Source organism: Lentzea sp. NPDC005914, assembly GCF_040629405.1.
Classification (GTDB): domain Bacteria; phylum Actinomycetota; class Actinomycetes; order Mycobacteriales; family Pseudonocardiaceae; genus Lentzea.
In genome coordinates, this window is sequence record NZ_JBEXVQ010000010.1 from 167,834 (window position 1) to 222,489 (window position 54,656).

61 protein-coding genes and 1 tRNA gene (2 of these 62 running past the window's edge) are annotated in these 54,656 nt (G+C 68.5%); 35 read left to right on the plus strand and 27 right to left on the minus strand.

The window, feature by feature from the left end; genetic code table 11:
- Both ABZ345_RS17040 and ABZ345_RS17045 read left to right on the plus strand, forming a co-directional pair.
- Nucleotides 1-764, plus strand: partial view of an HEXXH motif-containing putative peptide modification protein gene (locus tag ABZ345_RS17040; RefSeq protein WP_359848823.1) — the 3' portion only. 496 nt of this gene lie to the left of the window's left edge; 764 of the gene's 1,260 nt are visible here — the last part of the coding sequence; its start codon lies off the left edge, out of view; its stop codon occupies nt 762-764.
- A gap of 375 nt (nt 765-1,139) precedes the next feature.
- The gene (locus ABZ345_RS17045) at nt 1,140-1,772 is read left to right on the plus strand and encodes an LPXTG cell wall anchor domain-containing protein (protein ID WP_359848826.1); all 633 of its coding nucleotides are present in this window, start codon (nt 1,140-1,142) and stop codon (nt 1,770-1,772) included.
- Here ABZ345_RS17045 and ABZ345_RS17050 read toward each other — a convergent pair.
- Together ABZ345_RS17050 and ABZ345_RS17055 are read right to left on the minus strand one after the other, a co-directional pair.
- Nucleotides 1,769-2,485, minus strand: a complete 717-nt coding sequence (locus ABZ345_RS17050) for an aminoglycoside phosphotransferase family protein (RefSeq protein WP_359848829.1) — start codon at nt 2,483-2,485, stop codon at nt 1,769-1,771. The two genes, ABZ345_RS17045 and ABZ345_RS17050, sit on opposite strands and share 4 nt — an antisense overlap.
- Before the next feature lie 94 nt (nt 2,486-2,579).
- Nucleotides 2,580-3,086 (minus strand): DUF305 domain-containing protein, encoded by a 507-nt coding sequence (locus ABZ345_RS17055; RefSeq protein ID WP_359849085.1) that lies wholly within the window; start codon nt 3,084-3,086, stop codon nt 2,580-2,582.
- 144 nt (nt 3,087-3,230) lie between these two features.
- On the opposite strand from ABZ345_RS17055, the gene ctaD reads away from it, so the two are divergent.
- The 8 genes from ctaD to ABZ345_RS17095 all read left to right on the plus strand — a co-directional run bounded on the left by ctaD (nt 3,231) and on the right by ABZ345_RS17095 (nt 10,324).
- A complete protein-coding gene (gene ctaD, locus ABZ345_RS17060) occupies nt 3,231-5,021 on the plus strand; it encodes a cytochrome c oxidase subunit I (protein ID WP_359848832.1) in 1,791 nt (596 codons plus the stop codon).
- Between the two features lie 164 nt (nt 5,022-5,185).
- Nucleotides 5,186-6,400 (plus strand): phosphoserine phosphatase SerB, encoded by a 1,215-nt coding sequence (gene serB, locus ABZ345_RS17065; RefSeq protein WP_359848835.1) that lies wholly within the window; start codon nt 5,186-5,188, stop codon nt 6,398-6,400.
- Entirely contained in the window at nt 6,400-7,077 is a 678-nt protein-coding gene (locus ABZ345_RS17070; protein WP_359848838.1) for a peptidyl-tRNA hydrolase, read from the plus strand. The genes serB and ABZ345_RS17070 overlap by 1 nt, the downstream gene beginning before the upstream one ends.
- Nucleotides 7,078-7,107: 30 nt before the next feature.
- A complete protein-coding gene (locus ABZ345_RS17075; protein WP_359848841.1) occupies nt 7,108-8,487 on the plus strand; it encodes a phospholipase D family protein in 1,380 nt (459 codons plus the stop codon).
- A 22-nt stretch (nt 8,488-8,509) separates the two neighbouring features.
- Nucleotides 8,510-9,082, plus strand: a complete 573-nt coding sequence (locus tag ABZ345_RS17080; protein WP_359848844.1) for a hypothetical protein — start codon at nt 8,510-8,512, stop codon at nt 9,080-9,082.
- Nucleotides 9,083-9,092: 10 nt separating this feature from the next.
- Entirely contained in the window at nt 9,093-9,398 is a 306-nt protein-coding gene (locus ABZ345_RS17085; protein ID WP_359848847.1) for a helix-turn-helix transcriptional regulator, read from the plus strand.
- A complete protein-coding gene (locus tag ABZ345_RS17090; protein WP_359848850.1) occupies nt 9,395-9,694 on the plus strand; it encodes a hypothetical protein in 300 nt (99 codons plus the stop codon). Before ABZ345_RS17085 ends, ABZ345_RS17090 begins: the two co-directional genes overlap by 4 nt.
- Nucleotides 9,695-9,742: 48 nt before the next feature.
- Nucleotides 9,743-10,324: a hypothetical protein gene (locus ABZ345_RS17095; RefSeq protein WP_359848853.1), complete on the plus strand. Its 582-nt coding sequence runs from the start codon at nt 9,743-9,745 to the stop codon at nt 10,322-10,324.
- On the opposite strand, the gene ABZ345_RS17100 is transcribed toward ABZ345_RS17095, so the two are convergent.
- From ABZ345_RS17100 to xrtP, 6 genes are all read right to left on the minus strand, one after another.
- Nucleotides 10,308-12,329 carry an ATP-dependent DNA helicase gene (locus ABZ345_RS17100; protein WP_359848856.1) on the minus strand — a complete coding sequence of 674 codons (2,022 nt, stop codon included), beginning with the start codon at nt 12,327-12,329 and terminating at the stop codon, nt 10,308-10,310. The genes ABZ345_RS17095 and ABZ345_RS17100 overlap by 17 nt on opposite strands.
- Nucleotides 12,330-12,418: 89 nt before the next feature.
- Nucleotides 12,419-13,210 carry a TIGR04222 domain-containing membrane protein gene (locus tag ABZ345_RS17105; protein WP_359848858.1) on the minus strand — a complete coding sequence of 264 codons (792 nt, stop codon included), beginning with the start codon at nt 13,208-13,210 and terminating at the stop codon, nt 12,419-12,421.
- Nucleotides 13,211-13,232: 22 nt separating this feature from the next.
- The gene (locus ABZ345_RS17110; RefSeq protein ID WP_359848861.1) at nt 13,233-13,874 is read right to left on the minus strand and encodes a hypothetical protein; all 642 of its coding nucleotides are present in this window, start codon (nt 13,872-13,874) and stop codon (nt 13,233-13,235) included.
- Between the two features lie 10 nt (nt 13,875-13,884).
- Nucleotides 13,885-14,457, minus strand: coding sequence for a biotin transporter BioY (locus ABZ345_RS17115; protein ID WP_359848864.1), 573 nt, complete (start codon nt 14,455-14,457; stop codon nt 13,885-13,887).
- Between the two features lie 85 nt (nt 14,458-14,542).
- A complete protein-coding gene (locus ABZ345_RS17120; protein ID WP_359849088.1) occupies nt 14,543-15,865 on the minus strand; it encodes a glycosyltransferase family 2 protein in 1,323 nt (440 codons plus the stop codon).
- 44 nt (nt 15,866-15,909) lie between these two features.
- Entirely contained in the window at nt 15,910-16,428 is a 519-nt protein-coding gene (xrtP, locus tag ABZ345_RS17125; RefSeq protein WP_359848867.1) for an exosortase P, read from the minus strand.
- Between the two features lie 296 nt (nt 16,429-16,724).
- Here xrtP and ABZ345_RS17130 point away from each other — a divergent pair, with 296 nt between their 5' ends.
- The 4 genes from ABZ345_RS17130 (at nt 16,725) to ABZ345_RS17145 (ending at nt 19,735) form a co-directional block, all read left to right on the plus strand.
- The gene (locus ABZ345_RS17130) at nt 16,725-17,489 is read left to right on the plus strand and encodes a choice-of-anchor P family protein (RefSeq protein ID WP_359848870.1); all 765 of its coding nucleotides are present in this window, start codon (nt 16,725-16,727) and stop codon (nt 17,487-17,489) included.
- A gap of 13 nt (nt 17,490-17,502) precedes the next feature.
- Nucleotides 17,503-17,691 (plus strand): LPXTG cell wall anchor domain-containing protein, encoded by a 189-nt coding sequence (locus tag ABZ345_RS17135; protein ID WP_359848873.1) that lies wholly within the window; start codon nt 17,503-17,505, stop codon nt 17,689-17,691.
- Nucleotides 17,692-17,757: 66 nt separating this feature from the next.
- The gene (wecB, locus tag ABZ345_RS17140; protein WP_359848876.1) at nt 17,758-18,930 is read left to right on the plus strand and encodes a UDP-N-acetylglucosamine 2-epimerase (non-hydrolyzing); all 1,173 of its coding nucleotides are present in this window, start codon (nt 17,758-17,760) and stop codon (nt 18,928-18,930) included.
- Between the two features lie 148 nt (nt 18,931-19,078).
- Nucleotides 19,079-19,735, plus strand: a complete 657-nt coding sequence (locus ABZ345_RS17145) for a hypothetical protein (RefSeq protein WP_359848879.1) — start codon at nt 19,079-19,081, stop codon at nt 19,733-19,735.
- A gap of 4 nt (nt 19,736-19,739) precedes the next feature.
- Here the strand turns inward: ABZ345_RS17145 and ABZ345_RS17150 are convergent, their stop codons facing one another.
- Together ABZ345_RS17150 and ABZ345_RS17155 are read right to left on the minus strand one after the other, a co-directional pair.
- Nucleotides 19,740-20,279: an isochorismatase family protein gene (locus ABZ345_RS17150; RefSeq protein WP_359848882.1), complete on the minus strand. Its 540-nt coding sequence runs from the start codon at nt 20,277-20,279 to the stop codon at nt 19,740-19,742.
- Nucleotides 20,276-21,565, minus strand: a complete 1,290-nt coding sequence (locus ABZ345_RS17155) for a nicotinate phosphoribosyltransferase (protein WP_359848885.1) — start codon at nt 21,563-21,565, stop codon at nt 20,276-20,278. The genes ABZ345_RS17150 and ABZ345_RS17155 overlap by 4 nt, the downstream gene beginning before the upstream one ends.
- 79 nt (nt 21,566-21,644) lie before the next feature.
- Here ABZ345_RS17155 and clpS point away from each other — a divergent pair, with 79 nt between their 5' ends.
- From clpS to ABZ345_RS17185, 6 genes are read left to right on the plus strand one after another with little or no spacing between them, the layout of a single operon-like run.
- Nucleotides 21,645-21,944, plus strand: a complete 300-nt coding sequence (gene clpS / locus ABZ345_RS17160) for an ATP-dependent Clp protease adapter ClpS (protein WP_359848888.1) — start codon at nt 21,645-21,647, stop codon at nt 21,942-21,944.
- Nucleotides 21,941-22,498, plus strand: coding sequence for a DUF2017 domain-containing protein (locus ABZ345_RS17165; protein WP_359848891.1), 558 nt, complete (start codon nt 21,941-21,943; stop codon nt 22,496-22,498). Before clpS ends, ABZ345_RS17165 begins: the two co-directional genes overlap by 4 nt.
- Entirely contained in the window at nt 22,495-23,406 is a 912-nt protein-coding gene (locus ABZ345_RS17170; protein ID WP_359848894.1) for a P1 family peptidase, read from the plus strand. Before ABZ345_RS17165 ends, ABZ345_RS17170 begins: the two co-directional genes overlap by 4 nt.
- Nucleotides 23,407-23,462: 56 nt before the next feature.
- Nucleotides 23,463-23,771 carry a hypothetical protein gene (locus ABZ345_RS17175; RefSeq protein WP_359848897.1) on the plus strand — a complete coding sequence of 103 codons (309 nt, stop codon included), beginning with the start codon at nt 23,463-23,465 and terminating at the stop codon, nt 23,769-23,771.
- The gene (locus ABZ345_RS17180; RefSeq protein ID WP_359848900.1) at nt 23,768-24,523 is read left to right on the plus strand and encodes a hypothetical protein; all 756 of its coding nucleotides are present in this window, start codon (nt 23,768-23,770) and stop codon (nt 24,521-24,523) included. The genes ABZ345_RS17175 and ABZ345_RS17180 overlap by 4 nt, the downstream gene beginning before the upstream one ends.
- On the plus strand, nt 24,520-24,993 hold the full coding sequence (locus ABZ345_RS17185) for a YbaB/EbfC family nucleoid-associated protein (RefSeq protein ID WP_359848902.1): 474 nt from the start codon (nt 24,520-24,522) through the stop codon (nt 24,991-24,993). Before ABZ345_RS17180 ends, ABZ345_RS17185 begins: the two co-directional genes overlap by 4 nt.
- A gap of 1 nt (nt 24,994) precedes the next feature.
- Here the strand turns inward: ABZ345_RS17185 and ABZ345_RS17190 are convergent, their stop codons facing one another.
- From ABZ345_RS17190 to ABZ345_RS17200, 3 genes are read right to left on the minus strand one after another with little or no spacing between them, the layout of a single operon-like run.
- Nucleotides 24,995-25,414: an SRPBCC family protein gene (locus ABZ345_RS17190; protein WP_359848905.1), complete on the minus strand. Its 420-nt coding sequence runs from the start codon at nt 25,412-25,414 to the stop codon at nt 24,995-24,997.
- Nucleotides 25,411-25,932 (minus strand): SRPBCC family protein, encoded by a 522-nt coding sequence (locus ABZ345_RS17195; protein ID WP_359848908.1) that lies wholly within the window; start codon nt 25,930-25,932, stop codon nt 25,411-25,413. Before ABZ345_RS17195 ends, ABZ345_RS17190 begins: the two co-directional genes overlap by 4 nt.
- Nucleotides 25,913-26,275 carry a metalloregulator ArsR/SmtB family transcription factor gene (locus tag ABZ345_RS17200; RefSeq protein ID WP_359848911.1) on the minus strand — a complete coding sequence of 121 codons (363 nt, stop codon included), beginning with the start codon at nt 26,273-26,275 and terminating at the stop codon, nt 25,913-25,915. The genes ABZ345_RS17195 and ABZ345_RS17200 overlap by 20 nt, the downstream gene beginning before the upstream one ends.
- Before the next feature lie 110 nt (nt 26,276-26,385).
- Here ABZ345_RS17200 and ABZ345_RS17205 point away from each other — a divergent pair, with 110 nt between their 5' ends.
- The 3 genes from ABZ345_RS17205 to ABZ345_RS17215 are packed head-to-tail and all read left to right on the plus strand — an operon-like array spanning nt 26,386 to nt 28,055.
- Nucleotides 26,386-26,796: a M67 family metallopeptidase gene (locus tag ABZ345_RS17205; RefSeq protein WP_359848914.1), complete on the plus strand. Its 411-nt coding sequence runs from the start codon at nt 26,386-26,388 to the stop codon at nt 26,794-26,796.
- Nucleotides 26,797-26,824: 28 nt separating this feature from the next.
- Nucleotides 26,825-27,097, plus strand: a complete 273-nt coding sequence (locus ABZ345_RS17210) for a MoaD/ThiS family protein (RefSeq protein ID WP_355567418.1) — start codon at nt 26,825-26,827, stop codon at nt 27,095-27,097.
- A gap of 7 nt (nt 27,098-27,104) precedes the next feature.
- Entirely contained in the window at nt 27,105-28,055 is a 951-nt protein-coding gene (locus ABZ345_RS17215; protein ID WP_359848918.1) for a cysteine synthase, read from the plus strand.
- 405 nt (nt 28,056-28,460) lie between these two features.
- Here ABZ345_RS17215 and ABZ345_RS17220 read toward each other — a convergent pair whose 3' ends face one another.
- Nucleotides 28,461-29,321 carry an SMP-30/gluconolactonase/LRE family protein gene (locus tag ABZ345_RS17220; protein WP_359848921.1) on the minus strand — a complete coding sequence of 287 codons (861 nt, stop codon included), beginning with the start codon at nt 29,319-29,321 and terminating at the stop codon, nt 28,461-28,463.
- A gap of 32 nt (nt 29,322-29,353) precedes the next feature.
- Between ABZ345_RS17220 and ABZ345_RS17225 the strand changes: the two genes are divergently transcribed.
- The 4 genes from ABZ345_RS17225 to ABZ345_RS17240 are packed head-to-tail and all read left to right on the plus strand — an operon-like array spanning nt 29,354 to nt 31,911.
- Nucleotides 29,354-29,968 (plus strand): rhomboid family intramembrane serine protease, encoded by a 615-nt coding sequence (locus ABZ345_RS17225; protein WP_359848924.1) that lies wholly within the window; start codon nt 29,354-29,356, stop codon nt 29,966-29,968.
- 11 nt (nt 29,969-29,979) lie between these two features.
- On the plus strand, nt 29,980-30,729 hold the full coding sequence (gene murI, locus ABZ345_RS17230; protein WP_359849090.1) for a glutamate racemase: 750 nt from the start codon (nt 29,980-29,982) through the stop codon (nt 30,727-30,729).
- Between the two features lies 1 nt (nt 30,730).
- Entirely contained in the window at nt 30,731-31,495 is a 765-nt protein-coding gene (locus ABZ345_RS17235) for an MBL fold metallo-hydrolase (protein ID WP_359848927.1), read from the plus strand.
- Nucleotides 31,495-31,911, plus strand: coding sequence for an OsmC family protein (locus tag ABZ345_RS17240; protein ID WP_359848930.1), 417 nt, complete (start codon nt 31,495-31,497; stop codon nt 31,909-31,911). Before ABZ345_RS17235 ends, ABZ345_RS17240 begins: the two co-directional genes overlap by 1 nt.
- Here the strand turns inward: ABZ345_RS17240 and ABZ345_RS17245 are convergent.
- Nucleotides 31,869-32,363 (minus strand): DUF2231 domain-containing protein, encoded by a 495-nt coding sequence (locus ABZ345_RS17245; RefSeq protein WP_359848933.1) that lies wholly within the window; start codon nt 32,361-32,363, stop codon nt 31,869-31,871. The genes ABZ345_RS17240 and ABZ345_RS17245 overlap by 43 nt on opposite strands.
- Nucleotides 32,364-32,412: 49 nt before the next feature.
- Between ABZ345_RS17245 and rph the strand changes: the two genes are divergently transcribed.
- Together rph and rdgB are read left to right on the plus strand one after the other, a co-directional pair.
- Complete coding sequence (gene rph / locus ABZ345_RS17250; RefSeq protein WP_359848936.1) at nt 32,413-33,177, plus strand: ribonuclease PH; 765 nt, start codon at nt 32,413-32,415, stop codon at nt 33,175-33,177.
- Complete coding sequence (gene rdgB / locus ABZ345_RS17255; RefSeq protein ID WP_359848939.1) at nt 33,174-33,773, plus strand: RdgB/HAM1 family non-canonical purine NTP pyrophosphatase; 600 nt, start codon at nt 33,174-33,176, stop codon at nt 33,771-33,773. Before rph ends, rdgB begins: the two co-directional genes overlap by 4 nt.
- Here rdgB and ABZ345_RS17260 read toward each other — a convergent pair.
- The 6 genes from ABZ345_RS17260 to ABZ345_RS17285 form a co-directional block, all read right to left on the minus strand.
- A complete protein-coding gene (locus tag ABZ345_RS17260; RefSeq protein WP_359848942.1) occupies nt 33,770-36,634 on the minus strand; it encodes an NACHT domain-containing protein in 2,865 nt (954 codons plus the stop codon). The genes rdgB and ABZ345_RS17260 overlap by 4 nt on opposite strands.
- Before the next feature lie 10 nt (nt 36,635-36,644).
- Nucleotides 36,645-36,983, minus strand: coding sequence for a multidrug efflux SMR transporter (locus tag ABZ345_RS17265; protein ID WP_359848945.1), 339 nt, complete (start codon nt 36,981-36,983; stop codon nt 36,645-36,647).
- A 284-nt stretch (nt 36,984-37,267) separates the two neighbouring features.
- Nucleotides 37,268-37,735 carry a thioredoxin-dependent thiol peroxidase gene (gene bcp / locus ABZ345_RS17270; RefSeq protein ID WP_359848948.1) on the minus strand — a complete coding sequence of 156 codons (468 nt, stop codon included), beginning with the start codon at nt 37,733-37,735 and terminating at the stop codon, nt 37,268-37,270.
- Between the two features lie 173 nt (nt 37,736-37,908).
- Nucleotides 37,909-38,436, minus strand: a complete 528-nt coding sequence (locus ABZ345_RS17275; RefSeq protein WP_359848951.1) for a hypothetical protein — start codon at nt 38,434-38,436, stop codon at nt 37,909-37,911.
- 337 nt (nt 38,437-38,773) lie between these two features.
- A complete protein-coding gene (locus ABZ345_RS17280; protein WP_359848954.1) occupies nt 38,774-39,802 on the minus strand; it encodes an LLM class flavin-dependent oxidoreductase in 1,029 nt (342 codons plus the stop codon).
- Nucleotides 39,803-39,809: 7 nt separating this feature from the next.
- Complete coding sequence (locus ABZ345_RS17285; protein WP_359848957.1) at nt 39,810-39,965, minus strand: hypothetical protein; 156 nt, start codon at nt 39,963-39,965, stop codon at nt 39,810-39,812.
- 74 nt (nt 39,966-40,039) lie between these two features.
- Between ABZ345_RS17285 and ABZ345_RS17290 the strand changes: the two genes are divergently transcribed.
- Nucleotides 40,040-41,101: an NAD(P)-binding domain-containing protein gene (locus tag ABZ345_RS17290; protein ID WP_359848960.1), complete on the plus strand. Its 1,062-nt coding sequence runs from the start codon at nt 40,040-40,042 to the stop codon at nt 41,099-41,101.
- On the opposite strand, the gene ABZ345_RS17295 is transcribed toward ABZ345_RS17290, so the two are convergent.
- Together ABZ345_RS17295 and ABZ345_RS17300 are read right to left on the minus strand one after the other, a co-directional pair.
- On the minus strand, nt 41,034-41,675 hold the full coding sequence (locus ABZ345_RS17295) for a DedA family protein (protein WP_359848963.1): 642 nt from the start codon (nt 41,673-41,675) through the stop codon (nt 41,034-41,036). The two genes, ABZ345_RS17290 and ABZ345_RS17295, sit on opposite strands and share 68 nt — an antisense overlap.
- Before the next feature lie 95 nt (nt 41,676-41,770).
- A complete protein-coding gene (locus tag ABZ345_RS17300) occupies nt 41,771-44,392 on the minus strand; it encodes a glycoside hydrolase family 97 catalytic domain-containing protein (RefSeq protein ID WP_359848966.1) in 2,622 nt (873 codons plus the stop codon).
- A 128-nt stretch (nt 44,393-44,520) separates the two neighbouring features.
- On the opposite strand from ABZ345_RS17300, the gene ABZ345_RS17305 reads away from it, so the two are divergent.
- Nucleotides 44,521-46,836, plus strand: a complete 2,316-nt coding sequence (locus ABZ345_RS17305) for a LuxR C-terminal-related transcriptional regulator (RefSeq protein WP_359848969.1) — start codon at nt 44,521-44,523, stop codon at nt 46,834-46,836.
- A gap of 43 nt (nt 46,837-46,879) precedes the next feature.
- On the opposite strand, the gene ABZ345_RS17310 is transcribed toward ABZ345_RS17305, so the two are convergent.
- A tRNA-Leu gene (locus tag ABZ345_RS17310) sits at nt 46,880-46,953 on the minus strand.
- Between the two features lie 109 nt (nt 46,954-47,062).
- Here ABZ345_RS17310 and ABZ345_RS17315 point away from each other — a divergent pair.
- Nucleotides 47,063-47,284: a DUF3618 domain-containing protein gene (locus tag ABZ345_RS17315; protein WP_030469566.1), complete on the plus strand. Its 222-nt coding sequence runs from the start codon at nt 47,063-47,065 to the stop codon at nt 47,282-47,284.
- On the opposite strand, the gene ABZ345_RS17320 is transcribed toward ABZ345_RS17315, so the two are convergent.
- Nucleotides 47,281-47,895, minus strand: a complete 615-nt coding sequence (locus tag ABZ345_RS17320; protein WP_359848973.1) for a TetR/AcrR family transcriptional regulator — start codon at nt 47,893-47,895, stop codon at nt 47,281-47,283. The two genes, ABZ345_RS17315 and ABZ345_RS17320, sit on opposite strands and share 4 nt — an antisense overlap.
- 366 nt (nt 47,896-48,261) lie before the next feature.
- On the opposite strand from ABZ345_RS17320, the gene ABZ345_RS17325 reads away from it, so the two are divergent.
- From ABZ345_RS17325 to ABZ345_RS17335, 3 genes are all read left to right on the plus strand, one after another.
- Nucleotides 48,262-50,433, plus strand: a complete 2,172-nt coding sequence (locus ABZ345_RS17325; protein ID WP_359848976.1) for a Tat pathway signal sequence domain protein — start codon at nt 48,262-48,264, stop codon at nt 50,431-50,433.
- Between the two features lie 29 nt (nt 50,434-50,462).
- Nucleotides 50,463-52,103, plus strand: a complete 1,641-nt coding sequence (locus ABZ345_RS17330) for an NPCBM/NEW2 domain-containing protein (protein WP_359848979.1) — start codon at nt 50,463-50,465, stop codon at nt 52,101-52,103.
- A 62-nt stretch (nt 52,104-52,165) separates the two neighbouring features.
- Nucleotides 52,166-52,816 carry a hypothetical protein gene (locus ABZ345_RS17335; protein ID WP_359848982.1) on the plus strand — a complete coding sequence of 217 codons (651 nt, stop codon included), beginning with the start codon at nt 52,166-52,168 and terminating at the stop codon, nt 52,814-52,816.
- On the opposite strand, the gene ABZ345_RS17340 is transcribed toward ABZ345_RS17335, so the two are convergent.
- The gene (locus ABZ345_RS17340) at nt 52,788-53,549 is read right to left on the minus strand and encodes a class I SAM-dependent methyltransferase (RefSeq protein ID WP_359848985.1); all 762 of its coding nucleotides are present in this window, start codon (nt 53,547-53,549) and stop codon (nt 52,788-52,790) included. The two genes, ABZ345_RS17335 and ABZ345_RS17340, sit on opposite strands and share 29 nt — an antisense overlap.
- Nucleotides 53,546-54,656, minus strand: the 3' portion of a protein-coding gene (locus tag ABZ345_RS17345) for a carboxylesterase family protein (protein ID WP_359848988.1). 11 nt of this gene lie beyond the right edge of the window; only the last 1,111 of its 1,122 coding nucleotides appear in the window; its start codon lies beyond the right edge, outside the window; it ends in the stop codon at nt 53,546-53,548. The genes ABZ345_RS17340 and ABZ345_RS17345 overlap by 4 nt, the downstream gene beginning before the upstream one ends.

A 54,656-nucleotide genomic window follows, 5' to 3' on the forward strand; every position in this document is an offset into this window, starting at 1 on the left:
CGTCCTCGCGCTACGTCCCCGGCATCGTGCTGATCGACGAGCCTTCGCTGCCCATGGAGGTCGCCGAGGCGCTCGTGCACGAGGGCGCGCATGAAAAGTTCTTCGACCTGGCCATCACCAAAGAATTTCTTGACGCAAGGGCCGAGGACGCGGATTATTTCGAGAATTCGTGGTCTGGAGCGAGATGGCCACTGGAACAGACGTTCGCGGCGTGGCACGCCTACAGCTGCCTTGCGCAGTTCTTCCTGTCGATTGGCACCGAACAGCTCGGCCCGGATTCATTGCTGCCGAATGCGAAGCAGCGCGCCGCCGAGATCGGTGAATGGCTGCTGGCGCACGAGCGCGACCTGCAAGGGCACGCGCGTTGGTTGCTGCACGCCCTAATGGGCGATACCGGTGGTCACGTCGGTGGACAGGTAGTTCCGTCCGGTGTGGACGGTGTGGCACCATCTCCCAAGATTTCCCAACACTGGGAATTCCACGTGCTACCGGACGTCCGGTACAAGTGTTCGGCTACGGGGCGCGTGGTAGCTGGTCGATCAACTAACCCGCCTGAGATTTATTGGCTCGATGAGGACGCGAGTTGGGCTCTGACCAACTCGTGTCAAGTTGGGAAGTTCGCAACGTTCGAGCGCGCAGTCCTCCGGGCAACCGAGGAATGGCAGGTCGGTTCCGCAGTGGCGCGGCACCGGCTGGAAAACGCGCTCGACTGGCTTCTCAGCGCGCAACTCATCGGGCGTACCGATCCCGAGAAGGAACTATGACCACCCCGAACCAGCCCTTTCGCGGGCCGCAGTCTTCCCAGACCCCCGGCCTGCCTGTTCCCCACCTCCCTGGCGGTGCGGGTCCGGTGATCGGTACTCCGGTCACCCCTGTCGACTGGTTCAGGCGTATGCCCAACGGTGGTGGCACCGTGTTCCTGCGTCCTGCTCAGGTTGAGCAGAACGACTGAGTCGCGACGGCAGCAAACGCTGAAGGGGCCGGTTCGCCGGCCCCTTCGGCGTTCGGTCGTTTGGCACAGGACCTCACGGCGGCATAACGACTGGGCCACAGGGCGTACCTGAGACCGTTCCTTCACCCGTTAGGGGGACGTCGATGGTCTTAGATCTCGGCAACCCGCCGATCCCCCTGGAGAACAGATGGCCCTGTCCAGACCGCTCGCTGCCTTCGCCGCGGCGTCGTTCGCACTGGTCGCGCTCAGCACCACCGCCTACGCCGGTGGCGAGCTGAAGTCCGGTGACCCGCGCGCCACCGTCCACGACAAGAACGTGACCACGTGTGAGGCCGCTGGGCTGCCCGGCAAGACCATCGCGTCCGGCCAGATCAAGGCCGAGGCTGACGACGTCTACATCGACGTGCTCGACCACACGGGCATCACGGCTGTCGTGGTCAAGGGTGGCGACGCGTACAACGTCTACCTCGCGAGCGCGCTGAGCGAGGGCTGGACCGACCTGCACTCGCCGCTCAACCCCAACGGCAAGCCCGCGGGCATCAGCCACTGGTTCGCGTGTGGCGAGCTCACCGGCGAGCAGCCGCCGACCGAGGAAGTGCCTCCGACGAAGGAGCAGCCGCCGACGGAGACCGTGACGTCGACGCCCTCGTCCTCCGCGACCACCCCCGCCACCTCGGTCACCACCTCGCCGGCTGCCCCGGCCGGTGCTGAGGAGCTGGCGTCGACCGGGTTCGGGTCTGCCTGGTTGCTCGGTGTCGGTGCCGCGCTCGTCGCTGCTGGGGCCGCCGTGCTGTTGGTGCTGCGCAGGCGTCGCGCCTAGGAGTTCTCGATCAGCACGCCCCAGAGCGTGCCGAAGAGGATGCGTGTTTCGACGTGGAACTCCACGTCCGATGGAGCCGCCCCGCCGCCGTAGATGTCCACGGCGCGCTGGGCGGCTTCTGTGCCTGCGGCGCCTGCCAGGCAGGCCAGGTCCCAGGCGACGGGGCCGCGCCAGGTGTCCTCGAAGTCGTTCCACACAGGACCGGACGGCGTCATCAGCACGTTGCCGTAGTGCGGGTCGCCGTGCAGCGGTTGGACGTCGTTGTAGTGCGCGTCCCACAGAGCAAGGAGTTCGGCACGGCGTTCGTAGAACGGCGACAGGCCCGGAACGCCCTGCGCGGTGAGGTACGCGAGCGTGTTGTCGGTGTCGTCGAGAGGGCCACGCGCGGGCAGGGAGCCCTCGTACAACCTGAGTTCGGCGTGCAGATCGGGCAGCATCTTCAGCACGTCGGGGCGACTCAGCTCGACAGACGGATCGTGCGGGACGTACGTGGTGAACGAGAGTACGAAGCCGTCGTGTGTGTGAGGTCCGGCAGGGAGTTCGGTGGAAGGCGTCACGACAGGGACGCCGCGCGAGGCCAGGAATGCGGACACCGCCAGGTCGCGACCGAAGTGATCAATGACCGACGGGCGGACCAGGGCTGTGCGTGAGGCGACTCGGGCCACGACCGGGGCCGGGCGCAGGTGCACGATGACGTTGCTGCCGGCCTTCATGACGACGGGGTCCGTGCAAACAACTCCGTGAGAGGCTGCGAACGACACGGCGGCGCTTACGGCTGCTGAAGTGCTCACGGCAAAGAGGCTGGCATCAGCCCTGCGGGAGAAGCGACTCCATTTCCGCGATCTCCTTCTCCTGGTGGCTGATCACGTCCTGGGCCAGCGTGCGGGCGGCGGGGTCGGTGCCCGCAGCCAAGTGCTTCTGAGCCATCTCCACGGCGCCGCGGTGGTGCTGGATCATCAGCGAGAGCCACTGGCGGTCGAAGTCGCTGCCGGAGAGGTCGGCGAGGTCGCCCAGCTCGACCATGCCGTGCGACTCGGAGTGGCCGTGTGAGGAATGGCTCTCCGCCTTGACTGGCGCGTTCCACGTCTTCAGCCAGCCGTTCATGCGGTCGATTTCGGGCTTCTGCGCACCGGAGATGCGCGAGGCCAGGTCGATCACGTGGCTGTTCGTCGTGCGGGAGGCGACCAGGCCGGACATCTCCAGCGCCTGCTCGTGGTGCGGGACCATGCCCTGCGCGAACGCGACGTCCGCGGAGTTGTGCGTGGCGGGTGAGCCACAAGCGGCCAGCAACAGGACAGAAGCGACAGCGAGCATTCGGAGCACGGCGGCAGGATACGTGTGACGTGCGCTACGCCGCTGGCAGGCGGCCATGGCCCACCCGAATGGAGCTGATCGGCTCCGTCTAATATCCCGGGGAGTTTCCCGAACGAACTGGTCCCACCAAGGCCTGGAGGCACCGTGACGGCCGTAGCCCCGCAGCCGATCGCAACGCGTCCTTATCCGACGCGCACTGCGGTCAAGGGGTCCTTCCTGCTGCGGATGTTCCGCACCACGGACCACAAGCAGATCGGCATCATGTACCTGGTCACCTCGTTCGCCTTCTTCATGGTGGGCGGCGCGATGGCCATGCTGATGCGGACCGAGCTGGCCCGTCCCGGCATGCAGTTCCTCAGCCAGGAGCAGTTCAACCAGCTCTTCACGATGCACGGCACCGTGATGCTGCTGCTGTACGCGACGCCCATCGTGTTCGGCTTCGCGAACTTCGTGCTCCCGTTGCAGATCGGCTCGCCCGACGTGGCGTTCCCGCGTCTCAACGCGTTCTCGTACTGGCTGTACCTCTTCGGCGGCCTGATCGTGATGTCCGGCTTCATCACCCCCGGTGGTGCGGCCGACTTCGGCTGGTTCGCCTACACCCCGCTGAGCAACGCGATCCACTCGCCCGGCGTCGGCGCCGACCTGTGGATCTCCGGCCTCGTCATCGGTGGTCTGGGCACGATCCTCGGCGCGGTCAACATGATCACCACCGTGGTCTGCCTGCGCGCGCCCGGCATGACGATGTTCCGCATGCCGATCTTCACCTGGAACATCCTGGTGACGTCGGTGCTGGTGCTGCTCGCGTTCCCGATCCTGACCGCGGCCCTGCTGGGCCTGCTGGCGGACCGGCATCTCGGTGCCCACGTGTTCGACCCCGCCAACGGTGGCGTGATCCTGTGGCAGCACCTCTTCTGGTTCTTCGGGCACCCCGAGGTCTACATCGTCGCCCTGCCGTTCTTCGGCATCGTGTCGGAGATCTTCCCGGTGTTCAGCCGCAAGCCGATCTTCGGTTACAACGGCCTGGTCTACGCGACGCTCGGCATCGCGGCCCTGTCGGTGGCCGTGTGGGCGCACCACATGTACGCGACCGGCGCCGTGCTGCTGCCGTTCTTCGCCTTCATGACGTTCCTCATCGCGGTCCCGACCGGTGTGAAGTTCTTCAACTGGATCGGCACGATGTGGAAGGGCCAGCTGACGTTCGAGACGCCGATGCTGTTCTCGATCGGCTTCATCGTCACGTTCCTCTTCGGTGGCCTGTCCGGCATCCTGCTGGCCGCGCCGGCGATCGACTTCCACGTGTCGGACACGTACTTCGTCGTCGCGCACTTCCACTACGTGCTGTACGGCACGATCGTCTTCGCGACCTTCGCGGGCATCTACTTCTGGTTCCCGAAGATCACCGGCCGCTTCATGGACGAGCCGCTCGGCAAGCTGCACTTCTGGACGACGTTCATCGGCTTCCACGCGACGTTCCTCGTTCAGCACTGGCTGGGCAACGAGGGCATGCCGCGCCGGTACGCCGACTACCTCGCGTCCGACGGCTTCACCACGCTGAACATGGTGTCGACGATCGGTGCCTACATCCTGGGCGCGTCGACGCTGCCGTTCATCTGGAACGTCTTCCGCTCGTACCGCTTCGGCGAGGTCGTGACGGTCGACGACCCGTGGGGCTACGGCAACTCGCTCGAGTGGGCCACCTCGTCCCCGCCGCCGCGGCACAACTTCACCGAGCTGCCCCGGATCCGTTCCGAGCGCCCGGCGTTCGAGCTGCACTACCCGCACATGATCGAGCGCATCCGCAACGAGGGTCACGTGACCTTCACCGGCAAGACGATCGCGCACAAGGACGCCAAGCCCGCTCCCTCGGAGCTGGCTGCAGCCGCGATCAAGTCGGGTACGGCCTCCGAGAAGGACGATCCGGACCACGACAAGTAACCTCCAAGTCGATTCTCCGGCCACCCGCGAAGCGAGTAGGCCGGAGGATCGACTTGGACCAGACTCGCCGCCAGGCGACAGTAGGCTCTGGTAACAGGTTCAACGACGAGCCCCGGCTGCTTCTCGCGGTCGGGGCTCGTTGCGTCTTACGAGGAGACGACGACGTGAAAACGCCCGTGCTCATCACCGTGACCGGCCCCGACAAGCCTGGCGTCTCCTCGGTGCTCTTCGCCGTGCTGACCAGGCACGGAGTCGAGGTCCTCGACGTGGAGCAGGTCGTCATCAGGGGCCGGCTGGTGCTCGGCGCGCTGGTGTCGACCGACCACGATCCCGAGGGTCTGCAGGAGTCGGTCGAACAGGCCATGGCCACCGTCTCGATGCACGTGGAGATCGAGATCGGCGCCGACTCGAAGCGCACCGCGCGCCTGGAGTCCTCGCACGTGCTGATCGTGCTGGGGCGTCCGGTGACGGCCAAGGCGTTCACCGAGGTCGCGCGCCGGTTGGCGTCGCTCGGCGTGAACATCGACGCGATCCGCGGCGTGGCCGACTACCCCGTCACGGGCCTCGAGCTGCGCGTTTCGGTTGCGGACGACACGCTGGAGAACGACGCGGAGCTGCGTTCGGCACTCGCGGACGTGTCGGTGCGGGTCGGCCTCGACATCGCCGTCGAACGGGCCGGCCTGACCCGCAGGGCCAAGCGCCTCGTGGTGTTCGACGTCGACTCGACGCTGATCCAGGGCGAGGTGATCGAGATGCTGGCCGCGCACGTCGGGTGCGAGGAGCAGGTGCGCGAGATCACCGAGGCCGCGATGCGCGGCGAGCTGGACTTCGCCGAGTCGCTGCGGCGCCGGGTGGCGTTGCTGGAGGGCCTCGACGAGAAGGTGCTGGACGAGGTCGGCGCGTCGCTGGAGCTCACGGCCGGCGCACGCACGACGATTCGCACGTTGAAGCGCCTCGGGTTCTACTGCGGGGTCGTGTCCGGCGGCTTCACGTCGGTGATCACGGCGCTCGCTGACGAGCTCCAGCTCGACTTCTGCGCGGCGAACACGCTGGAGGTCGTGGACGGCAAGCTGACCGGCAAGGTGGTCGGCGAGATCGTCGACCGGCCGGGCAAGGCCGTGGCGCTGCGCCGGTTCGCCGAGGAGGCGGGCGTGTCGCTGGCGCAGTGCGTGGCGGTCGGTGACGGCGCGAACGACATCGACATGCTGGGCGCGGCCGGGCTGGGCATCGCGTTCAACGCCAAGCCCGCGTTGCGCGAGGTGGCCGACACCGCGCTGTCGCACCCGTTCCTGGACGCGGTGCTGTTCATCCTCGGCGTGACGCGGGCCGAGGTGGAGGCCGCGGACGCCGCGGACGGCCTGGAGCTGACCCGGCTGTGATGATCCTCGACCTGATCGCGTCCCGGAACTACGCCGAGGAGTCCGAAGTCCGCGCGATGCCGATGGTGTTGCGCATCGAACGCGTGGACCCGCCTTCGCGGACGGCTTTGCTGGAGGCCGCGGCTGCTTCGGCGGTCGCGGTGTGCCTCGACCCGCGTGCGGACGTCGGCGGCGAGTGGCACGAGGCCGTGCGCGCGTGGGTGGCCGGGCGGATCCGCAAGGTGTCGCGGCGGGCGCGTGGCGTGCAGTGGGACGCGGTGCAGGAGCTGCCGGGCGTGACGATCACCGTGGACGGTGCTTCGGTGCGGTCGCTGCTGCCCGTGCTGGTGTCCGAGACGCCTCGGGAGGTCGCGAAGCTGCAGATCTCCGGGTCTGATCTGCCTCCTGACGAGCCTGGAGCGGTGCCTGAGGGTGCGCGGCTGCTGTACGTGAACCCGCGCGTCGAGATGTCCGCCGGCAAGCTCGCGGCGCAGGTCGGGCACGCGTCGATGTTGCTGGCGCCTCATCTTTCGGTGTCCGAGCTCAAGGCGTGGGCGGCGTTGGACTACCGGTGTGCAGTGCGGACGCCTTCGGTGGCCGAGTGGGACTCGTTGATCCACCGCGGCGACGTCGTGGCCGTGCGGGACGCGGGCTTCACGGAGGTCGAGCCGGGCACGACGACGGTACTTGCTGTTTAACATCGGGCTAATCGGGTAAATCTCCGGCTCGTGGGCTTACTCGACGTGCTCGACGCGCGGCTCGGTGACGGGCTGGAGAACGTGCTGTGCTCCCATCACGCCCGCAGACTGCGCCGGCTGGGGTGGGGCGAGGTGCTGGAAAGTGGCGACGCGGGGTGGTTCACCCCGCGTCGGCCCGTTCAGCGCGGCAACAAGATCGAGGTCCTGGTAGACGGCGCGGCGGCGTTTCCCGTTGTGGCAGAGGCGATCGAGAACGCGCAGAAGTACGTTCACATCGCGAACTGGCACGCGTCGCCCGACTTCCAGCTGACCCGCGAGCCGGGCGCACCGCAGCTGCGCGAGCTGCTTTCGGCTGCGGCGGAACGGGTTCCGGTGCGCGTGCTGCTGTGGGCGGGGCCGCCGATCCCGTTCTTCGAGCCGACGCGCAAGCGGGCCGCGGCGGCGCAGAAGGCCTTTCTGGAGTGCGGGGCCGTCCGGTGTGAGCTGGACGCCCGCGAACGGACGTTGCACTGCCACCACGAGAAGATCGTGATCGTCGACGACGTGGCGTTCGTCGGTGGCCTCGACATGACCGCTGTGGAAGGCGACCGGCACGACTCGCCGGAGCATCCGCCGCGCGACCTCGGCTGGCACGACCACGTGGCTCGCGTGGAGGGCCCGGCGGTGGCCGAGGTGGCGGCGCACTTCGCCGCACGGTGGCTGGAGATCGCGGGGGAGACCCTCCCCGCGCCGGTCGTGCCGCCCGAGGCCGGGTCGTCGTCGGTGCAGGTGGTGCGCACGATTCCGGAGAAGACCTACGATTTCGCGCCACACGGCGACTTCAGCCTGCTCGACTCGTACCTGCGGGCACTGCGGTCGTCGCAGTCGTTGATCTACCTGGAGAACCAGTTCCTGTGGTCGCCGGAGATCACCGAGGTGCTGATCGAGAAGCTGTGCCGGCCGCCGTCTGATGAGTTCCGCATGGTGCTGCTGTTGCCGCAGAAGCCGAGCAACGGCGCCGACACCACCCGCGGCCAGCTGGGCCGGTTGATCGACGCGGACGTCGATCGGCGGCTGGTCGCTGCAACCCTTGTCTCACACGGCGATGCTCCGGTCTACGTACACGCCAAGCTGGCCATTGTGGACGATCACTGGCTCTCGGTCGGCTCGGCGAACCTCAACGAGCACTCGTTGTTCAACGACACCGAGGTCAACGTGGTGACCGACGACGCCACGGTGGCCCGCGCGACCCGCATCCGGCTGTGGACCGAGCACCTGGGCGTGTCCGTGTCGGGCCCCGTGGATGAGGTGGTCGATCGGGTGTGGAGGCCCGCGCTGGAGGGGCGTTCGCGGGTGACGCCGCTGCCCGGGGTGTCGCGGCGGGCAGGAAGACTGCAAGGACCGTTACGTGGATTGCTGGTCGACGGCTGATCGCTGGGTCTAGTTTGGCGGCGTGGCCAACGAGGTGACGATCCCGCTGCTGCCGTGCTCCTCCATCGACGAGGTGGCCGAGTTCTACGTGATGCTCGGGTTCACGGTCACGTACCGGCAGTACCGGCCGAACGCGTACCTCTCGGTGCGGCGCGAGGAGATCAACCTCCACTTCTTCGGCATACCGGGGTACGAGGCCGAGCGGTCGTACAGCTCGTGCCTGATCCAGGCGGAGGACCCGCGGGAGCTGTACGAGGCGTTCGCCGCCGGCATGCGCGCGGTCTACGGGCAGGTGCTGCTCACGGGCATTCCGCGGATGACCCGGCCGCGGCGCGACGGGTTCCTGTTCGTCGATCCCGGCGGGAACTGGATCCGAGTGGTGCCGGCGGTGCGGGAGAGGGAGCCGTCGCGCAACGGCCTCACACGGGCGTTGCGGAACGCGGTGACGCTGGCCGGGTCGCACGGGGCTGAGCGGCAGGCGTTGAAGATCCTCGAAGGGGCGCTAGTGCGGGAGACGCACGCTTCGGAGGAGGAGCGGGCGGAGGCGTTGGACTTCCGCGACGAACTGCTTGAACGGCTTAATCTACATAGGTAGCATTGGTCGTGTGGAGCCACTACAACGCATCGGCAAGGCCACCGTCGATGTGCTCGAGGTGCTTTTGGGCGCCGACGAGCCGCGTTGGGGCCTGGAGATCATCAAGCTGACCGGGCGGCCGTCGGGCAGCGTCTACCCGCTGCTGGACCGGTTGGAGCGAGCTGGCTGGGTCACGTCCGAGTGGGATGACGACGCGGAACGGCGCGGGCCTCGCAGGCGCATGTACCGGCTGACGGCCGAAGGGGCTGCTGAAGCCCGCAAGGTCGTGGCGCGGGCTGCTCCGGCGCCGCGTTTCGTGCCCAGGACAGCGCAATGAGAGTCGCGTTGTTGGTGGTGCGGTTTGCGGCCGCGGTCATCGGTGATGAGCGCTATCGCGAGCAGTGGGAAGCGGATGTTGTTGGGGCGCGCGAACTCGGCATGTCGCCGTTGATGGTGGCGTTCGGGGCGTTGTGCGCTGTCGTTGCTATGCCGTCGAAAGGGGCTGTCGTGGCTGAGATCGGGCCGTTGGGCATGGCGTTGAAGCACGCGGGGACGCCGCGTGGACGGGTGCTGGCGATTGCCGTGGTGTCGGCGTTGCTGGTACTCGGTGGGGTTGCGCTGCTGTTCGCTTGAGCAAATTGCTCCGTGTCGTTTTGGCGGGACCGGGCTTAGCTTCGGGCGGTGGCTAACGAACTGACGATTCCACTCCTGCCGTGTCCGGACATTGACGAGATCGCGTCGTTCTACGAGATGCTCGGCTTCTCGGTCACCTATCGGCAGACGCGGCCGAACCCGCACGTGGCTTTGCAGCGGGAAGACATCAACCTGCACTTCTTCGGGATGGACGGCTTCGATCCCGAGCAGTCGTACGGCACCTGCCTGGTCATCGTGCAGGACACCGGTCCGTTGTACGAGGCGTTCGCGGCGGGGATGCGTGCGGCGCACGGGAAAGTGCTCATCTCCGGCATTCCGCGGATGACCCGGCCGCGGTTGCGCAACGACAGGTACACCGGGTTCAGCGTTGTCGATCCCGGTGGAAACTGGATCCGGATCAACAAGGCGACCGTGGAACCCGAGGCGACGACGAGGCTCGCCAAAGCCGTGGAGAACGCCGCGCGGCAGGCCGATGCGCGCGGGGACGAGCGGCAGGCGTTGAAGATCCTCGAAGGCGCGCTGAAACGAGCCGATGCTTCGGAACCCGGATTTGAGGAGGCTCAGGCGTTTCGGGACGAGCTCGTCGAGCGGATCAAGGGGTCTGTTTAGTTTGGGCAGCGTCCAGGCGCTTGAGGGCGGCCCTGACCACCTCGGGGTCGTAGGTCGTCCAGAACGGGGGGAGTGAGGCGCGCAGGAAGCCGCCGTAGCGGGCCGTGGCCAGCCTCGGGTCGAGGATGGCCACGACTCCCTTGTCCGACATCGAGCGCAGCAACCGGCCCGCGCCCTGGGCGAGCAGGAGGGCGGCGTGCGTGGCGGCGACGGTCAGGAAGCCGTTGCCACCGCGGGAGTTGATGGCCTTCTGGCGGGCGGAGGCGAGCGGGTCGTCCGGGCGCGGGAACGGGATGCGGTCCATGATCACGAGCTGCAGGGACGGGCCGGGGACGTCGACGCCCTGCCACAGCGACAGGGTGCCGAACAGGCACGTGCGCTCGTCCTCGGAGAACTTCTTGACCAGCAGACCCGTCGCGTCGTCGCCCTGGCAGAGGATCGGGTGGTCGAGCCTGTCCCGCAACGCTTCCGTGGCCGCCTTGGCCGCGCGCGTCGAGGAGAACAGACCGAGCGCGCGGCCACCGGCCGCGTTCACCAGACCCTCGATCTCGTCGAGGTACTCCGGCGGCAGGCCGTCTCGGCCCGGTTGCGGCAGATGCCTTGCCACGTAGAGGATGCCGCTCGACCCGTGCTGGAACGGCGAGCCGACGTCGAGACCCGTCCACTTGGGACCGTCGACGTCCTTGATCTCCTTGTCGGTGGCCGCGCCCTCGATCTTGCGGACCTTCTCCGACGGCGGCAGGCCCCACTGGCGGGCCATGGCGTCGAAAGCGCCGCCCAGCGTCAGCGTCGCGGACGTCAGCACCGTGGTGCGCTTGGCGAACAGCCGCTCGCGCAGCAGCCCGCCGACGCCCAGCGGCGCGACTCGCAGCGAGGGCGCCTTCTGGTTGAAGTCGCCGGACACCCACACGACGTCGCGCTCCTCGCCGAACGCCTCGAGGATCCGCACCGAGCAGTCGTGGACCTCCTCCAGCAACGCCAGCGCGAGCTTGCGCGCCGTCGCCCCGTCCGGGTCCTCCTTGCGCTCCGAACCCATCGCCGACATGCAGTTGTGCGCCGCGTCGCGCGTGGCCGCGAGTGCGCCCGAGAGTGCTTTCGGGAGCGCGTCGAGCCGGCCGGACGGCATGTCCTCGAGGATCATCGCCAGCCCGTCGCTCGCCTCGGCGAGCCGGTCCGCGACGTCCTGGTCGATCAGCCGGCCGCACCGGCGCGCGGCCATCGCCACGGACGCGCCGCTCAGCTCCTCAGTGGCCACCGACGTGACGCGGTCGACGAGGTCGTGCGCCTCGTCGATCACCACCACGTCGTGGTCCGGCAGCACCTGGTAGCCCTCCAACGCGTCGATGGCGAGCATCGCGTGGTTCGTCACCACCACGTCCGACTTGCCCGCCTGCGCCCGCGCCCGTTCCGCGAAGCAGTCGGTGCCGATCGGGCACTTAGACACGCCCAGGCACTCGCGCGCCGTGACGCTGACCTGCCGCCACGCCTGCTCGCTGACGCCGGGCACCAGCTCGTCGCGGTCGCCGGTCTCGGTGTCCGACGACCACTCGTTGAGCCGCTTCACCTCACGCCCGAGCTTGGACACCGCGAACGGGTCGAACAGCGCGTCGTCCTCCGGCTCGTCCGGCGCGCCGTTGTGCACGCGGTGCATGCACAGGTAGTTCCTGCGGCCCTTGAGGATGGCGAACGTGGGCTCCCGGCCAAGGTCTTTCTTGAGCGCCTTCGCCAGGCGCGGCAGGTCGCGGTCGACCAGCTGCCGTTGCAGGGCGATCGTGGCGGTCGAGATCACCACCGTCTCGTCCTCGGCCACGGCGTGCCTGATCGACGGCACCAGGTACGCCAGCGACTTGCCCGTGCCCGTCCCCGCCTGCACCGCGAGATGCTCACCGGTGCGGATCGAGTGGTCGACGGCCTCGGCCATCTCCACCTGACCAGGGCGCTCCGCACCACCGACGGCGTGGACGGCGGTCTCGAGCAGGCTCAGCGTGGGGGGAACTTCAGGCACGAGACAGACCGTACCCGGCAGGTCCGACACTCCCCGCCGGACACCGCCGACTCGCCAGACCTGCAGCCGGGCCCCGGGCGCCGGCGAGGTCAGTCGCCGCCACCGCCTCCGCACCCACCGCCGCAGCCACCTCCGCTGTCGCCGCCACCGTCACCACCGCCGCACGAGCTCGACGAACAACCGCTTCCGCAGCTGCTGCCGGACGACGTGTCGCGGTGGGGCAGCAGCCCGATCATCACGGGGGTGAGGCCGAACATCCCGGCGATCGCGACGCGGCCGACCTTGCCCCGCAGCCCGCGCGCGGCGACGGCGCCCACCGGGTCCTGCTGCGACACGCGCAGGCTCGCCCGGTTCGCCAGCTCGTAGCCGGCTCTCGTGCGCAACCGGCCGGGGTCGCGGGCCTTCAGCACCGACGCCCAGACGATCACCAGCGCCCCGGCGGCGAAGAAGTACCAGGACGGGTACTCGACCACCTCCGGCACGGGGAGTTCCAGTAGGAGCTCGGGCACCACGATCCGCAGGAATCCGGCCAGCCCGAGTCCGGTGCCCAGCAGGAACAGCCACGGGTGCAGACGCGGCCGCCACGAGCGGTGGTGCCGCAGCAGGCCGCGATCGGCGAGGTGGTGGCGCAGGCCGTCCGCCTCGGGCGAGCCGGCCGCTTCGCGCAGGACGTCGTGCAGGTACCTGCCGACCTGGACGCTGTTCAGGATGCGCGCTTCCAACGGCGAGATGCGGCCCGGGTTGCGGTGGACAGCGGTCACCACGCCGTCACGGGAGATCCGGGCCGCGCCGATGTGCAGCAGTCGCGCCAGGGCGACCTCGGCGGCACGGGTCGGGCCGCCGACGAGACAGCCCAGCTCTTCCGGGGTATGCGTCGTCACGCGGATTTCTCGGCCGCGGACCTCACGTCGTTACGTCGGCCAGGATTCGGTCGAACAGCTCGACGGCCGCCTTGAGGTGCGAACTCGTCAGCGGCACGTCACCACCCCGGCGGACGGCCACCAGGTCGGGCAACGGCAGATCGGGCCACCGGGCCGCGGCCAGCTCACCCGCGCGCGACTTGCTCACGATCTCGCCGGTCCGGATGGTGTGCCACAAGCGCGCGGGTCCCAGTCCGATCCAGAGGATGTCCTCGGGCGGCAACTCCGGCATCGTGCGGACCTTGTCGAACAAGCGCTGCCAGTAGTCGACGAGGTTCGCACGGCAGTACGCCTCGACGTCAGCAGCAGTACCAGGGCAGGTGGGCCGTGCACCCCGCACGGTGTGACCAACGGTCCGCAGCTGCTGCCACAACACCGGAGTGATCTCCCCGGCCAACGGCGTCACGTCGGACACCGGCTTCTCCAACGAGCCGGCCAGAACCACGGCGACATCGGCGCCGTCGACAGAAGGCAGCGAAGCGGCCGAAGACAGCTCGATGACGATGTCCAGGTCCGAGCCGGCAACGACGTCGTCCAGCACACGCGACCCGTAAACGTGCGCGCCCACCACAAGACCTGGCAGGCGCGCATCGAGAAGATCCAAGTACTCCCCAGGTGTGATCACCTGGTCCAAGCTACCGACGCCGGACGAGTGCCCAGGCTCCCGGCAGCACGCCGGCCGCCAGCGCGATCTTCAGGGCGTCGCCGAGCAGGAACGGCACCACGCCGACGGCAACGGCCTTGGACAAGGACATCCCGGTCATCGCCATCAGCCACGGCACACCGACGGCGTAGATCGCCAGGTTGCCCAGCGCCATCGTGCCCACGACGCGCAACGGCGTGCGGTCACCGCCACGGCCTGCGAGAGCGCCAACGAGTGCACCCGCGAACACGAAGCCCACGACGTAGCCCAGCGACACAGGCGCGCCCGACGTCCCGCCCTGGAACCACGGCACACCCGCGACACCCGCGATCAAGTACAGGAGCATCGAGGTCGCGCCGCGCTGCCAACCCAGAGCAGCGCCCACGAGAAGAGCGGCGAACGTCTGGCCGGTCAGCGGAACCGGGCTGCCCGGAATCGGCAGGGCCACCTGGGCGGCCAGGCCGGTGAAGGCGGCACCGGCGACCACCAGGGTCAGATCGCGGACCAGAGAGCCCGGCACGAAGTCGGCGAGCACGGTGCGACGGGGCGCAAGCGCGAGTGTCATGTTCCCTCCCAGGCGGAATCGAGAGAACCTGAGGTTAACCAGGGAAACTCGCGAACGTCTTTGTTCGATCTATACAAGTGACCGTTCACACATCGAGGGCGACCTTGCCCGCCGCCCGCTCGGTGTTGCGGCGGGTCTTGGTCCAGCCGTTGTTGCCGCGCACCAAGCGGATCAGCGCGCGCCACGACGTGATGTAGAAGGTGTAGATGTACAGCGCGTAGCCGAGCCCGTACCCGATGGACTTCCACAACGAAACGGGCTCACAACGCGCGCGGTACACCGGTCCCCACAGGACGAACGGCAACAGGCCGAACGCGCCGTACACGGTGAAGAGGATCCACGCGCCGTCGAAGAACCACGCCACGACTTCCGACGGCGACACCGCGAACCGGTAAGCCATGAGAGCCACGGGAATCGGGTAGATCAAGGTGCCGAGCAACTGCATCCACGGTTGCGCGAGGTAGTACATCATCTCGGCGGCGCCGAGTGTCGTCAGGTGCTCGGAGTCCCAGATCCGCCGCAGGTAACGCATGCACTGCATGGTTCCCTGGCCCCAACGGGTGCGCTGGGCCAGGAAGCGGCGCAACGAGTACAAAGCCTCCTGGTTCACGTGCGTGTCCAACGTGAACCCGGTGTGCCAGCCCGCGGTCAGCAGGTGCACGCCGAGCTCGAAGTCCTCCAGCAGCGACCCGCGCCACGGGCTGCCGGTCGGCCCGGCGATCGAGTCCAAAGCGGACAGACGGGTGAACTGGCCGTTGCCGCCCATGGAGATCGTGCCCGTCGCGCCGCGGGACATCTGGATCGCCGCGATGGCCGTGCGGAACTCCAGGTCCTGCATCCGCACCAGAGCGGCGCCGAAAGTCCGCCGCCACAGGGAGACACCCGGCTGACGCTGGCCCGCGTTGATCATCCGGACGTCCACCTGCACCGCACCGATCCGCGGATTGCCGAAAAGATGCTGAGCCGCGCAGACCTCCAGGCAATTGGGTGCCGGACGGCCGTCAGCGTCAACAACAACGATGATCGCGCGGTCCGTGTCCGCACGCCTGCCCATCCACAGCTTCAACGTGCGGTAGGCGTCGTTCAACGCGTTGCCCTTGCCGGTGCGGGCGTACGGACGTTGGCGCTGCACGAGGTGGATGTGCGTGTCCCGCACGCCGCCGTTGCGCTTCAACGATCGCACTACCCCAGCAGTGCGGTCGTCGGAGTCGTCGTCGATGACCCACACGTGCGCGATGGGGAACGCAGAGCGCAGATACCTGATCGTGTCGCCGATGACCGCTTCCTCGTCGCGGCACGGCACGAAGAAGTGCCACTCCAACGACGATGGCTCGCCCAGAGGCGCGGGTTTGCGCCGCAGGTACGGCACCACGATGAAGAACACGTACGTCACGAAGGCGACGCTCATCGTCAGAGCGAGCGCCTGCGTGAACCCGAGAACGAGGTCGAGGCTCACTTCCGCGTGGCCAGCCAGACGAACGCGACCAACGCCGCCGCGCCACCGAAGACGCTCACCATCGAACCCAGCAGCGTGTGGCCCCAGTAGTACCCGGTGTCCACGCCCAGCCACCGCACCAGGCCGACCAGGGTCAGCACCCGGAACTGGTTCACGATCACGACCGCCAGCGCGGCGATCCCCAGCGCGACCAGCACGCGCGACTGGATCCGCGGGCGCAACGCGATCATCACGGCGCCCACCACGATCAGCGGCAGCACCAGGAACGCCGAGGTGCACTCCGGTGTCATCCGCAGGCCCAGCGGCGTGTCCGAGCCCAGTCCGAAGTAGACGGTCTGCCGGTCGGGGATCACGTCCACGCCGTAGGAGCTGATGACGCTGAGAAGCGCGCCGGACAGCGAGATCTCCGCCGTTCGGTACAGACGGTGTGCGAAGACGAGTCCTGCGGCAACCCCGAGCAGGACGACCACCGTCACCCGGCTCGGGAATGCGGCGCGGCGCACGGCAAGCGTCACCCGAGGGTCCTTTCCACCGATTGAGGGAGCGCCCAGACGGGCTACTTGACGTTCCATCGGTAGACGCAACGTCAGCCCTCACCCCCGGATCGGGTGACGCCGTGACCGGAAATTGATCAAAAAACCCACGATGAGTGGCGCCGATTGGGCGAGTCGAGTGGTCGTGTCGCCCGATACGGGGAGTAACCCTCAGTTCCCTCGAAAGAAAGCCGATGCCGGTAATTGCCCCCGGAAAGCGTGAAACCAGATTGGTATCAGTGCGCCCTGGGGCCGGAGGAATCAAGGGAAGGAGTTTCATGCGTGTCCGAATGACGGGACTGGCAGGAGTCATCGCGATTGCCGCACTCCTGGTCGGTGCCGCACCTGCTTCGGCCGCTCCGGGGGACGCCTCGGCATACGGTGCGAGGCTCAACGTGACGCTGCTCGGCAACCCGGCGGTCAACGCCGAACCGTTCGCCGCCGCCAACGCGAACGGGCCGACGCAGAACACGTTCGCCGGCGTTGACCTGCCCGGGATTCTGAAGACCGGTGTCATCAACGCCTCCGCGTCGCGCGACGACAAGTCCGGCGGCGTGTACTCGCGGGCGAGCACCGCGGACGTCCGGGTCGACCTGCTCTCCAAGGTCACCGGCAAGATCTCCGCCGAGCTGGTCGAGGCGGAGTGCGCGGCCACCCAGAAGGGGCTCGTCGGCAAGTCCAAGCTCGCGGGCGTGAACCTCGGCAAGCTCGGCCAGGTCAACGCCGACCCGGCGCCCAACACCGTTCTGAACGTGGAACTCGCGGGCATCAAGATCGCCGAGGTCATCTTCAACGAGCAGTACAAGAACGACGACGGCAGCCTCACCGTGAACGCGATCCACATCAAGCTGCTGCAGGGCAAGCTCGGCTCCCTCGGCACCGGCGACGTGATCCTGTCGTCCGCCACGTGCGGTCCCGCCGGCCTGCCCATCCCGATGGCGTCGGGTGCGGGCCTGTGGATCGGTCTCGGCCTGCTCGGTGTCGTCGCCGCTCCGGTCGCCTTCGTGGCGCTGCGCCGTCGCGCGTCGCTCAACGCGGCTTAAAGAGGAGCGGCAGATGTACAAGGTCCCCGGTACCGGCATCGGTGTCGGCACGGGTGTCGGAGCCCTCGCGGTGACCGGCGCGGACGTGACGTGGTGGTTCGTCGCGGGAATCGTCCTCCTGCTCGTGGGCGCGTTCCTGCTGCACAGCACGCACCGCAAGCGCGTACCCGCCACGGCGAAGGCCAGAAACCGAGCCGGCTGACAGAGCCCGCCTGGGATTGCCCCCGGTCCCAGGCGGGTCTCCCGGTCTCCCCGAGAGAGGACTACGGTGAGGAAAGAAGTTCTGCTGGTCGCCGGTACGCGGCCGGAAGCCGTGAAGATCGCCCCGGTCGCCATCGCGTTGAAGGGCCACCCCGCCCTCCGCCCCACGATCGTCCACAGTGGACAGTACGCCGGCATGGTCGAACAGGCGCTCGGCGCGTTCGACCTGGTGCCCGACGTCCGGCTGGACGTGCCCAGGATCAACGGAACCCAGGCCGAGCTGGTCTCCCGGCTGTTGCCCGAGTTCGACGCCGTGCTGGAGGAGCGCGACCCCGCGGTCACCCTCGTGCAGGGCGACACGACGACCACGCTGGCCGCGGCACTGGCGTCGTTCTGGCGCGGAATCCCCGTGGCGCACCTCGAAGCCGGCCTGCGCACCGGCGACCTCTACGGCCCGTTCCCCGAGGAGGGGAACCGGCAGATGATCTCCCGCATCACCTCGCTGCACCTCGCGCCGACCGACGACGCGGCCAACGCGCTGAACACCGAGTCCCTGCCGGACAGCCACATCGTCGTCACCGGCAACACCGTCGTCGACGCCGTGCAGCGCGTCGCGTCCGCCGATCTCCCCGCGTCCAGCGCGGACGTCATCGCCCTGGAACGCACCCTGGACGCCACCGGCGGCAGGCTCATGCTCGTCACGGTGCACCGCCGCGAGTCGTGGGGCCGCCCGCTGATGCGCGTGCTCAACGCCGTGCGCGCCATCGCCGACCGCCACCCCGACCTGCACGTGCTGATCCCCGCGCACCCGAACCCCGGTGTGCGCGAACAGGTCGTGTCGCTGCTGGGCGGCCACGAGCGCGTGGTCATCACCGACCCGCTGGACTACCCGGACCTGGTGCGGGTGCTGAGGCGCTCGGCCGTCGTGCTGACCGACTCCGGTGGCATCCAGGAGGAAGCGCCGACGTTCGGCGTGCCGGTGCTGGTGCTGCGCGAGACCACCGAACGGATGCTCGCCGTCGACGCCGGGTGCGCCTGGCTCGTCGGCACCGACACCACCCGCATCCTCGCCGAGGCGGGCTGGGTGCTCGGCTCCCGGCTGCGGCTTCCCTTGGGGCGCAACCCGTTCGGCGACGGGCGTGCCGCGGTCCGGGTGTGCGCCGCGCTGGAGAGGCTGGCGGGCCTGCCGACAGCTCTGCCGCGCCGGGAGCCGTTCGCCACGCTGGCAGGGGTGCGCTGATCATTCGTTGCTGACAGTTCGCCTGTCACCTGGTCGTGTAATTGCGAATTCACGAATGGGTGACATGGGGTGCCGAGCTGTTATCAGCGCCACGCATCACAACCATTATCGGGCGGTGGGAAATCGAGCCATAGGGGAAAGGGCAACAGTGCGCAGGAGTTTGGTCGCGGGGGCGGTGGTCGCGCTGGTGCTGGCGACCGCGGCTCCCGCGCACGCGAGCAACCCGCCCGGCACGGCGAGCTCCGGTTCCGCCGACTTCGCCAAGGCGGACCAGACGTTCAAGGTCGAGCCGCTCGCCGTGTGCGACGTGAACCCCGACGCGGCGGGCACCGTCACCGGATCCAGCCCCGCGGTCGGCAGGAACGGGCTCAAGATCGGTGAGACGTCCTCCACCTGCACGACCGAGGTCGTGAACCAGGAGGAGTTCATCACCAGGACCAAGTCCGTGGCCACGGGCAAGGCGTTCGAGCTGTCCGCGCTCGTCGGCGCCAAGGGTCCGCGGCTCAAGATCGGCGAGTGGAAGATCACCTGCGAGGCCACGCAGGAGGGCACCGCGGCCGGCTGGGAGCTCAAGGGCATGTCCGGCTGGACCGGGCTGCCGCAGCAGATCCCGTCCGGGTACGTGTACGAGATCAAGGCGGGCAACGGAACCGTGCTCGCCAGGGCCAAGTTCACCGACACCGTGTTCCCGGTGCCGAACGACGGCAGCCTCAGCATGACGCTGCTGAAGATCACGTTCGAGCCGTCGTCCGGCTACACCGGAAGCATCACCATCGGCACCACGGCCTGCACGCCGACGCCGTAAAGCGTTAAGCGACAACGACACCCGCGGCGCGCAGCTCCGAAAGAGCGGCGTCGCGGGTGTTGTCGGCCACGGCCGCGGTCAGGCCGGTGAGAACCGTGGTGCGGAACCCGTTGCGTTGCGCGTCCAGGGCGGTGGCGCGGACGCAGTGGTCGGTCGCGATGCCGACGACGTCCACGTCGGTCACGCCCTTCGCCGTCAGCCACCCGGCGAGGTCGTTCTCGGCCTCGAAACCCGAGTAGGCGGTGGCGAAACGCCCCTTCGAGAAGACCTGCTCGACGTACGACACGTCCAGTTCCGGGTGGAACGAAGCACCGGGCGTCCCGGCCACGCAATGCACGGGCCAGGTGGCGACGAAATCCGGCGTTTCGGAGAAGTGCGGGCCGGGGTCCACGTGATAGTCCCGCGTCGCCACGACGTGGTCGTAGGACGACGTGGCGATGTGCTGGGAGATGGCCGACGCGACGGCCGCACCACCCGTGACGGCCAGAGACCCGCCCTCGCAGAAGTCGTTCTGCACGTCGACGACGATGAGCGCCTTGGTCATCGGGACTCCTCCAGGTAGACCGTCGGGATCGCGGGCTCGCCGCGCGAGAGCTTGAGGCCTTCCCACGGCACGCTCACCAGGGCCGCGCGCAGGTGTTCGCGGCTCTGCTCCAGCGTGGGGACCTCGGGCGCGACCTGTCCGTCGCGCCACAGCGGGATCTGCACGAGCCGGTCACCCGGCCCGAGGTCGGGCTCGGAGGACGCCTGGAACACGACCTCCTCCAGCGCCGTACCGGTGTCCTTGTGCCGCCGCAGCGCCTTCTTCCAGCCGCCGCGCGACTGCTTGGACGTGCTGCGCTTCTCGACGTGCCTGCCGTCGACCTCGACCAGCTTGTAGACCATGCCCGCGGTCGGCGCCCCGGAACCGGTCACGACCGACGTGCCCACGCCGTACGCGTCCACGGGCTCGGCGCGCAGGGCGGCGATCGCGTACTCGTCGAGGTCGCTGGACACGACGATCCGGGTGTTGCGGGCGCCCAGCGAGTCGAGCTGGTCGCGTGCCTGCCTGGCCATCACGCCGAGGTCACCCGAGTCGATCCGGATCGCGCCGAGATCCGGCCCCGCGACCGCGACGGCGGTCTTGATGCCCTCGGTGATGTCGTAGGTGTCGACCAGCAACGTCGTACCGACCCCCAGCGCCTCGACCTGGCTGCGGAACGCCTCTTCCTCGCTGTCGTGCAGCAACGTGAACGCGTGCGCGCACGTGCCGGCCGTCGGGATGCCGTGGCGGCGGCCCGCTTCGAGGTTCGACGTCGCGGTGAAGCCCGCCAGGTAGGCCGCGCGGGCACACGCCACGGCGGCTTCCTCGTGGGCGCGCCGCGACCCCATCTCGATCATGCGACGGCCGTTCGCGGCGGTCACCATGCGGGCGGCGGCGGACGCGATCGCGCTGTCGTGGTTGAGGATCGAGAGAGCGAGCGTCTCCAGCACGACACCTTCGGCGAACGACGCGCGCACGGTGAGGATCGGCGAACCGGGGAAGTACAGCTCCCCGTCGGGATACCCGTCGATCTCACCCGAGAACGAGTAGTTCGCGAGCCACTCCAGCGTCGCGTCGTCCACGACGGCGTTGCGGCGCAACTGGTCGATCTCCTCCTCGCCGAAGCGGAAGTCCCTGATCGCGTCCAGCAGCCTGGTCACGCCCGCGACCACGCCGTAACGGCGGCCGTCGGGGAGCCTGCGGGCGAAGACCTCGAACACGCACGGACGGTCACCAGTGCCGTCACGCAGCGCGGCCGCGAGCATGGTCAGCTCGTAGTGGTCCGTGAGCAACGCCGTCGAGTTCATGGTCACCAACCCTAAGGTCGCATCCGGTTTAGCCGCACGCGGTCTCCGTCACTGCGGCGAACATGACACCATTGGCGGTATGACCACGCCCGTCGAACAGGAACGGACGCAGCCGGAAGCCGTCGGCGAGGAGATCGCCGCCCAGGACCGGCCTTGGCAGACCGTGGTCTGGAACGACCCGGTCAACCTCATGTCCTACGTGACGTACGTGTTCCAGAAGCTGTTCGGGTTCAGCAGGGACAAGGCGACCAAGCTGATGCTCGACGTGCACCACAAGGGCAAGGCGATCGTGACATCGGGCACCAAGGACAAGGTGGAGGCCGACGTGGCGAAGCTCCACGCGGCGGGCCTCTGGGCGACCATGCAGCGGGCCTCGTGAAGCGGTGGATCCGCGACGGTGACGTCGTCATCGGGAGACTCGACCGCCAGGAGGCCGCAGTCGTCCGGGGTCTGGTCAGCCAGATCCAGGAGATGCTGCTGACCCGCGCCGAGGAGGCGCCCCAGGACGAGCTCGCCGAGCTGACCGGCATCAGGACAGGCCCGTCGGAAGCACCCGATGATCCGATCCTGGGCCGTCTGTTGCCCGATTTTCATCGTTTGGACGACGACGCACCGGACCCTGACGAGGTCAACTCGGCGGCGGCACTGCGGTCGTTGCACGAGCCGGAGCTTCTGGACCACAAGACGGGCGCGGCCGAGATCGTGCTGCAGACCTGCTCGCCCGACGGCGGCGAGATCAGGCTGTCGATCGGTGAGGCCGAGGCCTGGCTCGCGTCGCTGAACGACGTGCGGCTGGCATTGGGCACGGCGCTGGACGTCACGGAGGACATGCCGGAGGAGCTCCCGCCGGAGGACCCGCGGTCGCCGCATCTAGGCGTGTACCACTGGCTCACCTGGGTGCAGGACACGCTGGTGGAAGCGATGATGCCGTGATTCCCGGCGTCCTCGTCGGTCATCACCACAGGATTGAAGCCGGCTGGGCCACCGGCACCACGGTCGTACTGGTTCCCGCCGGTGCGGTCGGCGCTGTCGACGGACGCGGTGGTGCGCCCGGAACACGCGAGACGGACCTGCTGGCCCCCTCGAACCTGGTGCAGCAGGTACACGCAGTGTGTTTGTCCGGCGGTTCGGCTTACGGGCTGGCGGCCGCCGACGGCGTCATGCGGTGGCTGTCGGAGCGGTCGATCGGGTTCCAGGTGGGCGCGCAGCCGCACCACGTCGTGCCGATCGTGCCGGGCGCGGTGATCTTCGACCTGCCGATGTCGTCGTGGGGGAACCGGCCGGACTCGTCGTTCGGCTACGCGGCTTGCGATGCGGCCGCTGAAGAGTTCGAACTGGGCTGCGTCGGCGCGGGTGCCGGTGCGCGGGTCGGTTCGCTCAAGGGCGGCGTCGGCACGGCTTCGACGAAGGTCGGCGAGCACACCGTCGGCGCGCTCGCGGTGGTGAACGCGGCCGGGGAAGTCGTGGACCGCGCAACGGGTCTGCCGTGGCTTCCGTCGCTGGGCACCTCGGCCGTCGCGTTGCCGGAACGGAAGGCGGAAGGCCTCAACACCACGATCGGTGTGGTGGCGGTGGACGCGGCACTGTCCAAAGCGGAGTGTCAGCGGCTCGCGATGGCCGCACAGGACGGTCTGGCGCGCGCGGTTCGGCCCGCCCACACGATGTTCGACGGCGACACGGTGTTCGCGCTGGCCACTGGTGCGGTGCCGCTGGCCGAGCCCAGGGCGTTCGCGCTCGACGCATTGTGCACGGCCGCGGCGGAGATGTTCGCGGAATCGGTGGTTTCCGGGGTCCGCGAGGCGCACTCCGTTGCTGGTGTGAAGGCCTTTCGCGACCTCTGAGCGCGAGTGCCGGGTTCTCGTTACCTTGATTCCTACCTCGAGAGGGAGGAATCACCATGGGGGACCAGTTCTCGGTACAACTGGAAAATCTGGACAAGATCGCGAACGTCCGGCTGACCGGCATGGCCGACTGCCTGCGTCAGGTGAAGGAACACCTGAACAGGGCGGTCGACGAGTCGTCCGCCGCCTTCTCCATTTCGGACCAACCGGTGTACCGCCTGTTCGAAGGTGTGGAGCGCGACTTCGGCCCCGCGGCGAACTTCCTGGGGCGTGTGCTCGACGACAACGCGGAGAACCTCGACCTCGCCGCGCAGGCGTTGCGCGAGATCGCGGAGCGCTACCGGCAGGCGGACGGTCAGCGATGAGCGCGAACGGAGATTGGCGCAACCACATCCGCGCCCAGGGAAACCACGTCATGGCCCTGATCCACGAGGAGTGCGATCAGGAGATCATCGACATGTTCCCGTACATCGAGGAGAGCATTCCGAAGGTCTTCTCGGCCTTCCAGTGCGGTGACCCCGACAGCGCGCAGTCGATGATCGACGGCCTCCAGGAGGCGAAGTGGGTGCTGGAGAAGGACCTCCGGCTGCACCTCGGCGGCGCGCAGCAGGACATGGACGGCTGGAAGATCGCGCTGGCCGTCGTCGGCGCGATCGCGGGCGTGGCCGCGGCGGCCGTGTCGGGTGGTACGTCGCTGGCGGTGGTGGGCGCGATCAGCGGATCGCTCATCTCCGGTGGCACGAGCGTGGCCAACGAGGTGATCGACGCCGACAGCGAGCTGGGTGCGTTGCTGTCGATCAACAACAACGGCCTGAGCGTCATCAGCAAGATCGACATCGAGCGCGCGAAGCTGGAGAAGGCGTTGCGGGATCTCGCGGAGTACGTCTCCGGCGCCAAACTCGCCGAGGTGAGGCCCGCTCGGCCCGTGGTGATCACGGCGCCGTCGTTCGACCCCGGCTCGTTCGGGATGACGGACGAGGCGCAGGGCAAGCACAAGAGGCCCAACGACAAGACCGACCTCGTGCCGGAACCGAAGCGCCAGGAGGACGGGCCGTACGACAAGCCGATCTTCGGCCCGGACGAGACCGATCGGTACGAGGAACAGGGGCCGTCATGAGCTCACCGCTGAACGCCGCGGAGATCAACGCCAGGGCCGCACAGGTCACCGAGCGCGCCGCGCACCTGCACACGCAAGCAGGACGACGCCGGAAGACGCTCGATGCGGCCCGTACCCAGGCCGTCAGCGTGACCGCGTCGGCGTCGGACCCGGATGGTTCGGTGAAGGCGACCGTGGACGCGGGCGGGATGCTGACCGGCCTGGTGCTCACGCCCGCCGTGCAGCAGTTGAACGTCCGGCAGCTCGCGGCACTCGTGGTGCGTGTGACGCAGGAGGCCGCCGCGCAGGCACGGGGTGCGGTGCGGCAGGTCTACTCGCCGTTGCAGAACGAGGGCGTGGTGCGGGACATGCCCGTGCTGCTGCCCGAGGTCGCACCTCCTGCCGCCGCACCCGCACCCGCGCCGGTGCGGCGTCCGGTGCAGCGGGAGGAGGACTTCTCCGGGCCGGTCATGAAGGACGAGGGCTGGTGACTCAGGCGTTGTCGATGTAGGCCTTGAGGTTGGCGAGGTTGCGTTCGGTCTCCTCCTGCAGCACCCGGTTGATCCTGCGGTGGAACAATCTCAGCAGGAACGGCGTCCGGATCTCGTTCTCGCACACCAGCAACGTGTGCTGGTCGTCGACCGCGCGGTAGCGGTTGGTGATCGTGTGGACCATTCCGCGCGCCTCGTAGCGGGAGGTGCGTTCGTCGGCGGTCGCGGCCAGCACCGTCTCCTCGAACCTGAACTTCCGGTACGTGAGGGTCGCGGTGGCGCCGGCGACGCCCGGCGTCGGGCTGTGCTGGGTGATGCCGACCAGGTCGGGCTGCCAGTGCAGGAGGTGATCGGGATCGGACGTGAGCACCCGGACCTGCTCGATCGGCTTGTCCAGCACGATCTCCTTGGTGAACCTCATCCGAGGACTTCCTTCCACGCGTCGCTGATCTGCTGTGCTCGCATGCCCGCGGCCATGAGGTCCTCCTGGGAGGCGCTGGCGATCCAGTCCTTCGCGTTGCCCTCCGGCAGCGCGCCGGTGAGGAACTCCTCCAGCGCGATGAGGCCCATCTCCCATCCCGCGCCGAGCCCCCACATCGCCGGCGACGCGTTCGGGATCAGCTCGCCGGGGACGGGGGAGTGCGACAGCGTGAGGACCGTGGAGTCGCCGTCCGGTTCGAGGCGCACGATCACCTCGGTGACGCCGCCGCCCATCTCCCAGGTCAGGCCGATCTCGGACGGCCGGTCGCAGCGGACGATCTCGCCGCCCGCGTTGCCCTCGAGCTGGTAGCGGCCGCCGATCCGCAGGTCGCCGCTGATCGGCAGGAACCAGCGGACCAGGCGTTCCGGCGTGGTGATGGCGTCCCAGACGTCCTCCCGGCCGGCCTTGTAGTGCCGCCGGACGACGAGCTTTCCGTCCTCATAGCTGCGGTCGGTCATCGTCTGCCTCCTCCTGAAGCCTGCGCTCACGCCTGCCGCGGGCCAGTTCGGTCTCGAGCGCGTCGAGGTGCGGTTCCCAGAACCGCCGGAAGTGGTCCAGCCACGTGTCGATCTCCTGCAACGGGTCCGGCGCCACGGCGTAGAGCCTTCGGGTGCCTTCGGCTCTGACCTGGACGAACCCGTTCGACCGCAACACCTTCAGGTGCTGCGAGACCGCTGACTGGGTGATTCCGAACTCGGCCTGGACCACTCCGCCGACGTCGCCGGCCGCCCGCTCACCACTCGCGAGCAGCTCCAGGATCCGCCGGCGCACCGGGTCGCCGAGTACGTCGAACGCGTGCACGACGAGCACTGTAGTAGCTGCCACTAATATTAGCCAGAGCTAAAACAAGCTGCTTGACGTGGGTATCTCGCATACCGAGACAACTCTCGCCAGCCCGTAGGATTGAGCATGTGCTGGTGATTCGCCGTGACCTGGTGGACGCGATGGTGGCCCACGCGCGCCGCGACCACCCCGACGAGGCGTGCGGGGTGATCGCAGGGCCGTTCGGGTCCGATCGCCCTGAACGCTTCATCGAGATGGAGAACGCAGAGAGGTCGCCCACGTTCTACCGGTTCGACGCCGCGGAACAGCTCAAGGTGTGGCGCGAGATGGATGCCAACGACGAGGTGCCGGTGGTCGTGTACCACTCGCACACCGCCACCGAGGCGTACCCGTCCCGCACCGACATCTCGTTCGCGGGCGAACCGGACGCCCACTACGTGCTGGTCTCCACGCGTGACCCGATCGAGCACGAGGTGCGGTCGTACCGCATCGTCGACGGTGTCGTGACCGAGGAACCGGTCAAGATCATCGAGTCCTGAGCTACGTTTCCCCGGAGGTAGAACCATCATGGCCGTCACCGTGTCGATCCCGACCATCCTGCGCACCCACACCGGGGGCGAGAAGTCGGTGTCCGCTGCCGGTACGACGCTCGCCGAGGTCATCGACGACCTGGAGAACAACCACGGCGGCCTCAAGGCCCGGCTGGTCAAGGAAGGCGCGCTGCACCGCTTCGTCAACGTCTACGTCAACGACGAGGACGTGCGCTTCGCCGGTGGGCTCACCGCCCCGGTGAAGGACGGCGACAACGTCACCATCCTCCCGGCTGTCGCGGGCGGCTGATCTCCCCATGGCCCGCTACGACTCGCTCCTGGACGCGCTCGGCGGGACACCGCTGGTGGGCCTGCCGAACCTGTCTCCGTCGGAGAACGTGCGCATCTGGGCGAAGCTCGAGGACCGCAACCCGACCGGCTCGATCAAGGACCGGCCCGCGCTGGCCATGATCGAGGCGGCGGAGCGGGACGGCATCCTGCGTCCCGGCGCCACGATCCTGGAGCCGACGTCCGGCAACACCGGCATCTCGCTCGCCATGGCCGCGAAGCTCAAGGGCTACGGCCTGGTGTGCGTGATGCCGGAGAACACCTCGACCGAGCGTCGCCAGCTGCTGCAGGCGTACGGCGCGCGCATCGTGTTCTCGCCGGCCGCCGGCGGGTCGAACCAGGCCGTCGCCGCGGCCAAGGAGCTCGCGAAGCAGAACCCGGACTGGATCATGCTCTACCAGTACGGGAACCCCGCGAACGCGGAGGCGCACTTCCGCGGCACGGGGCCGGAGATCCTCGCCGACCTGCCTTCCATCACGCACTTCGTGGCCGGTCTAGGTACGACCGGCACGCTGGTCGGAGTGGGCCGCTACCTGCGCGAGGCCAAGCCGGACGTGCAGATCATCGCCGCCGAACCCCGGTACGGCGAGCTGGTCTACGGCCTGCGCAACCTCGACGAGGGCTTCGTGCCGGAGCTGTACGACGAGTCGGTGCTGACCGGGCGGTACTCGGTCGGTTCGTACGACGCGTTGCGCCGCACCCGGCAGCTGCTGGAGTCCGAGGGAATCTTCGCCGGCATCTCGACGGGCGCGATCCTGCACGCCGCGCTGGCCGTGGCGCAGAAGGCCGAGGTCGCGGGCAAGACCGCCGACATCGTGTTCATCGTCGCCGACGCGGGGTGGAAGTACCTGTCCACGGGCGCCTACGCCGGAACCCTGGACGAGGCGGCGGCCCGGCTGGACGGCCACCTCTGGGCGTGAACCGACGATCTTGTCGGTGGTGCTGAGTACGTTATGACGCAGGGGTTCCCAGCTCGGGGGTACCCCTGCGTGAGCGTGCGCTCCCGGCACAAGCCACGCGGTGCGTGCACCGTGTCCGCTCTGTGGTCGTTGTGACGTCACGGGCAGCCCAGGCGGCCTGAACGAGGGCAACCGTGGTTGAGACGGCGTCGGGTGACGCTGGACGTGCCCGGTGACCGGTTGACCCGCTCACTGTCGCTGCCAGGGAATCAGGAAGCCTTCTCAACGGCCTCCGTCCTGGCGACTCCCAGTGCTGTCGAGGGCGATGCTGTGGAGGGCGTTCGACGCGACAGTTCGCGGTCTGCGGCAGGCCACCAGCACGGTAGAACCGTTGAAACGCAGGGGTTCCCAGCTCGGAGGCCTGCGTCAGCCAGCGAAGGCCGTTCCGGGCAGCCCGGCTCCCACCCCGGGCAGCACGAGCACGGACCCGTTCAGCTGCCTCTCCATCAACGCCTGATCCGACAAACCGACGCGCGCCGACGTGACGTAGAGGTCCGCGAAGTCCTCGCCGCCGAAGCAACAGGCGGTCGGGTTGTCGACCGGCACCTCGATCTCGCGGTCGAGCTCCCCTGAAGGCGTGTAGCGGCGAACCGCCCGCCCACCCCAGAGCGCGACCCACACGCAGCCGTCGGCGTCGACGCACAGCCCGTCCGGCCAGCCGTCGGTGTTGCCGACGTGGGTGAGCGGGCGGCGGTTCGACGGGGTGCCTGCGGCGTTGTCGAAGTCGAACACGTCGATCCGGCGGGTCGGGGTGTCGATGTAGTACATGAGCCTCCCGTCGGGGCTCCAGCCGACGCCGTTGCTCGTGTTCACCTTGTCCACCATGACCTTCGCCGAGCCCTCACCGGTGATCCTGGCGAGCCAGCCCTCGTCGGCGGCCTGGTCGTAGCGCATCGTGCCGGCCCACAGCCGGCCCGACGGGTCGATGCCCGCGTCGTTGCCGCGCACGCCCTCGCGCGCCCAGTAGACGAGCCAGGACTTGGTGCCGTCGCGGTCGATCAGGGCGATGCCGTCGCGCAGGTTGCAGACGATGCCGCCCATCGCGCGCGGCTTGGCGGCGCCCACGTGCTGGGGCACCACGAGCACGGCGTCGTCGTCCCGCGCGGGTGCGTAGCGGTGGACCTCGGACGCCAGGATGTCCACCCACAGCAAGGTGGAGCTGCTGTGGTCCCACGTCGGCCCCTCGCCGAGCTGGGCCGATGCGCGCACCGCTACTTCAATCGCCACCCGATCACTCTATGGCCACGTACTCTGAACCAGTGGACCGCACCGCCCTCGCGAAACGAGTCATTCCGCCGCATCCCGTGCTGTCGTTGCTCGTCGTGGCCGGGTTCGTCGGCTTCCTCTACGTGGTCGAGGCCTTCGACGTGGCGACCGGCAACTCGCTGGAGGACGACGGCGTGCGGCCGCGCGACTTCAGCCAGTGGGACAACCTGATCTGGATGCCGTTGATCCACGGCGACTGGAGCCACCTCACCGGCAACGCGGTTCCGTTGCTGCTGCTGGGGTTCCTCGCCACCTCGGGCGGGCTGAAGCAGTTCTTCCAGGTCACCGTGGTCATCTGGCTCAGCTCGACGCTGGGCGTGTGGGTGTTCGGCAGCCCCGGCAGCCACATCGGCGCGTCCGGGCTGGTGTTCGGGTTCCTCGCGTTCCTGCTGGTGCGCGGGATCTTCGCCAGGTCGTGGCTGCAACTGGTGATCGCGGTCGGCGTGTTCGCGTTGTACGGCGCGGCTTTGTGGGGTGTGCTGCCCGGCCAGCCGGGCGTGTCGTGGGAAGGCCACCTGTTCGGCGCGGTCGGTGGAGTGCTGGCCGCGTGGGGTGTGTCTCGTGACAACAACCGCCGTACTGCCGCACCGGCTACATTCACGGCGTGACGATCGGGATCATGGACTCGGGCGTCGGCGGCCTGACGGTCGCCCGCGCGATCATGGACCAGCTGCCGGGCGAGTCGATCCACTACATCGGCGACACGGCGCACGGTCCTTATGGGCCACTACCGATCGCACAGGCGCGCAAGCACGCGCTGGAGGTGTGCGACCGGCTGGTCGACGAGGGCTCGAAGATGCTCGTGATCGCGTGCAACACCGCGTCCGCCGCGTGCTTCCGCGACGCCCGTGAGCGCTACAACGTGCCGGTGGTCGAGGTCATCCTCCCCGCGGTGCGCCGTGCGGTCCGCACCACCCACAACGACCGCATCGGCGTCATCGCCACGGTCGGCACGATCAACTCGCACGCGTACCAGGACGCGTTCCAGGCGGCGCGCGACGTGACGGTGACGGCGGCGGCGTGCCCCCGGTTCGTGGACTTCGTCGAGCGCGGCATCACCTCCGGGCGGCAGGTCCTCGGGCTGGCGCAGGCGTACCTGGAGCCGTTGCAGCGCGCCGAGGTCGACACGGTGGTCCTGGGCTGCACGCACTACCCGTTGCTGACCGGCGTGATCCAGATCGTCATGGGCGAGTCGGTGACGCTGGTGTCGAGCGCCGAGGAGACGGTGAAGGACGTCGTGCGGTTGCTGACCGAGCGCGACGAGTTCGCCTCCGAACCGCCCGTCCATCGGGTGACGTGCACTGGTCCACCCGAGCGGTTCGCGAAGCTGGCGGCCCGGTTCCTGCCTACCTTCGAACAATGGGGCTGATGTGCTGCTGACCGTGCTGGGCTGCTCCGGCAGCATTCCCGGACCCGGCGCGGCGGCGTCCGGGTATCTCGTGGAGGCCGACGGGTTCACGCTGGCGCTGGAGTTCGGCAACGGGGTGCTGTCGCGGTTCCAGGAAGAGCGCTCGCTGTTCTCGATGGACGCGCTGGTGCTCTCGCACCTGCATCCTGACCACTGCATCGACGTGTCGTCCTTGTACGTGGCACGGAAGTACCACCCGTTGCCGCCGTCTGGGCCGTTGCCTGTCTACGCACCTGCTGAGGCGCACTCGCGTTTCGTGGCGGCCTACGCCCCCAACGAGGCCGAGCGGTCGTCGTTGGACTTCAGCGATGTCTTCTCCTTTCGCGAGCTGGGTTCTCCTGTCCGGATAGGACCGTTCACTGTGGACTCCGCTGTGGTCGCACATCCCTGTGAGACCTACGGGTTCCGGATCTCGTGCGGTGGCGTGTCGCTGGCCTACACCGGGGACAGCGGGCCCTGCGCGGCGCTGGACTCACTGGCCTCGGGTGTCGACGTGCTGCTGAGCGAGGCGAGCTGGACGCACGCGCCGGACCGTCAGCCGGGCCTGCACATGTCCGGGCGTGAGGCGGGGGAGCTGGCGTCGCGGTCGGGTGCCCGGCGGCTGCTGATCACGCACGTGCCGCCGTGGACCTCGCGCGACGACGTGCTGGAAGAGGCCAAGGCCGCGTTCGACGGGCCGTGTGAACTGGTCGTGCAGGGCGGTCGCTACGAGGTGGGGGAGAACTGATGATCGAGCTTGAGAGAGTCGGCGAGCACGAGTTCGTCGCGTCCAACGGGCGTGGCGCGTCCGTGCGGATCGGCCGCAAGGGGCAGGAGGGCTCGTTCAGCCCGGTCGAGCTCCTCGTGGCGGCCGCCGCGGGCTGCGCGCTGGTGACCTCGGAGACGCTGATCCTGCGCCGCACGGGCGGTGAGTCGTTGTCGGCGGTCGCGGACGCCGTTCAGTCCGAGAGCGGCAACGAGGTGATCTCCATCCCGGTGACGCTCTCGTACGACCTGTCCGCAGTGGACGACCCGGAGGCGCTCGAAACCGTCGTCCGTCGCGCCGTGGAGCAGTTCTGCACGGTCACGCGGACGTTGAAGCAGACGGCGACGGCGCCCCTTCAGCTCCCCACGCCGCTCCAGACCACCTCCGACCCGCTGTGACCGGTGCGCACGGTCTGCCACACGGTGCCGACCGCGAGCACGACCACCAGCACCGACACGACGACTGAGATCACCCGCCACGTCTTCGTGGTGGGTGCCTCCGCCTGGCGCTCCCGGTCCGCGAGCCGTCCGGCCACCAGCAGCGCGATGACCGCGACACCGAACCCGAGCGCGATCGGCAGCAGCATCGTGCCGAGGTCGGCGTGCGTCTGGATGGCGGGATTGGGTCCGACCTTGTTCTCGAGCGAGGCCATGAGGTCCTCACCCGCCTGCTTGGCCATCGGAACAGCCGCGACACCGGCCAGCGTGACCCCGAGAACAGGCCACGCGTACCGCCGCCGCCAGCCCGGGACCAGCGCAATCGCGACCGAGCTCAGCGCCGCGAGGGGCAGCAGCACGACCACCGCGTGCACCAGCAACGGGTGAAGCGGAATACCGTCGATCGTCAGCATGTCTCTCCCTACGCCATGGCGCTCCGCAGGGTTCATTAGGGTAGGCCGCGTGGTGCGAAGCGACGGCCGAAATGATGACGTGTTGCGTGACATCCGGATCACGCGTGGATATCAGACCTGGCCCGCGGGCTCGGTCCTGATCGAGTTCGGGAACACCCGCGTGCTGTGCGCCGCGAGTGTCACCGAAGGCGTGCCCCGGTGGCGTTCGGGCTCGGGCCTCGGCTGGGTGACCGCCGAGTACGCGATGCTCCCGTCCGCCACGCACACCCGCAGCGACCGCGAGTCCGTGAAGGGCCGCATCGGCGGCCGCACCCACGAGATCTCGCGCCTGATCGGGCGCTCACTGCGGGCTTGCATTGACTTGGCGTCGTTGGGCGAGAACACCATCGTCATCGACTGCGACGTCATCCAGGCCGACGGCGGCACCCGCACGGCGGCGATCACCGGCGCCTACGTGGCTCTGGCCGACGCGGTGACCTATCTGGGTGCCGCGGGCCGTCTGGCTGACCCTTCGCCGCTGTCGTGCGCGGTGTCCGCCGTGTCCGTGGGTGTCGTGGACGGCCGGGTTCGGCTCGACCTGCCGTACGAGGAGGACTCGCGGGCCGAGGTCGACATGAACGTCGTCGCCACCGACGCCGGCACGCTGATCGAGGTCCAGGGCACCGGCGAGGGCGCGACGTTCGCCCGGTCCACTCTGGACCGCATGCTGGACGTGGCGCTTCTGGGCTGCGCCGAACTGAATCGCATCCAGGCCGCCGCGCTGGCCGAGCCCTACCCCGGCGTGCTGCCGGAGCCCAAGGCGAGCAGGCGATGAAGCTCCTGCTGGCGTCGCGCAACGCGAAGAAGCTGCGCGAGCTGCAGCGCATCGTGGCCGCGGAGGGCTTGGACGGCATCGAGGTGCTGTCCTTGTCGGACGTGCCCTCGTTTCCCGAAGCTCCCGAGACCGCGCCGGACTTCGAGGGCAACGCGGTGGCCAAGGCCCGTGACGCCGCTCTGGCGACAGGGCTCGTGTCCATCGCGGACGACTCCGGGCTGGCCGTGGACGAGCTGAACGGCATGCCCGGCGTGCTGTCCGCCCGGTGGTCCGGCCGTCATGGTGACGACGACGCCAACCTGGATCTGCTGCTGGGCCAGCTCGGCGATGTGCCGGACGAGCGCCGTGGTGCGGCGTTCGTGTCTGTGGTCGCTCTCGTCGTGCCTGGCGGCGAAGAGGTCGTGGTGCGCGGCGAGTGGCGTGGCACGTTGCTGCGGGCTCGGCGCGGGACCAACGGGTTCGGTTACGACCCGATCTTCGTGCCCGAGGGGTACGAGATCACGTCGGCCGAGATGACGGCGGAGCAGAAGGACGCGGAGTCGCACCGCGGCCGCGCCCTCAAGCTCCTGGTCCCGTACCTGCGCAAACTGGCTTAGTCCCAACTAATCCTCACGTCGGGGTCGAGTTCATCGACCCCGACATAGGTGCTGCCCCGATCCAACGACAGCTGCAGCTGTGTGGAACGCAACGGCGTCAGGTCGATCGGGGCGTGGCCCATGAGAGCGAGCTTCGCCAGTCCCGGTGCGGCCGGAATGGTGCTCAGGTCCTTCCAATCCCAGCACCCCAGCATGCGCAGGCGCTTCATGTTCTCGATCGCGCTGAGTGCGTCACCGTTTCCGACACTGCTAAGCCACAGGCTGGTCAGCGACCGCCCGCGCAGGAAATCGAGATCGTCCCAGGGCTCGTCCTGGAGCAGGACGATCGAGTTCCCGACGGGTGGCAGTTGGCCGGTGTTCGTGAAACGCCGGCTGCCGTACAGGAAGAGCCCTTGCAGCTCCGCCACTGCGTGGAGCGGACTCAGGTCCGCGTCACCCCGGACAACGGCGGTGAGCTGGCGCAGGTGTTCCGCACCTGCCACAAACCGCAAGTCGGTTTGTTCTTCCTCGTAGCCGAGGTCGACTTCCGTGCCAACCAGGTGACGGAGCAACGGCAGGTGCGGGATCAGCCTGGTGGACTTGATCCTGGCGCAGCCCTGGTCAAGAGGAGCGTCCGCCAGGACCTCCTCCGCGTAACGCTGGGGGTCGAAGGTGAGCCACGCCTCGAGCAGCGCTTGTTGCACTTCCCGTCGTGGATCACGCGCGTACTCTGCGAGCCGGGTCATGGACTCGCGAGACCCCGTCAGCGTCGCGCTGCGCACGGTGGCCACCGCGACAGCGTCGGACAGCCCGTCCAGGCTGGTCGGGAGGTAGCGGAGCACGCGGTGGCCGATGGTGGCCAGCGACGTGGTCTCCTTCTTGCTGCGGGGCGGTACCAGCTTGTCCCTGATGATCGCGTCGATTCGGTCGTGCACCTCGGCATCGACGTCACTAACGGTCTCCAGGCACGCAGCGGCCAGCAGCCGCAGTCGCCGAGCCCTGCGCGGCTCCCGATCGGCGCGGTCGAGCACGTCGGTCAGCAGTTCGTTCACCTGAGCGCGTTGGCCGTGTCCACAGGCGAGCACGATCGTTTGAGTCCAGGAGTCCTGGTGCGCATGGGCGACGAGCGTCTCGACCTGTCCGTCCTGCATCGCCTCCTCGCCCGCCAGGTACTCCTGAAATGTCCGGTGCACGAAGTCGACCTGGCCGGGTAGAGGTTCACGGATCACGCCGCTGCGTTCGAGCAGGTTCGTGACGATGGTGTTCGGCTCGTTGTCCACACTGGGTATCGAACGGATCTTGCGCGATACGTGTTCGTGCACCTTGGAGGTCGGCAGCTGGCTGCGTCCACCCAGAGTCAGTCGCCAGGCGAGGTCCCGCAGTAGCACGGTCTTCTCCGAGGTGGTCAGGATCCGGGCGATTCCGCGTTCGGCGTCACGGAGGTCGAGCAGCATGGTCAGCGCTGCCGCGTACAGCTCCATGCGGCTCTGCGGCAGCTCGGAGACCCTTCCGAGGTTGAGCGCGCACAACATCGCGCACAGCAGCGGCGAGGAAGCCAGGGAGCGCAGGTGTTCGCGGCTGTCGAGCTGGGTGACCAGCCGTCTTTGGGCTTCCTCCGGGGCGCCGGCGGCCTCGTGCCAGCGCTGGAGGAACACCTTCACGTCACTCGGGCTCATCTGCTCCAGCTCGACTGACGAGAAGCCCGTCTCTGCCAACCACTTCTCGTCGGTCGCGGCCGGACGGGCGGTCACCACGACCTTGGCTTCGGGGAAAGCGCTCACCAGCCCATGCAGCCATTCACGAACGCTGTGGCGTTTTGCCGGGGGCACCTCGTCCACACCGTCCACCAGCAGCAGGCCGTTGCCCGCCCGCAGCACGCGGTGGACCCATCCCGCGGGCATGATCCCGCCCAGTAGCCCGCTGACGAACTCCTCGGGCTTGGTCGGCAGTGGCGAGTCGGCGTGGGCACGCAGCCGGATCGGAAATGGGACCAGTCCGTTCCACGCCTGGAGTTCACCGACGAACTGACCCTTGGCTGCCGTGACCGCGAGCCAGTCGAGCAACGTGGTTTTGCCCGAACCCGCGTCACCGCGGACCAGGGTGCGGTTGCCCAGAGCCGACTCCACTCGCACACCCGAGTGCGCCTGATGGTTGGTCTCCCCGAACCACCCGTGTCGTGGAAGTTCCTGGCCTGACACCGTGAGGCTCAGGTAGGCGACGCTCAGAGCCAGGCGTGGGCGGTCCTTCATGGACAGGCCCAGGAGTTCCAGGCGGTCCAGGGTGGCGGCGATGTAGCGGAGGTATTCGTCGCGGAACTCGTCGTCGTTGTCGGTGCCTTGTGGGGCGTACAAAGACGTACGGGGGAGGCGGGACAGGATGTCGTCGAGGAGCGCGGTTTGGGCCGTGGCCCGGGAGAGGACTTCGGCGAGAGCGCGGGGTTGGAAGGACGGCAGGTGCCTGAGGATTTGAACCAGGTAGCGGCAGGACTGGTCCAAGGCCGCGTCGTAACAGCGGCCCAGGTCTGGGCGGGGGAGTGAGCGGCGGATGCGTTGGGCGAGGACTTCCGAGTCGGCGTCGTCGGCGAGCAGCGCGGGATCGGACAGGTCGATGGTCGACAGTGCCGCCTCCACAGCAGACGCGGCGGCGGCGATCTCGTCGGCGGTGAAGCGTTCCAGGACGGCTTCCAGTTGTTCGGTCACCTGGTGGCCGATGTGCTGGACCAGGGTGTCGAGCTTGGCTCGTTGGGTGGGCTTGGACAGTTCCAGGGCCGCTAGCTCGGACAGCGGCAGGGTTCGCGTGTCCGGAGTGGCCAGCCATTCGGTGGCGGCGCGTAGAGCTACCGACTGGCCCAGCTTGGAGACTGCGACGATTTCTAAGCCCACCCAAACGAGGTTAAACGGTCGCGTGGGCGTGTGAGGCTACGGACACGACGCAGACGCCGGCGGCGATCAGGGCCATGCCGCAGAGCATCGCGAGGTTGAGGGGATCGGCGAACAGCACGCGGCTCGTGACGGCGACCAGCGCGATGCCCGCGCCCGCCCAGATCGCGTAGGTGATGGCGACGGGCACACCCATCCGGATCACCTGCGATTCCAGGTAGAGAGCGGTGAGGAAACCCGCTCCCAAACCCATCACCGGCCACGGTTTTGTGAAGCCGTCGGAGTACTTCAGACAAAGGGTCGCGAAAACCTCCGCGCCCACGGCGACGGCGAGCAGCATCCACTTGAGCATTGAATTTTCCCAGCACGAAATGCACGCGGCGCTAGGCGCGTGTTTGTGTACGAACGGACGACGGGGCTTATAAGCCCAGGTCAACCGCCTCGCGTGGGAAAGTGGACGCGCAAGACGAAATCAGACGGGATGTCGGGGCCGCGAGGTGCCGTCAAGCGACACACGGTGTATCACCCTCGCCGGAACAAGGGGCGGCATTTGTTGCACGCCCTCGAACCGACCATACCCGAAGAAGGCGCCGCCGCCGCAAGTTCCGCGGCGGCGGCGTCACATCAGGTGGAAAATCAGGCGGGCAGTTCGCGCAGGAGCTTGGCCACGTGGCCGGTGGCGCGGACGTTGTACATGGCCTTGACGATCTTGCCGTCGGGGCCGACGAGGAACGTCGAGCGGATCACGCCCTGGACGGTGCGGCCGTAGTTCTGCTTTTCGCCGAACGCGCCCCACTCGGTCAGGACCTTCTTGTCCGGGTCGCCGAGCAGCGGGAACGTGAGGCCTTCGGAGTCGCGGAACTTGGCCAGCTTCTCCTGCTTGTCGGGCGAGATGCCGACGACCTCGTAGCCGGAGTCGGCCAGGACGCCGAGGTTGTCGCGGAAGTCGCAGGCCTGCTTGGTGCAGCCCGGCGTGCTGGCTGCCGGGTAGAAGTACACGACGACGGACTTGCCGAGGTAGTCGGACAGGGACACCGGCTTGCCCTCGCTGTCGGGCAGCGTGAACGCGGGCGCGGTGTCTCCAGGTTCGAGACGACTGGTCATGCCGAAGAGACTAGGCCGTGTCCTGCAAGTCTCGTCCGCGACAGTCGCGGCCGAGGGGCCCGGAGACGGCACCGCCGAAGCACCCGAATACGCCCGGTATGAGGCCGCTTCGGCGGCACCGTCTCCGGGCCTCTCGACCGTGACTCTCATCGAACGGACTTGCCGGACGCGACCTAGGCCTGGCCTTCGAAAACGGTGGCGGCGTCCTGGCCCTGGCCACCCGGCTGGATGGTCAGCCGCATCTGCACCGGCAGTTCGGAGACGGCGAACGCCACCTGGACCTGGGTGTCGCGACCCGGCGGGAGCTCCGCCACGGCGCCGGCGAGGCCGTTGAGGCCCTGGACCGAGTCGACCAGTTCGGCGGCCGGGGAGTCGTCGGACGTGGCGCGCACGGTGAGCTGGGACGGGCGGTAGGAGGCCTTGGAGCCGTTGTAGACGGTGATCGTGAAGACCGCGGTGCGCTTGGCGGGCGGGATGGCCGTCGGGGACGGCGCGAGCGAGCGTGGAGCGGACACCACGACGGACAGACCGGAGGCCCACACGCGCTGGGTGCCGAAGGCGGCGGCACCAGACGCGCTGGGCGTCTCGGCTCGCTGTTCGACTGTCAGGTTCTCGTTCGGGGTGACGGCGACGCTGGGGCCCGCACATCCCGCCACGGCCAGCAGGAGGCAGAGGCCCGCGGCCGATTTGGCGAACTTCACGAACTCCCCTTTCCCACCCCGGCGGTGGGTGTCGACGACTCACGTCAACTGTGACGGTGCCGAAGGGGTGGCGGGGACCGAAAGAGGGCCTTGAGGCAGACCTGGTGCCGGGCCGTGGCCGTCTCGTGATGGGCGACGTGGGCGGCGCCACACAGTGCGCCTGCCCCACGTCGTCCTGCGGCGGCGGCCGCTTGGTGAAGCTAGGGAGCGCGTCGGGGGGCGTGCGCGCTCACACCGATCATCGCCCACCGTGTGTCTGGCGCTACAAGCGGAGCCGTTTATCACCCGTTCAGACCAGCGTCAGTCGTACGAAACGTGAAGGTCACGCCTGGCCGACTCACGTATGTGCGGCTGAACGGCCCATCGACGGCGTCCGTTCGGCCACTTCGCTGAGCAGTTCGAACGAACGGAGACGGTCTTCGTGCCCGTGCACGATCGTCGTCACCATCAGCTCGTCGGCGGCCGTCGACTCCATCAACTCGTCGAGCCCGGCGCGGACCGTTGAGGGGGACCCGATGATCTGGGTGGACATGCGGTCCTCGATCACCAGCTCGTCGATCTCGGTGTACGGGTAGGCCGCGGCCTCCTCGGGCGTGGACAGCGGCGCCGGACGGCCTTGACGCAGCCGCACGAACGACAGCGCACCCGGACCGGCGATGTACCGCGCGTGCTCGTCGGTGTCCGCGACGACCACCGACGCGCACACCATCGCGTACGGCTCGGAGAGCACCTCGGACGGACGGAAGTGCCGCCGGTACAGCTCCAGGGCCGGCAGCGTGTTCTGGGCGCTGAAGTGGTGGGCGAACGCGAACGGCAGCCCGAGCAGGCCCGCGGCCTGCGCGCTGTAGCCGGAGGAGCCGAGCAGCCAGATCGGCGGCTTGTTGCCCGCGGCGGGCACAGCGTTGAGCTCCGCGGTGCCCTCGAAGTACTTGATGAGCTCGGTCAGCTCCTGCGGGAAGTTCTCCGCCGAGAGCCCCGCCTCGGTGCGCCGCAACGCCCGTGCCGTCTTCTGGTCGGTGCCGGGCGCGCGGCCGATGCCGAGGTCGATGCGGCCGGGGTGCAGCGCTTCGAGCATGCCGAACTGCTCCGCGACGACGAGCGGCGGGTGGTTCGGCAACATCACGCCGCCGGAGCCGACGCGGATGGTCGACGTGGCGGACGCGATGTGCTCGATCAGCACGGCGGGCACCGAGGACGCGATGCCCGGCATGTTGTGGTGCTCGGCGAACCAGTAGCGGTGGTAGCCGAGCCGTTCGGCCTGCTGAGCGAGCTCGCGAGAGTTCCGCAGTGCGGTCGTGGCGTCCGAACCCGACGTGATCGGAGCGAGGTCGAGAACAGACAGAGGAATCTCACGAAGACGGCTCATGCATCGATCAACACCGATGCTTGGCGACTTCTTCCGTGAGCCGGGTAACTCGTTTCGCGGCCTGGTCATAGGTCGTGCCCTGGGGGTGCGGCGTCAGCACCGCGACGATGGTGAAGAAGCACGTCCCGGACGTGTGCGTGGCCGGCGTCAGGAGTAGACGCACGCCATCGGAAGCTGGTGGCTGGCACGACCGCGTGCGTGGTGATTCGTGGATCACACCCGGAGACGGACCGAGCCGTGTTCGTCGTTGACCGTGGTGTGACGGATGTGGTGGTGATCGGCGCGGGGCAGGCGGGCCTGTCCGCTTCGTACTTCCTGCGGCGGCGGGACGTCGACCACGTCGTGCTGGACGCGAACGACGCTCCCGGCGGCGCGTGGCTGCACCGCTGGCCTTCGTTGCGGATGCGGACCGTGCACGGCATCCACGAACTGCCCGGCATGCCGTTCGAGCAGCCCTCGCCGGACGAGCGCGCCAACGAGGCCATCCCCGACTACTTCGCCCGCTACGAACAGCTCTTCGAGCTGCCGGTGGTCCGGCCGGTGAACGTCACGCAGGTCTTGAACGACGGCGAGCTGCTCAAGGTCGAGACCACGAACGGTGTCTGGGCCACGCGCGGCCTGATCAACGCGACCGGCACGTGGCGCCGCCCGTTCTGGCCGTACTACCCCGGCCAGGAGACGTTCCGCGGCCGTCAGCTGCACACCGCCGACTACCAGGGGCCCGAGGAGTTCGCGGGTAAGCGGGTCGTGGTGGTCGGCGGGGGTGCTTCGGCTACGCAACTGCTCATGGAACTTGCTCCTTTCGCTGCGGAGACCCGGTGGGTCACGCGGCACGAACCGGTGTGGCGGGAAGGCCCGTTCACCGAGGACTACGGCCGCTGGGTCGTCGGGATGGTCGACGAACGCGTCCGCAAGGGACTGATCCCGCGCAGCGTCGTCAGCGTGACCGGGCTGGCGCTGAACGACCAGACGCGGGCCGCGATCAGCGATGGCGTGCTGGACCGCAAGCCGATGTTCGACCGCATCACGCCGACCGGCGTCGCGTGGGGGTCAGAGCACTTCGACGCCGACATCATCCTGTGGGCCACGGGATTCCGGCACGACCTCGACCACCTCGCGCCGTTGCACCTGCGTGCGGCTGGCGGCGGTATCCAGGTCGACGGAACCCGCGTCGTCTCGGATCCGCGCATCCACCTCGTCGGATACGGACCGTCCGCGAGCACGATCGGGGCTAACCGAGCTGGTCGGAGTGCTGTTCGCGAGCTGATGAGGCACCTCGACGCCCAGAAAGTCGCGTGACCACGAAGATCACGAGCGCGACGACTGCCAGCCCGAGCACGACCTTCGAGCCGATGCCGACGTACTGCTCGACCAGGTGCCAGTTGTCGCCCAGCAGGTAGCCCGCGAGGATCAACGCCGTGTTCCACAACAGGCTGCCGGCCGCGGTGTAGGCGAGGAACGGGGCTAATCGCATGCGCTCGATGCCGGCCGGGATCGAGATCAGGCTGCGGAACACCGGGATCATGCGACCGAAGAAGACGGCGCGGTAGCCGTTGCGCAGGAACCAGGACTCGGTCTTGTCCACATCGGACACTCGGACCAGTGGCATGCGCGAGGCGATGCGGCGCACCCGATCGCGGCCCAGCAGAGCGCCGATCCAGTACAGGACAAGGGCTCCGGCCACCGAACCGAACGTGGTCCACAGGATCGCGTCGAACAACGACATCTTGCCCTGGGCCGCCGTAAAACCGGCCAGGGGCAGGAAGACCTCGCTCGGCAGCGGCGGGAACAGGTTCTCCAGCGCGACCGCGAAAGCCGCTCCGGGTGCGCCGGCCGTCTGCATCAGGTCGGTGACCCAGTCGACCAAGTTCATGCGGTCCAACTTACGGATCGGAACCTGAGAGGACATTGGGGTTGTCCGCAGAGTCGGGGTGGGGGAAACCGCACCCCGAACCCTGCGGAAAATCGCTAGGCGCAGCGAATCCTTGCGTCGCCCCAAGAAGCGTGGTCGTTCTGGTTGCCGTCACCGCCGTCGAGAACGCGCAGGGTGAGTGTGCTCACGCCGGTCACGTCCACGGCCAGGTCGCGGACAGGGGTGCGCACGCCGAGCACACCGGTGTCGGCCAGCACTACGCCGTCACCGATCACCTGGAACGACACCGTGCCGCCGACCTTCTGGCGAGCAACGTCCAGACCGGCTTCGTCGTCGACACCGACCGAAGCCGCGAAGGCGGTGCACCCCGAGTCCAGCTTGTAGGTGATCTCGGACGACGCGTGCGTGCCGAGTCCCTTGCCGAACGTCGTGCGGCGGATGGCGATGCCACGACCGTCACCGGCAGCGGCGTTGCCGTTGGTGATGTCCTTCTCGACCGGACCGTCACCGCCGGAAGCGGACACCCACGGCCGGTCCGACACGTATGACCACCCGTCGGACAACGGCTTCACCAGATGCACGCGGGCGGTCTTCTCGGACTCCACGCCGCCGTTGAACGACGCCACGACCGGGATGTCGAAGTAGCCGTGGGACGTGGGCTGCGCGGGTGGCACGACGGTCCACGAGCCGGACAGCGCCTGCCCGGGCCGCAAGAAACGAGCCTTCACCGGCTCGCCCTGCACAGACCAGCCGGCCGGTACGCGCGGAGCCAGCGTCACCCCGCGCACGTCCTGCTTCGTGGTGAAGAGCCCGGTCACCTTGAAGCCGTTCGACGCGGTGGAAACCGAGGTCGAAGGCACCGTGGAAACCGGCCGCTCACAGGTCCGAGACCCTGCACGGCAGGCGATGGCGGCAAAACCACCGTTGGCCGCCACGTCCAGCGTCAGCACGTCCCCGGAACGCACGGTCCGAGACTCGCGCACGAGACCCGCCGGGCCATCGCGGGTGATCTCGACCAGCCAGCGCCCGGAAGGCAGCGAGAACGGCACCTGGACCGTCCGCGCGGCACCGGAGTAGCCGCCGCCGACGAACCACCGGTCACCAGAACGACGCGCGAACACCGAGTGGTCACCAGGACGGCCGGACAGCAACCGGGTCTCGTCCCACGCGGTGGGCACCTGGTCGATGAACCGCTCGGCTGCCGGCCGCGCCGCGTAGTCCTCGGGCTTCCCCGCCAGGTTCGCGAGGCCCGACTCGTAGATCACGGTCAACGCCAGTTCGTGCGCGTCGGACGTGACGCGCGAAGGACGGTGCCAAGCCAACGGCGTATAGTCCATGCCACCGACGACATTGCGCGTGAACGGCAGCGAAGTCATGTGCGTCCCGGTGAGACCTGAGGACTTCTCGCCACCGTGCACGGCTTCCATCGTCATGACCTGCGGCCACGTGCGCTGCAGGCCGTGCGGGATCGTCGAGCCGTGGAAGTTCACCAGCAGATGGTGAGCAGCGGTCTCCGCGAGAATCCGGTCGTACCAGCGGTACCGGTCCTGGCCGTCGGAGTCCATGAAGTCGATCTTCACGCCCGCGATGCCCCACTTCTCGAACAACGCCAGGCGGGAAGCGCTCTCAGCAGGCGTGTCGAGCTCGTCGTAGTGGATCCACAGATGGATCTTCACGCCCCGTGCGGCGGCATACGACACCAACGAGGGAATCCACGAGGTCTGCTCCCAGGTGGGGTCGTAGTCCCAGTTCGGATCGAAGTACCACCCGGCGTCGACCAGCGCGTACGGCCAGCCGTGCTGCGCCGCGTAGTCCACGTACTGCTTCTGCATCGCGAGGCTCTGGCCCGCCTCGCGGCCACCGGCGAGCCAGCTCCAGAACACCTTGCCCGGCTCGATCCACGACGTGTCGCGCACACGGGACGCGGGCGCCAGGTCGTCCACGAGGGTCGACGTGGTCACGTCCGCGAGAGAGCCGACGATGGCGGTGCGCCACTGCGACTGCCACGGCCCGTCGACGAGCACCTTCTCGTCCCAGTACTTGATCGAGTAGACGCCGGAGCCGGCGGTGTGCACGAGATGGGCACCCGAGTGGCGACCGTCCACAGAGGACTCGGTGAGCAGCGAGTAGACGCCCTGGGTCTCGAAGAGCGCCGGGTGCAGGTACTCCGCGGACTCGGCGGAGGCCGCGTTGGTCTGCACGAACGGGTTTTCGTAGTCGCGCCGGTACTTCGCGATCCACGCCGTCGCGGCGGAAGGCACCACGAACGCCGACGTCTCGCGCAGCACGTTGCCCAGCCCGGCCGGCAGCTCGTACCGGTACGCGACGCCGTCCGCGGCGGTCCGCACGACCAGATCCAGCTTGGCCGCGCCTTCGAACGAGTAGCGCTCTTCCTTGTGCGACACCGTGCGCTGCCGCTGCTTGCCAGAAGACGCGGTGTAGTGCTCGAACACGCGTCGCTCGGTTCGGCCCAGTAGCCGAAGGCCACGGGAAAGATCCGCTCTTTCCGTCACCACGCCCAGTGGGCTGGGCTCCAGCACGGTGGTGCCGCCACGGGTCACGGACAGCGTCGGCACGCCGTCCGACAGCTGCACGACAGCCTTCGGCCAGATGCCCGTTGCTGCTGGTTCTGCTGCTGACACAGGGGTTGTGACACTCGCTGTCAGCACGATGACCAGTGCTCCTGCCGCGCGCCATCGCACGGGGGTCACTCGCATGTCCAGTCCTCCCAGAACCTCGGTCGCGGCGGCGACAGATCCGATGTATACGCGTTGATGGGCCATTGGTCCACAACGTGGCCGGAAAGGCCTTTCCGCCCAGTAACCGGGTGACTACGATGCGTTCGATGGCCGAACAGGTGGGGACGTGTGCGACCTGCGGCGCCGCGACCGCCACCTCCCGGCGCAGACACGCGCGGTACTGCTCGAACGCCTGCCGTCAGCGGGCTTACCGGCAACGTGCGAACGAGCCGGTCACGGCACTGGACAGCTTCATCGGCCGGGCCGACGAGCTCGACCGCCTCACCGCGTTCGCCCACGCCCGCGTGCTCACGCTCGTCGGCCCGGCCGGGGTCGGGAAGACCAGGCTGGCCAAGGAGTTCACCGGCGGTCAGGCCGAATGGGTCGAGCTCTCCTCGGTTTCCGGTCAGGTCGTGCGGGCGTGCGCGACGGCGCTGGGCATCGGCGAGGTCATCCGCGAACCCGTGCTGAGCACCCTGGTGCACGCGCTGGCGGGCCGGACGATGGTGCTGGTGCTGGACAACTGCGAGCACGTCGCCGCGGAGTGCGCGGCGATGCTGGAGCCGCTTCTGCTCGGCTGCCCCGGGATCAGGGTCATCGCGACGAGCCGCGAGCCGCTGCGGGTGCCGGGCGAGATGCTGTTCGCGGTGCAGCCGTTGCCGATCTCGTGCGCGGTGGAGCTGTTCGCCGACCGAGCGCGGGCCAACCAGCTCGGTCTGAAGATCGACGACCAGGCGGCTTTGTCCACGTTGTGCGCCCGCCTCGACCGTCTCCCGCTGGCCATCGAGCTCGCCGCCCGTCTCGTCACGGTGCTGCCGGTGGCGGAACTGCTGGCACGCCTGGACGACCGGCTGGAGCTGCTCAACCGCGGCAACCGCACGGCCGCCGAACGTCACCAGAGCCTGCGCGCCGCGATCGAGTGGAGCTACGACCACCTCGGCGCCGACGAGCAGCACGTGTTCCGGTGCCTCTCGCTGTTCCCCGGCGGCTTCGGGCTCGACGTCGCGGTGGCGGCCTGCGACCTGCCTGCGGACCGGGTGCTGGCGCTGCTGTCCGCGCTCGTGGCCAAGTCCCTGCTGACCTTCGGCGGGGCCGGCCGGTTCGAGCAGCTGGAGTCGGTTCGGTTGTACGGCAGGGAAAAACTCGCCGAACAGTCGGAAACCGTGATCGCCGGGGTCGCGCGCTGGTTCGCCGGACGCTGGCCGCGGTTCACCTCCGCGGTCTTCACGACACCCGAGGTCGTCGACCCGTTGATCACCGAGTGCGGCAACCTGCAGTGCGTCGTCGACTGGGCCGAGCGCACCGGGGATCCGAGCTACCTGCAGCTCGCCACGATGCTGTCCGCCGCGTGGCGCGACCAGGGCCATTTCTCGCAGGGACGGTCGCTGCTCGACACGGCGGTCCGCAAGGCGAACGCGGACCCGGCGGTGCGCGGCCTCGCCTTGTGCCACCTGGCGTATCTCGCCGGCACCGAGTCCAGCGACGGCATGCGGTGGGCCGAGGAGGCGGTGACGCTCGGCCGCGAACTGGGCGAGCCCGTGCTGCTCGCTCAGGCCCTCAACGCGCTGGCCGGAGAGCACGTCCGGGCCGATCGCAACGGTGAGGCCCGCAAGTACTACGAGGAGGCCGTCGCCCTGCTCGCGCCGACCGCCGACCCGCTGGACCTCGCGATCATCGAGCACAACATGGCGTGGGCGGCCATGTGCGCGGGCGACCTGGAGTTCGCCGACGGACTGATCGCCGACGTTCTGCCCGTGTACCGGCGACTGGCCTCACCGCGCAGGCTGTCCGTCTTCCTGCACACGGTCGGTTTGCGCGCGCTGCAACGCGATGAGCTCGCAGTCGCCACCGAGTCATTCCTCGAGTCACTGCGCTCGTGGTACACGGGGTTCTGGGTCGCGGACGTGCTGGAGGGGCTGGGCCTGATCGCGTACCGGCGTGGTGATCCGAAACGGGCCTTGAGGCTCGTGGGTGCCGCGTCGTGTCTGAGGGAGGGCGCGTTCGCGGCGGACCTGGTCTGGCACGCGCACGTCATCGAGGTCGTGCGGGCGTCACGGGTGGCGTTGCGCGGCGCGGACACCTGCCTCGCCGAGGGACGCGAGATGACCCGCGAGCAGGCCGTGGCGTACGCGTTGGAGGACCGGATTGAGCCGCCCGAACTCAGCGAACGCGAGCAGCAGGTCGTGGCGCTCGTGGCGGCCGGGCAGACCAACGCGGGCATTGGTGCTGAGCTGCGGATTTCGCAACGGATGGTCGAGACGCACCTGCAGCGCGTGCGGCAGAAGCTGGACCTCACCACGCGGACGCAGATCGCCGACTGGGCGACTGACTCGCTAAACGCGCGGACGAGCACCGGGGGTCCGGGGGCGAAGCCCGCCGGGTGGGGTCTGGGGGCTTCGCCCCCAGAAAACACGGCGAGATGACCTGGTGAGCGGGCTCCGCGAGCACAGTTCGCCCATCATCGAGTGAGGTCGGGGGGACTCGAACCCCCACTGGCTGGGACCTAAACCCAGTGCCTCTGCCAATTGGGCTACGACCCCTCACGTGGAAGCCTATAGGCCGCTCATGTACTCGCTCTCTCGGGTCGCTCGAAGCAGCGTCACTGATCGTCCACTACGGTGAACGCCAGAACCGCTGCTAGGAGGACATGTGGCTCGCGATCCCGACACCATCCAGCGCGAGATCGAACAGGCTCGCACCGCGCTGGCCGCCACCCTGGACGAGCTCAGCGAGCGGGCGAACCCGCAGAAGCTCGTCGAGCAGGGCAAGTCGTCCGTGCTCGACGTGCTGAGCCAGCCCAAGGTCAAGTACACGCTGATCGCGGTCGGCGCCGTCGTGGGCTTCGCGCTGGTCCGCAAGCTCTTCCGTTAAGGGACTCGCACCAACGGTAAGAGGACCTGCTCGACGACCTTCTCCACGAACGGCTCGTCGAGCGGGTCACCGGTGAGCATCAGCCGGTAGATCAGCGCCGCGCCCGCGATCTCGACGGCCATGCCGCGCGGGGCGTCGGCCCTGAGCTCGCCCCGTTCGGCCGCGCGGTCCAGGATTCCGCGCAGGACGTCGCGCTGCGAGATCAGGAACGTCTCCCGGAACGCCGCGGCCAGCTCGGGTTCGTGCGGCAGTTCGCCGACGAGTGCCTGGGCGGCCTTGCCGATCGGTCCTGACAGGAACGCGGCGAACGACGAGAGGAACTCGCGCAGGTCGCCGGCCAGTGAGCCGGTGTCCGGTGCGGCGAGGTTCTGCGTGGCGAGCTGGGTGCACGTGTCGATCACGAGATCGAGCTTGGACTCCCACCGCCGGTAGATCGTGGCTTTGCCCGCCCTCGCGCGCGCTGCCACGGCGTCCATGGTGAGTGCCCGGTATCCGACCTCGGCCATCACCTCGAGCGCTGCCTGACGTAATGCGTCGTCCCGGCTGGCGTCGCGAGGACGGCCCCGCTGGGGGCTCCTGCCCTCGTTGAACGCCGTTGTCGACACGGCCATGCCACCTCCCAATAGCAAGGGCACGGCTCGTGCGACTCTCCCCGCCCCTTTGGCGGGACATCCTAGGCGTCTTGCCCATCTCAGCGGAGCAAGAGCACCCGGTTGTTGCTTCGTGTTGCGTGTAGTTGGCTCTTGCGCGATGTGACCCAGAACTCCTACCTTTCCCGTTGTCTGGACCAGAGATGCTCCGCCGCGCATCCAGGACGGCAGTTGTTGCCATGCGCGGGCGAGGAGCTGGAAATGGTCGTTGACAGGCGGGGTTTCATCGGCGGGAGCACAGCGGCGGTAGCTGCGGGGATGTTCGTGCCGGTCGGGACCGCTGTGGCAAATGAGACGCTTTCCTCGGATGTTTTCGACTGTGATGGCATGTCGGAACGGGACTGGCGCGAGTTCATCGGCCGGCAGGATCTCGTTTGGCAGAAGCCGCCGACCCAGTACGGGCAGGCGCCCTTCCTCGGTGACGGCCGCCTGGGCAGTGTCGTGTACTCCGAGGGCAACACCGTGCGCTTCACCGTGCAGCACGCGGATGTGCAGGACCACCGCACCACCGGGGGCAGCCAGTTCGGCGTGTGCAGACTCCCGGTCGGCAACCTCAAGCTGACCGCGGCGGGCACCGTCACGGCCGTCGACTGGCGGCTGGACCTGTGGAACGCCGAGCTGCGTGGGACCGTGACCACCTCGCTGGGCGTGATCTCGTTCGCAGCCTACGTCCACTCCGAACGTTCGGTGCTGTCGTTGCAGGTCACGCCCACCGGTGACGAGAAGCCGGTGCTGGAGTTCGTGCCGTCCAAGGCCATTCCGCCGCGCGCGGACTTCAACCCGCTCCCGGACGGGTACGTCTTCAACCCCGACCCCGTGACGAAAGCGGACGGCCGCGAGACGCTGGTGACGCAGGCCCTGAATGCGGGCGGTCAGACGGCAACCGCTTTCCGGATCATCACGACCGGACGGATGCAGCGCCTGCTGCTGTCGGTCGCGCACACCTATCCCGAAGCCACCGCCGACCAGATCGTGCTGAAGGCCGTCCGCGAGGCCGCATTGCTCGGCGGGCTGCTGACCCGGTCGCATCGGAAGTGGTGGAACGCCTTCTACCGGAAGAGCTTCCTGTCCTTCGGCGACCAGCGGCTGCAGTCGTTCTACTGGATTCAGCTCTACAAGGTGGCATCCGGATCGCGTGCCGGCAGCCCGGTGATGGCGACGACCGGCCCGTGGCTCGAGAAGACGCCGTGGGCCGCCGCCTGGTGGAACCTCAACGTGCAGTTGGAGTACTGGCTGATCCACGGTTCCGGTCACCTGGAGCTGGACTCGATCACCTCGACGTTGAAGAACAACCAGGAGCAGCTGGTCCGCAACGTCAAGGAGCAGTACCGCAACGACTCCGCGGGCGTCGGCCGCAGCACCGACCGCACCACCTCGAACGCCGGCACGCTCGCCGAGCCCGGTCCGCAGGGCACCGGCGTGAAGGAGCTCGGCAACCTGACGTGGGCGCTGCACAACGTGTGGCTGTCGTACCGGCACAGCATGGACATCCGGATCCTCGCCGACGTCGTGTTCCCGCTGCTGCGCCGGTCGATCAACTACTACCTGCACTTCCTGGCGAAGGGCAACGACGGCAAGCTCCACCTGGACGTCACGACCTCGCCCGAGTACGGCGACGCTCCCGACTGCAACTACGACCTGCAGCTGATCCGGTGGGGCTGCCAGACGCTGATCGACTCCGCGAAGCTGCTGAAGATCAACGATCCGCTGCAGCCGAAGTGGCAGGAGGTGCTGCGGGACCTCGTGCCGTACCCCGTCAACGAGAACGGGTTCATGATCGGCGCGGGCGTGCCGTTCGCGGTGTCGCACCGGCACTTCTCGCACCTGCTCGCGACGTACCCGCTGATGACGGTGAACTGGGAGCAGCCGGAGAACCGCGAGCTGATCGAGAAGTCGTTGCACCACTGGATGTCGCTGGAGCCCGCGCACCGCGGCTACAGCTACTCCGGGTCCGGCTCGATCGCCGCGCGCATGTTCCGCGGCGACGAGGCGTACGGCTACTTCGTGAAGATGTTCGACACCACGAAGCGCTACCCGGTGCTCGAGAACACCATGTACACCGAGGCGGGACCGGTCGTGGAGACGCCGTTGTCCGGTGCGCAGACCATCCACGACTTCGTCTGCCAGAGCTGGGGCGGGGTGGTCCGGGTGTTCCCGGCCGTGCCGTCCGTCTGGCCGGACGTCGTGATCGCCGACCACTCCGCCGAGGGTGGTTTCTCCGTCACCGCGAAGCGAACCGGTGGCAAGACGCAGTTCGTGCTCGTCCGCAGCCGCGCGGGTGAGCCGTTGGTGCTGAGGCACGGAATCGCCGGTCCGGTGTCCGTCGTGACGCCGTCCGGTCACCCCGTCCGGTACCACGACCGCGGCGACGGGACGTTCGAGATCTCGTTGCGCCGTGGGCAGGAAGTCCTGGTGCATCCCAGGGGCCGCCGCCCCGACCTGGCCGTTCGGCCGGTCAGCATCACGACCCCGGGCAAGCCCTGGGGTCTGCCAGCGTGACCCCCTGCTGTTCCCCGAGAGGAATTTCCATGCGCACTCTCGCCCTGGCCGTACTGACCACAATGGTCGGCGCGGTCCTGGTTTCCCCCACCGCACAAGCCTTGCCGGACGGTCTGGCGCTCACCCCGCCGATGGGCTTCAACAACTGGAACACCACCGCCTGCCGCGCGGAGTTCAACGAGGCGATGGTCAAGGGCATCGCCGACATCTTCGTCAACAAGGGGCTCAAGGACGCCGGCTACGAGTACGTCAACATCGACGACTGCTGGGCCGAGAAGACCCGTGACTCGGCCGGCAAGCTCGTGCCGAACAAGACGCGGTTCCCCAACGGCATCAAGGCCGTCGCGGACTACGTGCACTCGAAGGGCCTGAAGTTCGGCATCTACACCTCGGCGGGCACGAAGACCTGCAACAAGGACAACGGTTTTCCCGGCGGCCTGAACCACGAGGAGTCCGACGCACAGCAGTTCGCGTCGTGGGGCGTCGACTACCTGAAGTACGACAACTGCAACAACAGCGGTGTCGACGCCAAGCAGCGCTACCGCAAGATGCGTGACGCGCTGAAGAAGACCGGGCGTCCGATCGTGTTCTCGTTGTGCGAGTGGGGCCAGAACAAGCCGTGGGAGTGGGCCTCCGACACCGGCCACCTGTGGCGCACGACCGGCGACATCAACGACACCTGGCCGCGCACGATGGACATCTACGAGAAGAACGTCGTGCTCGACCAGTACGCCGGTCCGGGCCACTGGAACGACCCCGACATGCTCGAGGTCGGCAACGGCAAGATGTCCGCGACCCAGTACCGCAGCCACTTCTCGCTGTGGGCGGTCATGGCCGCACCGCTGCTCATCGGGTCGGACCTGCGCAAGGTCAGCGCCGACACGTTCACGATCCTGGAGAACAAGGACGTCATCGCGGTCGACCAGGACAAGCTCGGCAAGCAGGGCAAGCGGATCAAGACCACCGGCAAGACCGGCGTCGACGTGATCGTGAAGCCGCTGGCCAACGGCGACAAGGCCGTGGCGCTGTTCAACAAGTCCGGTTCGACGCAGACGATCTCGACCTCCCTGTCCGAGATCGGCATGTCCGGACCGGCGACGTTGAAGGACCTCTGGACCAAGTCCACCCGCACCACGACCGGCGCGATCTCGGCTTCCGTGCCGTCGCTCGCCACGGTGATCTACCGGGTCTCCAAGGGCGACAGCGGCCCGCGCCCGACCCCGCCCGCCGGCACGACCGACCTCTCGGCGTTCGAGGCGACCTCGTCGACCAACGGATGGGGTCCTGTCGAGATCGACAGGTCGGTCGGCAACCAGGCCGCCGGTGACGGCAAGACGCTGACGATCAACGGTGCCACGCACGCCAAGGGCTTCGGCGCGCACGCGGCCTCGACGATCGAGTTCTACCTCGGCCGCAAGTGCTCGTCGCTGACCGTCGACGTCGGCATCGACGACGAGGTGGGCGCGGGGAAGGGATCGGTGGTGTTCCAGGTCTTCGCGGACGACACCAAGGTCGCCGACTCGGGGGCGCTGACCGCGGACAGCCCGGGGAAGAAGCTCACCGCGTCACTCACCGACGCCGAGAACCTGCGGCTGGTGCTGACCGACGGCGGCGACAACATCAACTCCGACCACGGTGACTGGGCGAGCCCGCGCATCACCTGTTCGTAGTGCCTTGTGGACAGCCCGTGACCTCGTGTGACGCAGGTCACGGGCTGTTCTATATTTCGAGCATGAAAGCAACTCGGCTCCTCCCTGCCCTCGCGGCCGCCGCCGCGCTGGCACTGGCGCCCGGTCTCGGCACGGCACTCGCCGACCCCGGAAACGGCCAGGGGAACGGGATCACGAACAACCCGCACGTCCCACCCGGACAGTCCACTCAGGACACCTCAGTGCCGCAGCCGCCGTCCAACGCGGACTTCAGCGACAACGGTGCGAACGTGCAAGGCCCGTACGACTCGACGCGGGACGGCTCGCCCTCCGGCAACGGCAACGGTGGCGGTGAGGCCGTCGGCAAGCCCTGTGCCGGTTGCGTGGGCAAGGCCGACAACAAGAACCCGCCCGGGCAGCAGCCGGGCGGCTCGGACGCCAACGCGGGCTACGAGTGCGACACCAACCACGGCGTGGGTCGGTCGAACCCGGCGCACACGGGGTGCAGGCCCGGCGAGACTCCGCCTTCGACGACTCCGGAGACCCCGCCGGCCAAGACCGAAGTCCCGCCGCCTCCGGGTGGTGGAGCCGCGCCTGCGGCCCCGGCCCCACAGGCCGCCGCCGAGGTCGACGAGCTGGCGTTCACCGGCTTCGACGTGCTGCCGTTCGCTCTCGGTGGCCTTGCACTGGTGGGTGCGGGCGTGGTCATGACGCGGCGGAGCCGGCGGTCCTGACGCGGGCGACGGCGAGCTGGGTCATGTACCGCTTGGTGACCCGGCCGTCGTAGCGCGTGTCGATCAGCTGCCTGATGTCCGCGATGAGCTCGTCGCGGGCCGGCAGCGCGATGTGGTTCGAGTACGTGAGGAGCAGGTCGGCGTACGCCTCGGTGTCGTAGGCCTGCTCCCACTCGTACCGGAAGAACTCGGGCGCCTCGAAGAGCTCGCTCTCGTCGAACTCGCGCGGGATGTCGTCCGCCTGAGGCTGCCGGAGATTCGGCGGAGTGGCCGGGTCCCAGCGCTCGTAGCAGTCCTGAACGTCCGCGAAGAACTGCGCCGTGCCGCCCGCGATGTGGTGCGTCGAGATCACGGCCAGCGTGCCGCCCGGCTGCAACGCCGCCGCGCACCGGTCCATGCGGGTGCGCGGGTCGAGCCAGTGGAACGCCGTCGCCGACACCACGAGGTCGAACGGTTCCGAAGGCAGCGGCCATGTGTCGAAGTTCGCGACGATCACCTGTGCCTCAGGCGCGTGCCGACGGGCGACCGCAGCGAGTTCCGGACTGAGCTCTACCGCGGTGACCTCGCCCAACGCGGTCAACGGCAGCGTGGCCTGGCCGGTTCCAGGGCCGATCTCCAGGATGCGCGGGCCGCTGAGCTGCGTGAACAGCTCCGGGGGATAGGTGGGACGGGCCCGGCGGTAGCGGGCCGCGTCCTCTCCGAACGTGGTGCGCAAACGCTCGCGGTCGGTCACCCGCCGAATTCAAGCGAGCGCGACGGCAGCGCGTCCATCCCGTTTCGCGCGAACCCGGCCCAGATCCCCCGCACGGTCTTCGCCACGTCGGCGTCCGGCTCCTGGCCCGCCAGCATGCCCGCGCCCGTCCACCCGCCCGGATCGAACAGGAACGGCAGCTCCATGCAGTGGCACGCGCCGAGCGGAGCGCCCTCGGGCTTGAACTTGAAGTTGAAGGTCGCGGCCTGCCCACCCGCCTTCGTCCAGTCCTCGGCGAGCTGCCGGGCCGGACCGGCGAACACGAGCTCGGTCACGACCTCCCAGGCCTCCGGCTGATCCGCCACGTACGGACTGCCGTCGTCCGCCGTGTGCCCGACGAGCAGCTCGACCCCGGGCGCCACGGCGGCGAGATCGACGTCGTCCAGCACCGGGCCGAACGGCATGCCGCCGGCCAGACCGAACCGCGCGGCCATCGCCGGGACCTCCTGCTGCACGGCCAGGATGTCGGCCACCGGGGTCGAGGCGTCGACGGAGACGAACTCGCGCACTGCCGCCGTCATCTCGGCGCGCTCGGGGCCGCGAGCACCCAGCGGGGCGCTCTGCAGGATCGCGCGGTGGAACAGGCCCTCGGTGTCGGCGAGCATCAGCGCGTAGACGGAGTCCGCGCCCGCCGACTGCCCGAACGCCGTCACGTTCGCGGGATCACCGCCGAAGCCGGCGATGTTGTCCCGCACCCACCGCAGCGCCACGAGCTGGTCGAGCAGGCCGAGGTTGTCCCGCAGGTAGCCGAAGACACCGAGCCGGTAGCTGACGCTGACCACCACGACGCCTTCCGAGGCCAGCAGCCCGGCGTCGTACTTGACCGACTCGCCGCTGCCGGTCACGTAGGCGCCGCCGTGGAACCAGACCATCACGGGCAGCCCGGAGGCACCGTCGGGGGCGGTCACGCTCAGCACGTGGCAGTTCTCGTCGAAACTCAGGCCCTCGACCGAGTTCCCGACCACGTGCACCAGCGAGGACGGCGGCTGCGGGCAGGCGGGACCGCGCTCGAGGCCGCGAACGCCGTCCCACGCGTGCGGCTCGGGCTTGGCGAATCGGGAGGCAGTCGCGTAGCGGATACCGCGCGTG

What these genes read in the sequence shown, in the direction of transcription:
- ABZ345_RS17045 (WP_359848826.1), top strand. Translation starts at nt 1,140, where the DNA reads ATGGCCCTGTCCAGACCGCTCGCTGCCTTCGCCGCGGCGTCGTTCGCA.
- ABZ345_RS17050 (WP_359848829.1), bottom strand. Translation starts at nt 2,485, where the DNA reads ATGAAGGCCGGCAGCAACGTCATCGTGCACCTGCGCCCGGCCCCGGTC.
- ABZ345_RS17055 (WP_359849085.1), bottom strand. Translation starts at nt 3,086, where the DNA reads ATGCTCGCTGTCGCTTCTGTCCTGTTGCTGGCCGCTTGTGGCTCACCC.
- ABZ345_RS17070 (WP_359848838.1), top strand. Translation starts at nt 6,400, where the DNA reads ATGATCCTCGACCTGATCGCGTCCCGGAACTACGCCGAGGAGTCCGAA.
- ABZ345_RS17090 (WP_359848850.1), top strand. Translation starts at nt 9,395, where the DNA reads ATGAGAGTCGCGTTGTTGGTGGTGCGGTTTGCGGCCGCGGTCATCGGT.
- ABZ345_RS17115 (WP_359848864.1), bottom strand. Translation starts at nt 14,457, where the DNA reads ATGACACTCGCGCTTGCGCCCCGTCGCACCGTGCTCGCCGACTTCGTG.
- ABZ345_RS17120 (WP_359849088.1), bottom strand. Translation starts at nt 15,865, where the DNA reads ATGAGCGTCGCCTTCGTGACGTACGTGTTCTTCATCGTGGTGCCGTAC.
- ABZ345_RS17130 (WP_359848870.1), top strand. Translation starts at nt 16,725, where the DNA reads ATGCGTGTCCGAATGACGGGACTGGCAGGAGTCATCGCGATTGCCGCA.
- ABZ345_RS17135 (WP_359848873.1), top strand. Translation starts at nt 17,503, where the DNA reads ATGTACAAGGTCCCCGGTACCGGCATCGGTGTCGGCACGGGTGTCGGA.
- ABZ345_RS17150 (WP_359848882.1), bottom strand. Translation starts at nt 20,279, where the DNA reads ATGACCAAGGCGCTCATCGTCGTCGACGTGCAGAACGACTTCTGCGAG.
- ABZ345_RS17155 (WP_359848885.1), bottom strand. Translation starts at nt 21,565, where the DNA reads ATGAACTCGACGGCGTTGCTCACGGACCACTACGAGCTGACCATGCTC.
- clpS (WP_359848888.1), top strand. Translation starts at nt 21,645, where the DNA reads ATGACCACGCCCGTCGAACAGGAACGGACGCAGCCGGAAGCCGTCGGC.
- ABZ345_RS17175 (WP_359848897.1), top strand. Translation starts at nt 23,463, where the DNA reads ATGGGGGACCAGTTCTCGGTACAACTGGAAAATCTGGACAAGATCGCG.
- ABZ345_RS17180 (WP_359848900.1), top strand. Translation starts at nt 23,768, where the DNA reads ATGAGCGCGAACGGAGATTGGCGCAACCACATCCGCGCCCAGGGAAAC.
- ABZ345_RS17185 (WP_359848902.1), top strand. Translation starts at nt 24,520, where the DNA reads ATGAGCTCACCGCTGAACGCCGCGGAGATCAACGCCAGGGCCGCACAG.
- ABZ345_RS17190 (WP_359848905.1), bottom strand. Translation starts at nt 25,414, where the DNA reads ATGAGGTTCACCAAGGAGATCGTGCTGGACAAGCCGATCGAGCAGGTC.
- ABZ345_RS17195 (WP_359848908.1), bottom strand. Translation starts at nt 25,932, where the DNA reads ATGACCGACCGCAGCTATGAGGACGGAAAGCTCGTCGTCCGGCGGCAC.
- ABZ345_RS17210 (WP_355567418.1), top strand. Translation starts at nt 26,825, where the DNA reads ATGGCCGTCACCGTGTCGATCCCGACCATCCTGCGCACCCACACCGGG.
- ABZ345_RS17215 (WP_359848918.1), top strand. Translation starts at nt 27,105, where the DNA reads ATGGCCCGCTACGACTCGCTCCTGGACGCGCTCGGCGGGACACCGCTG.
- murI (WP_359849090.1), top strand. Translation starts at nt 29,980, where the DNA reads ATGGACTCGGGCGTCGGCGGCCTGACGGTCGCCCGCGCGATCATGGAC.
- ABZ345_RS17240 (WP_359848930.1), top strand. Translation starts at nt 31,495, where the DNA reads ATGATCGAGCTTGAGAGAGTCGGCGAGCACGAGTTCGTCGCGTCCAAC.
- ABZ345_RS17245 (WP_359848933.1), bottom strand. Translation starts at nt 32,363, where the DNA reads ATGCTGACGATCGACGGTATTCCGCTTCACCCGTTGCTGGTGCACGCG.
- rdgB (WP_359848939.1), top strand. Translation starts at nt 33,174, where the DNA reads ATGAAGCTCCTGCTGGCGTCGCGCAACGCGAAGAAGCTGCGCGAGCTG.
- ABZ345_RS17265 (WP_359848945.1), bottom strand. Translation starts at nt 36,983, where the DNA reads ATGCTCAAGTGGATGCTGCTCGCCGTCGCCGTGGGCGCGGAGGTTTTC.
- bcp (WP_359848948.1), bottom strand. Translation starts at nt 37,735, where the DNA reads ATGACCAGTCGTCTCGAACCTGGAGACACCGCGCCCGCGTTCACGCTG.
- ABZ345_RS17280 (WP_359848954.1), bottom strand. Translation starts at nt 39,802, where the DNA reads ATGAGCCGTCTTCGTGAGATTCCTCTGTCTGTTCTCGACCTCGCTCCG.
- ABZ345_RS17295 (WP_359848963.1), bottom strand. Translation starts at nt 41,675, where the DNA reads ATGAACTTGGTCGACTGGGTCACCGACCTGATGCAGACGGCCGGCGCA.
- ABZ345_RS17300 (WP_359848966.1), bottom strand. Translation starts at nt 44,392, where the DNA reads ATGCGAGTGACCCCCGTGCGATGGCGCGCGGCAGGAGCACTGGTCATC.
- ABZ345_RS17305 (WP_359848969.1), top strand. Translation starts at nt 44,521, where the DNA reads ATGGCCGAACAGGTGGGGACGTGTGCGACCTGCGGCGCCGCGACCGCC.
- ABZ345_RS17320 (WP_359848973.1), bottom strand. Translation starts at nt 47,895, where the DNA reads ATGGCCGTGTCGACAACGGCGTTCAACGAGGGCAGGAGCCCCCAGCGG.
- ABZ345_RS17325 (WP_359848976.1), top strand. Translation starts at nt 48,262, where the DNA reads ATGTCGGAACGGGACTGGCGCGAGTTCATCGGCCGGCAGGATCTCGTT.
- ABZ345_RS17330 (WP_359848979.1), top strand. Translation starts at nt 50,463, where the DNA reads ATGCGCACTCTCGCCCTGGCCGTACTGACCACAATGGTCGGCGCGGTC.
- ABZ345_RS17335 (WP_359848982.1), top strand. Translation starts at nt 52,166, where the DNA reads ATGAAAGCAACTCGGCTCCTCCCTGCCCTCGCGGCCGCCGCCGCGCTG.